The organism is Mycobacterium sp. IS-836, from assembly GCF_001954275.1.
In the GTDB taxonomy this organism is placed as follows: Bacteria; Actinomycetota; Actinomycetes; order Mycobacteriales; family Mycobacteriaceae; genus Mycobacterium.
The window spans coordinates 57,672-100,395 of record NZ_MBEU01000083.1 but is presented as its reverse complement, the minus strand read 5'-3'; the positions used below and the strand labels follow the sequence as shown (position 1 = coordinate 100,395).

Sequence of the window (42,724 nt, the reverse complement as noted above, 5' to 3'; positions counted from 1 at the left end):
AAGGACCTGGCCGTAGATGCCGGCGACGATGTCCTCGGTGGGGGTGGCCGGGGCGCGGTAACCGCCGGCGTCCTGGTACTCCGGCGCCGGCAGGGCGCGTTTGTCGAGCTTGCCGTTGACCGTCAGCGGCAGGGCATCGATCACCATGACCGCGGCGGGGACCATGTAGGCCGGGAGCCGCTCGGCCAGCTGGGCGCGCACCCGGGCCGCGTCGGTGTTCCCGGTGACATAGCCGACCAGGCGCTTGTCGCCGGGTTGGTCCTCGCGGGCGATCACCACCGCTTGGCGCACCCCGTCCACGCTGGCCAGCGCGGCCTGGATTTCACCGAGCTCGATGCGATAACCGCGGATCTTGACCTGGTCGTCGGCGCGCCCGAGGTACTGCAGCTGCCCGTCGGCGCCCCAGCACACCAGGTCGCCGGTGCGATACATCCGCGACCCGGGCACCCCGAAGGGGCACGCCACAAACCGCGACGCGGTCAAGCCGGCCCGCCGCACGTATCCGTACCCCGCGCCGGAACCGGCCACATACAGCTCACCGATCACGCCGGGCGGTGTCGGCCGCAACCACCCGTCCAGCACAAAAAAGGCGAGATGCGCCAACGGGCCCCCGACGGGGCTGACATTGGTGACGGCGTCGCCGTCGACGATCTGCCGCAGCGAGGCGTGCACCGTTGTCTCGGTGGTGCCGTACATGTTGATCAGGCGGGGCAATCCGGGATGGTCGTGCATCCACTGCTTGAGGCGTTGGGGTTCCAGCGCCTCGCCGGCGAAGATCACGGTCCGCAGGTTCAGCCGTTGGCCCAGCTCCGGTGATTGCGCGTCGGCGGCTTGCAGCGCATAAAACGCCGACGGGGTCTGACTCAGGACGCCGACTTGCTCCGCGACCAGGAGGGAGTGGAACTCTTCCGGTGAACGCGCCACCGACTCGGGCACCACCACCAGCCGCCCGCCGTGCAGGAGCGCGCCCCACATCTCGCACACCGACACGTCGAAGGCCAGCGAATGCCATTGCGACCACACATCGGTCAGCTCCAGGCTGTCGCCCATGGAGTCCAGCAGCTCGATCACGTTGTGGTGGGTGATCGCGACACCCTTGGGGACTCCAGTGGTCCCCGAGGTGTAGATCAGGTAAGCGATTTCGTCGGGGGCCGGGGCCGGCAATGCGGTGCTGGGCTGGGCTGCGATGCGCGGGTCGTGGATGTCGATGGCCAGCAGGTCCTGTCCGGCCAGCCGGTCGGCGTGCGCGGTGGCGGTGATCGCGGCGATCGGCGCGGCATCGCCGAGCACGAACTGCATCCGAGCGTCCGGCACCGCGGGGTCGATCGGCACATAGGCCGCACCGGTTTTCAGCACCGCCAGGATCGACACGATCGCCTCGGCCGAGCGCGACAGCAGTAGCGCCACGCGCTGCCCCGGCCCGGCACCGTGGCCAATCAGCAAGTGCGCCAACCGGTTCGACGCCTCGTCCAGCTCGCGGTAGGTCATGCTGCGGCCGTCGAACGTCAGCGCCACGGTGTGCGGTGAGCGATTCACCTGCGCGGCGAACACCGCCGGAATCGATACCGTGGGGGTCGCGGGTTGGGTCAGCGCCGCGCGGTTGGCCCAGCCATCCAGGCGGGCCTGCTCCCCGGCGTCGAGCACGTCCACGGTGGAAAGCCGCCGCGTCGGATCGGCGGTGATCGCCACCAAGACCCGCCGCAGCCGGTCGATGAGGGTTTCGATGCTGGCCGCGTCGAAGACGTCGGTGCGAAATTCCACGCTTCCGCCGATCCCGGCGGGCTGGCCGTCCTCGGTCCAGCGTTCCGCCAACGAAAACGTCAAATCCATGCGGGCGCTATGGGTATCGGCCGGCAGCGGGCTGACCTCGAGATCACCCAGCGCCATCCCGCCGGGGTCGCTGTCTTGCCAGTTCTGCCAGGCGAGCATCACCTGAACCAACGGGTGATGGGCCAATGAGCGGGCCGGGTTGAGCCGCTCGACCAACACCTCGAACGGCACGTCCTGATGCTCGTAGGCGGCCAGGCTGCGTTGGCGCACCTGCGCCAGTAATTCGGCGATCGTGGGATCGCCGGCCACATCGAGGCGCAGCACCAAGGTGTTGACGAAGAAACCGACCAAGTCATCCAGTGCGGTGTCGCGTCGCCCGGCGATCGGGAATCCCACGGCCACATCGCTTGTCGCGCTGATCTTCGCCAGCAGCACCGCCAACGCGGCCTGCATCACCATGAAGCTGGTCGCGTTGTGTTCCGCCGCCACGCGGCGCAGCTGCTGCTGCACCTCGACGGGCCACTCCACCGCCACGGTGGCCCCGCGGTAATCGGCCACCGGCGGGTAGGGCCGATCGGTGGGCAACGCAAGGCGCTCGGGCATTCCCGCCAAAGCGCCCTCCCAGTACGCCAATTGGGCGCCGATCCGGCTCTCGGGGTCGTCGAGTTCACCGAATTGCGCGCGCTGCCACAGCGTGTAATCGACGTACTGCACCGGCAACGGCATCCACCCCGGCGCCTGCCCGACCGCGCGGCTGGCGTAGGCCACACCCAGATCGCGCACCAGCGGGCCGATCGAGAGCCCGTCGGCCGCGATGTGATGCACGACGGCCGCTAGCATATGGTCGTCGTCGGCGGTCCGGAAAAGCCGCGCCCGCAACGGAATCGCGGAAGAAAGATCGAATTCGTAGCCCGCCATTTCCTCGATCGCCGCCGCCAGCTGGCTTTCCGACCAGCCCACGGCGTCGACGACATCCCAGCCGAAATCGGCCCGCTCAACCGGGATCACCACCTGCTGGGGTTGGCCGTGCGGGGCGACGAACACGGTGCGCAGGCTTTCGTGCCGGGCCACCACATCGCCCAGCGCGGCGCCCAATGCCTCGGCGTCCAACGGCCCGCGCAGCCGCAGGGCCACCGCCATGTTGTAAACCGGTGAGGGACCGTGCAATTGGTCCAAGAACCACAACCGGTTCTGGGTGAACGACAACGGCACCACCGCCGGCCGCTCCCCCGCCACCAGGGGCTGCAGCCCGTCCCCCTCGGCGCCGACACGCAGGGCCAACTGCGCCACCGTCGGGGCCTCGAACAAGACACGCACCGCAAGCCCAGCGTCCAGCGACTTGTTGGCGGCGGCGATCACCCGCATCGCCGAAAGCGAATCCCCACCCAGCTCGAAGAACGAGTCGTCAACCCCGACCCGCTCCAGGCCGAGAACCTGGGCGTAGATGCCCGCCAGGATCTCCTCCACCGCACCCGACGGGGCGCGATAAACGGCGCCGTCCTGGTACTCCGGTGCCGGTAGCGACCGGACGTCGAGTTTCCCGTTGGGTGTCAGGGGCAGCGCGTCGACGACGACGATCGCGGCGGGCACCATATACGGCGGCAGCTGGTCGGCCAGCTTCGCGCGCAGGCGAGCTGGCTCGACCGTCCCCGTGACATAGCCCACCAGCCGCTTGTCGCCGGGCCGATCCTCGCGGGCGATCACCGCCGCGTCGTCCACCCCGTCCAGGCCGGCCAGCGCCGAGCGCACGTCGCCGAGTTCGATGCGATAGCCGCGGACCTTGACCTGCTCGTCGGCGCGGCCCAGGTACTGCAGCTGCCCGTCGGCCCGCCAGCGCACCAGATCCCCGGTGCGATACATCCGCGTCCCGGCCCCGCCGAACGGGCACGCCACAAACCGCGACGCGGTCAAACCCGCCCGCCGGACATAGCCGCAGCTGACGCCGCGGCCGGCCGCATACAACTCCCCGACCACCCCGGCCGGCACCGGCCGCAACCACTTGTCCAGCACAAACAACGCCGACCCGGGCACCGGCGAGCCGATCGGCACGATCCCCGACCCCGGCGCCAGCGGCGCGCTCAACGTCACCACCATCGTCGTCTCGGTCGGGCCGCAGGCGTTGAGCATCAGTCGCCCCGGCGCCCACCGATCCACCACGTCGGTCGGGCAGGCCTCGCCGGCCACGATCAACGCCATCTGTCCCAACTCCTGCGGCGACAACGTCGCCACGGCGGACGGGGTCCAGGTGAGGAGGCTGACCCGTTCCCTGACGAGCAGGGCGTGGAAGTCTTCGGACGCGGCGGCAACCGATTCCGGCACCACCACCACGCGCCCGCCGTGCAACAGCGGGCCCCAGATCTCCCACACCGACGTGTCGAAGCCATAGGAATTGCACTGCGTCCAAACCCCCGGCGGCACATATGAATCCGCCACCGCCAGGAACTGGGTCACGTTGCGGTGGGTTACGGCGACCCCTTTGGGGACACCGGTCGTGCCCGAGGTGTAGATGATGTGGGCGATGTCGTCCGGTGCGGGTCCGGGTAGTGCGCTGCTGGGCTGGGCGCGAATCCGCGGGTCGTCGACATCGATGACCGCCACCCCGTGCCCCTGTAGCCGGTCGGCGTGCTCGGCGGTGGTGATCGCGGCGATGGGCGCGGCATCGGCCAGCATGAACTCGATCCGCGCGTCGGGGTGCGCGGGGTCGATCGGCAGGTAGGCGGCCCCGGTCTTGAGCACCGCCGCAATCGCCACGATCGCCTCGGCCGACCGGGCAAACAGCACCGCCACTGACTGCCCCGGGCCGGCGCCATGCCCAGAAAGCAAGTGCGCCAACCGATTCGACGCCTCGTCGACCTCGCGGTACGTCCACGACCGCTCCCCATACCTGATCGCCACGGCCTCCGGAGCCCGGGCGACCTGCGCGGCGAACAACGCCGGAATGGACGCCCCGGCGGCCGGGGGCTGGGCCAGCACCGCCCGGTTACCCCACCGGTCCAGCTGGGCTTGCTGATCGTCGTCGAGGAGATCGATCGACGACAGCCGCCGTGCCGGGTCGGTGGTGAGGGCCACCAACACCCGTCGCAACCGCTCGATCAGCCCCTCGATGCTGGCCGCGTCGAAAACGTCGGTGCGAAACTCCACCTCCCCGCCGATCCCGGCGGGCTCGCCGGCGTCGGTCCAGCGTTCGGCGAGGGAAAACGCGAGGTCCATGCGGGCGGTGTGGGTGTCCACCGGCAGCGGCGTGACCCGCAGGTCGCCCAGGCTCAGCGTGGCGGGCTCGTTGTTCTGCCAGGCCAACAACACCTGCACCAGCGGATGGTGGGCCTGGCTCCGGGTGGGGTTGAGGCGCTCGACCAGGACCTCGAAGGGCACGTCCTGGTGTTCGTAGGCGGCCAGGCTGCGCTGGCGCACCTGGTCCAACAGTTCGGTGGCGGTGGGATCGCCGGTCAGGTCGACACGCAGCACCAGGGTGTTGATGAAGGACCCCACCAGCTCGTCGAGCGCGGGGTCGCGCCGCCCGGCGATCGGGAACCCCACCGCCACGTCGTCGGTGGCGCCCAGCGTGGACAGCAACACCGCCAGGGCGGCCTGCATCACCATGAAGCTGGTCGCGTCGTGCTTGCGGGCCACGTCGCGCACCCGCTGCTGCAGGTCCGCCGGCCAGTCGACCGAAACCCGGGCACCGCGGTAATCGCCGACCGCCGGGTAGGGCCGGTCGGTGGGAAGTTCCAGCCGCTCGGGCATCCCGGCGAGGGCGTCCTGCCAGTAGGCCAGCTGCGCGGCCATGCGGCTGTCGCTGTCGTCGAGCTCACCGAACTGGGTCCGCTGCCACAGCGTGTAGTCGACGTACTGCACCGGCAGGGGCGTCCAGTCGGGGGCTTGCCCCATGGACCGCCTGGCGTACGCCACACCCAGGTCACGCACCAGCGGCTTCACCGACCAGCCGTCGGCGGCGATGTGGTGCACGGCGGCCACCAGCACGTGCTCGTGCTCGTCGACGCGGAAAAGCCTTGCCCGCAAAGGGATCTCGGCGGCCAGGTCAAACGTGTACTGCACCGAGGTGCCGACGGCTTCCTGCAGCCGGCTTTCCGGCCAGCCGGTGGCGTCGACGACGTCCCAACCGAAGTCGATCCGCTCGACCGGCAGCACTACCTGCTGGGGGATGCCGTCGTGCGCGGCGAACACTGTCCGCAGACTTTCGTGGCGGGCCACCACGTCGGCCAGGGCGGCACCCAATGCGTCGGCGTCGAGGCGCCCGCGCAGGCGCAACGCCACCGCCATGTTGTAGATCGGGGACGGTCCTTGCAGCTGGTCCAGGAACCACAACCGGTTCTGGGCAAACGAGAGCGGAATCACCGCCGGCCGCTCCCCGGCCACCAAGGGCTCCAGCCCGTCCCCGCCCGTACCGATGCGCGGCGCCAACTGCGCCACCGTGGGCGCCTCGAAGAGGGTTCGCACCGAAACGCCGGCGTTCAACGACTTGTTGATCGAGGCGATCACCCGCATCGCCAGCAGCGAATCCCCGCCCAGGTCGAAGAACGACTCGTCCACGCCGACCCGGTCCAGCCCCAACACCTGGGCGTAGATCCCCGACACGATCTCCTCGGTCAGGGTCGCCGGGGCGCGGTAGCCACCGGCGTCCGAGTATTCCGGCGCCGGCAGGGCGCGGGTGTCGAGCTTGCCGTTGACCGTCAACGGCAGCGCGTCCAACACCACCACCGCGGCCGGGACCATGTACTCGGGCAGCCGCTCGGCCAGCCCCGCGCGCGCCGTGGCCGGCTCGACGGTCCCGGTGACATACCCCACCAGGCGCTTGTCGCCGGGGCGGTCCTCGCGGGCGATCACCACCGCCTGCTCCACCCCGTCCACGCCGGCCAGCGCGGCCTGGATTTCGCCGAGCTCGATGCGATAGCCCCGGATCTTGACTTGCGCGTCGGCCCGCCCGAGGTAGTGCAGCTGCCCGTCGGCGCCCCAGGAGACAAGATCGCCGGTGCGATACATGCGTGCCCCGGGTCCGCCGAACGGGCAGGCCACAAATCGCGTGGCCGTCAACGCCGCCCGGCCGACATACCCATACCCCTGGCCGGGGCCGGCAACATACAACTCCCCGACGACGCCGGCGGGCACCGGTCGTAACCAGCCGTCGAGCACAAAGAAGCCAAGATGTCCCAGCGGCACCCCGATGGGGCTGACGTTGACGTCGACGTCGTCGCCGCCGATCTCGCGGAACGAGGCGTGCACCGTCGTCTCGGTGATGCCGTACATGTTGATCAGCCGCGGCGATCCGGGGTGGTTGTCCAGCCAGGCCCGAAGACGTTGTGGTTCAAGCGCTTCGCCGCCGAACACCACCGTCTCGAGCGTGAGCTGTTCTCGCGGCGACTGCGCGTCGACGGCCTGCAGCGCATAGAACGCCGACGGGGTCTGGCTCAGCACGCTGACCCGTTCGCGAATCAGCAAGGCGCGCAAGTCTTCCGGCGAGCGCACCACCGCCTCGGGCGCCACCACCAGGCGCCCGCCGTGCAACAGCGCGCCGAAGACCTCCCACACCGAGAAGTCGAAGGCCAGGGAATGGCATTGGGTCCACGCCTGCCCCGGCGACAGCTCCAGGTCGGCGTCGAGCACCTCGAGCAGCCGAATCACGTTGCGGTGGGCGACGGCCACCCCCTTGGGGACGCCGGTCGTGCCCGAGGTGTAGATCAGGTAGGCGATCTCATCCGCGCCCGGCGCCGGCAACCCCGTGCTGGGCTGGGCGCGAATCCGCGGGTCGTCGGTACGGAGGACGGGAAGGTCGGTCCCGGCCAGCCGCTCGGCCAGCTCGGGGGTGGTGATCGCGGCGGCGGGCGCGGCATCGCCGAGCACGAACTGCATCCGCGCGTCCGGCACCACCGGGTCGATCGGCACATACGCCGCACCGGTTTTGAGCACCGCCAAGATCGCCACGACCGCCTCGGCCGACCGGGGAAACAACAGCGCCACCCGCTCACCCGGACCGACGCCCTGGCCGATCAGCAAGTGCGCCAACCGATTCGACGCCTCATCCAGCTCGCGGTACGTCGTGCCGCGGCCTTCGAAAGTCAGCGCCACCGCGTCGGGTGCGCCCGCGACCTGTGTGGCGAACGACGCCGGAATCGACGCCGACGCGCTGGCCGGCCGAGTGAGCGCCGCCCGGTTGGCCCATCCGTCCAGGCGGGCGCGTTCCTCGGCGTCCAGCACATCCATCGCCGACAACCGCTGGGCGGGATCGGCGGCCATCGCCGCCAAGATGTGCTGCAGCCGCCCGATCAGTGTGTCGATGGTGGATGCGTCGAACACGTCGGTGTCGAATTCGACGCGCAGGCCCAATTCGCTGCCCGGCAGCACCTGCACGGCGAGCGGGTAGTGGTTGTATTCGCGGTTGGTGAACTCGGTGACGGTCAGCCCGTCGACGCCCGACAACACCTCGATGTCGATCGGGTAGTTCTCGAACGCCAAGAGGGTGTCGAACAACTGGTTGTGACCGGTGACGCGGTGGATGTCGCGCAGCGCCAAGTGCTGGTGGTCGAGGGTGTCGTTGTGGACCTGCTGCAGCCGATCGAGCAGGTCCGCGACGGTGGTGCCCGGCGTCATCTGAGCGCGCACCGGCACCGTGTTGATCAGCAGCCCCACCATCGAATCCGCGCCCAGCACCTCGGCGGGCCGACCCGAGACGGTGACGCCGAAGGCGACATCGTGCTGGCCGGTCAGCAGGGTCAGCAGCTGCGCCCAGGCGCCCTGCACGACGATGTTGACCGTGGTCCGGCAGGACCGCGCGAGCTCTCCGACGTTGCGGGTGACCTCCGCCGGGACCCGGAACGAGGCAACGGCGCGCCGCCCCAGCTTGAGCCGATCGGGCGGGCCGACCAGGGTCGGCGCCTCGAAACCGGCGAGCGCCGCCTGCCACGCCGCGCGGGCAGCGCCGACGTCTCGATCGGCCAGCCAGGTGACAAACCGGCGATACGGCGCGGCCGCGGGCAGCCGCTGGCCGTAATAGCTGGCGAAGATTTCCTGCAGCACGATCGGCAACGACCAGCCGTCGACCACGATGTGGTGAAAGGTCAGGACGAACCGGTGCTGATGCGGTGCCGTACGGATCAGCGCCGCCCGAAAAGCCGACTCCTCGGCGAGATCCCGGACCGCCGCGCGCTCGGCGGCACAGAGCCGTTGGACCTGCTCCTCGACGTCGGCGTCGGTGCCGCCGTCCAAATCGACGTACTGCCAACCGGTCTCGGGATCGGCCGGGATGATCTGCACCGGCTGGTCGAATTGTTCGGAGAACAACGCCGCCAGGTTGGGATGCCGGTTGACCATGGTTTGCACCGCATCGCGCAGGCGATGTGGGTCTAGCGGTCCGGTCGCGGTGATGTCGAGCTGCACGGCGTACAGATCGTCGCCACCTTGTACGGTGCTGGCGTGGAAGAGCAGCCCCTGTTGCAGTGGGGTCAGGGGCAGTACGTCAGCGATCCGCATAGTGGCGCTGGAGCTCGTCGATCTGCTGCTGGCTGAGACCGGCGAGCGCGATATCAGACGGCGTCAACCCGCCTCCACCGCCGCGCACATGCGCGCAGATACCGGCCAGGGCCTCGAACCACAATTGGCTCAGCCGGTTGACGTGCGCGTGAGTCAGCGCCGAGGGCGCCCAGGTCCAGTTGGCCTGCAGGCGCGGGCCCGAGCCGGTGTCGACGGTGCCGGCATTGAGCTCCAGGGTGTGCATCAGCGGCATGGGTATTGCCGCGCTGGCACCGCCGGCCGCCAAACCATCCTGGCAGAGTCGCCACAGGTCGTCGGACATCTCGGCCGCCGACGCGCCCATGCGCCCCAGGTAGTTGAATCCGATCGGCGGGTCGGCCTCGGCCAGGTCGACGTCGGGGTTCAGGTAGCGCAGCACCCCATAGGTCAGCGGGTCCGGGAGCGCCCGAAGCTGCTCTTTCGCGTCCTTGAGCACCGCACCAAGCGCGGCTTCACCGGCTCCCACCTGCGCCCAGCGCAGCCCACCAAGGGCAAGGGACACCGGGTATTTGGTGGTAAACCAACCCACCGTGCGCGACAGATCGACATCGGCGCCCAGCTCCTCGTGGCGTCCGTGGCCCTCGACGTCGATGCCGATCGGCGTGCCACCGGTGCCCAAGAACTCCGAAAGCGCCAACCCGAACGCGATCAACAAAATGTCTTGCACCCCAGCGCGAAACGCGGCCGGCACCTCACCGAGCAGCATGCGGGTGGTCTCGACGTCCAGCTCCGCCGACAACTGCCCGGCGCTGACGTAGCTGTCAACCTCCGGTTGGACCTCGGGCAGCACCGCCGGGATCGCCGCCACCTGGCGCCACGCCTCGATCTGATCGACCACCGCCGGATCGTGTGCGTGCTCGGCCAGCAGCTTCGCCCACCGGGCGAACGAGGTGCCGCCGGCCGGCAACGCCACCGGCTGCCCGCTGTGATGCTGGGCCCACGCAATGTTGAGGTCTTCCAACAGGATTCGCCAGGACACCCCGTCGACGGCCAGATGGTGGACGATCAACGCCAACTGTCCGGTGGAGGCCGCCCACACCGCGCTGAGCATCGCGCCGGCGGCCGGGTTCAACCGCGACCGCGCATCGACCAGGACCTCATCGGAGAGCACGTCGACCGATTGCAGGCACGCGCCCGCGTCCACCGATCCCACGTCGGGCACCTGCAGCGACCAACCCCCGGCGCCGTCGTCGTCGACGCGCAGCCGCATCATGGCGTGCCGATCCAGCAGCGCCTGCAGCACGACCTTGACGTCGGCCTCGCTGACGCCGGCCGGAGCCGCGACGACCACGGTCTGGTTGAACTGGTCAACCGGGCCGTCCATGTCGTTGAGCCACCGCATGATCGGGGTGGCCACCACCGCGCCGAGGCCCTCGTCGACCACGTCGCCCGAACCGTCGGCGACACCGGCCACCCGGGCCAGCCGGGCCACGGTCTGCTCGACGAAGATGTCGCGCGGACGGCACACCACACCGGCCGCCCGGGCCCGGGCCACCACCTGCATCGACAGGATGCTGTCGCCGCCCAGCTCGAAGAACGACTCGTCGACGCCCACCCGCTCGACACCGAGCACCTGGGCGTAGATGCCGGCCAGGATCTCCTCGACCGCGCTGACGGGGGCGCGATAACGATCGGCATCGGAGTATTCCGGTGCGGGCAGGGCGCGCTTGTCGAGCTTGCCGTTGACCGTCAGCGGCAGCGCCTCCAGCCTCACCACCGCGGCCGGCACCATGTAGGACGGCAGCCGCTCGGCCAGCGCGGCGCGCGCCGCGGCCGGCTCGGCGGTTCCGGTCGTGTACCCCACCAGTCGCTTGTCGCCCGGGCGGTCCTCACGGACGATCACCACCGCCTGCTGGACCCCGCCCACGCGGGCCAGGGCCGCCTGGACTTCACCCAGCTCGATCCGGTAGCCGCGGATCTTGACCTGCTCGTCGGCGCGGCCCAGGTATTCCAGCTGCCCATCGCCACGCCAAGACACCAGATCGCCCGTGCGATACATCCGTGTTCCCGGCGCTTCGGGCTCGCTGAACGGGCAGGCCACGAACCGCGTTGCAGTCAGCCCGCCCCGCCCGACGTAGCCGTGTCCCAGGCCGGAACCGGCCACATACAGCTCGCCGACCACCCCGGCCGGGACAGGCCGCATCCAGCCGTCCAGCACGAAAAAGCCCAGGTGCTCGAGCGGCACCCCGATGGGACTGGCGGTGCTGTCGATGTCGGCGCCGCCGATCTCCCGGAACGAGGCGTGCACGGTGGTCTCGGTGGTGCCGTACATGTTGATCAGTCGCGGCAGTCCGGGGTGGTTGTGCAGCCATTTCTTGAGGCGTTGGGGTTCCAGCGCCTCGCCGGCAAATATCACCGTTTGGAGCTTCAGCTGGCGGCCCAGCTCGGGCGACAGCGCGTCGGCGGTTTGCAGCGCGTAGAACGCCGACGGCGTCTGGCTCAACACGGTGACCTGTTCCCTGACCAGCAGGGCGTGGAAGTCTTCCGGTGAGCGTGCGACCGATTCGGGCACCACCACCAGCCGACCACCGTGCAGCAGCGCGCCCCAGATCTCGCAGACCGAGACGTCGAAGGCCAGGGAATGCCATTGCGACCAGACCTGGCCGGTCAATTCCAGGCTGTCGTCCAGCGTCTTCATCAGCTGGATCACGTTGTGGTGGGTGATCGCCACGCCCTTGGGCACACCGGTGGTGCCCGAGGTGTAGATCAGGTAGGCGGTCTCGTCGGCCGCCGGGGCCGGCAGCGCCGTGCTGGGGTGGGTGGCGATCCGCGGGTCGTCGACATCGATGACCAGCAGCTCGTGCCCGTCCAGCCGGCCGGCCAGCTCGGTGGTGGTCAGCGCCACAAGCGGGGCGGCGTCCTCGAGCATGAACTCGATGCGGGCCGCCGGCACCGCCGGGTCGATCGGCACATAGGCCGCCCCGGTCTTCAGCACCGCCAAGATCGACACGATGGCCTCGGCCGATCGGGAGAACAGCAACGCCACCCGCTGCCCCGGCCCCACTCCCTCGCCAACCAGCAAGTGCGCCAACCGGTTCGACGCCTCATCGAGCTCGCGGTAGGTGGTGCAGCGGCCCGCGAAGCTCACCGCCGCGGCCTCCGGCACGCGCGCGACCTGACCCGCAAACAACGCCGGGATCGAGGCGGCGGGCGCCGGCAGCTCGGCCAGCACGGGCCGGTTGCCGACCTCGTCGATGCGGGCCCGCTCGGCCTCGTCGAGCAGATCGATCGACGACAGCGGTCGTGTCGGGTCGGCGGTCATCGCCGTGAACACCCGCTCCAGGCGCTTGGCCAACTCGCCGATATCGCAGTTCGCAAACAATTGGCCGGTACCCGGCGTGCTGAGGAAGAGCTTTTCCTCGTCGCGGAAAAAGACCAGCCGGAACTGATCCCCCAAACCGTCGTGGGTCAGCGTCGCCGTCACGGCGGAACCGGCGAGGTCCGTCAGGTGTGTCGTCGGAATGAAATTAAGCCCGACCCGATTCGACGCCTGCCCGAAGGCGTGGAAGTGCGCCGCGTTCTCCATGGCGTGCACCGGGAAACGCTGGTGCTGCAACGTCTCGCGGATCCGCGTGTCGACGTGGGCACAGAATTCGGCGATCGACGCGCTCGGTGACGCCGTCAATACCAGCGGGACAACCCCGGAGATCATCCCGGGCACCAACTTGAGCTGCGGATCCACCCGGCGGCTCACCGGGAAGTCGAACACGACCTGCGAGCCCTCACCCTCGCAGCCGCCCACCAGCAGCGCGCAGGCCGCCGTCAGCACCGACGATCGGCGCATCCCCAACGCCCGCGCCAACTCGTCCATCCCGGCCACCGCGGCCGGGTCCAGCTCCACCGGGGCACCAAACTCGTGGGGGTCACGCCCGCCGGCCTCGACCACCGACCCGGCCTGGCGTTCGCTGTCCGGCGGCAGGTGATCCGCCCAGTAGGCCCGGTCCTCGTCGTAGTCGACGGAGGCTTCGTACGCCAGCTCGCAATCGACCAGATCGGTCAGCGACCCGAAAAACGCGGGTGGGGCCGACACGCCCTCGGTCATCGCGTTGTAGACGGTCGCCAGCCGGTGCAGAACAAAGGCGAGGCCGACGCCGTCGGTGACGATGTGGTGGCAGCAGACGAAGAAATAGAACTCATCGATGCGGGTCTGCATCAACGCGAATTTGAACAGCGGACCGCTCAGCGGCATCACCGTGCGCTGAATCGACGACGCCAGCCGGTAGGCGTCGCGTTCGGGATCCTGCGAGCCCATCAGGTCATAGCGCGCCAGCTCCACGTGCGGGTCGTCCACGATCTTCTGGAAAACCTGGCCGTCCTGCTGGAAAAACGACGCCCGCAGCGGTTCGGCCTCGCTGACGGCGTGACGGATCGCCGATTCGAACACATCGGTGTCGAGCGGTCCGGCGATGCGCACAAACACGCCCAATTGCCACCTGGCGCCGAAGAGCCCGGTCTCCTCGGCCAGCCAGATGTCCTGCTGCGCTCGTGTCAGCGGAAGTGCCCGGTCCTCAAGTTCCATACGATCCCCCAAGCCCGATGGTCTACTTCTCTGCCTGAACCGCTGCCAGCCTCTCGCGCAGACTCCTCGGCCGGATATCGGTCCAGTTCTGTTCGATGTAGTCCAGACATGCAGCGCGCTCGGCTTCGCCGTAAACCACCCGCCAGCCGGCAGGAACATCGGCGAAGACCGGCCACAGACTGTGCTGCTCCTCGTCGTTGACCAACACGAGAAAGCTGCCACCGTCGTCGTCGAACGGATTGACGCTCACCGATTCTCCGTACCCGCTAGTCGAAATGAAGGAAACCCCTCACAAACGGTAATGGAGCCCAGCAGGGCCTGTATGCGCTTTCGAAAAAGTCCCTGGTGCGATCCGAGTGACTCTCGACACAACTCCCCGATCAGTACCCGATACGGGCTTCCGCGGCTGGCGCTTCCGGCGCTCTGAGCTGCGACGATGGGTTCCGCTTCGGCGCGTTTCTCCGCCGGAGCCCTAGCCCCTCCAGACGGTGAATTTTCGGTGCTCGTCAGTGACGCGCGAACAACAACCCCGACGTTGCCGCTCATAAGAACTTCATAAGCGGCGCCGAAGGATTCGCTGCCGACGGTTATTCGTCAAAGCGCACGGGCTCGACGTTGGCCGGCCGGGAGGCCGCGAAATCCCTTGGCGTGGTTCGGGTTCCGGCGCTCCGTCACTTCGACGTGGTGACGGCCGTCGGCATGCCGCCCAAGTGTTGACTCAAGCTCCGAACGGAGGCCGCGTCGAACAGTGTGCGCACCGTAAGGCGGACGCTCAAAGCGGTGTTGATCGCCGCGATAAGCCGCATCGCCGCCAGCGAATCCCCGCCCATGTCGAAAAACGAGTCATCGACGCCGACCCGCTCTATGCCCAGCACCCGGGCATAGATATCGGCCACGATCTCCTCGACCGCATTGGCCGGCGCGCGGTAGCCCTCGGCATCCGGGTGTTGCGGGGCCGGCGGCGCCGTGGGGTCGCGATGATCGCCTGGCCGGGCGTCCTCACCGGCGTCCAGCGCATCCATCGACGACAATGGCCGCGTCGGCTCCGTGGTCATCGTCGCCAACAGCCCGCGCAACCGTCCGATCAAGGCTTCGATGGCGGCCGCGTCGAAAAGCTCGGTGCGGTATTGCACGCGAAGCTCCAGCTCGCGGCCCGGCGCGGCTTGGATCGTGAGCGGGTAGTGGTAGTGGTCGCGGGTGGTGACGTCGGTGATGGCCAGCCCGTCGATGCCCGACAACGCCGCGGTTTCGGTCGGATAGTTTTCGTATACGAAGACGGTGTCGAACAACCTTTCCCGACCGGCGATGCGATGGATGTCGCTGAGCGCCAGGTGCTGGTGTTCGAGCGTGTGATTGTGGGCGCTTTGCAACTGGTCCAGCAGGTCTGCGGTGGTGGTTTCGGCCGTGACGGTGGCCCGTACCGGCACCGTGTTGATCAACAGGCCCACCATCGATTCCGCGCCGGGCACGTCGGCCGGTCGCCCCGATACGACGGCCCCGAAGGCGACGTCACGCTGACCGGTCAGCGACATCAGCAGAAGCGCCCAAGCGCCCTGCAGCACGGTGCTGACGGTGGTGCGCTGCGAGCGGGCCAGCTCGCCGATGGCGCGGGTGGTCTCCTCGGGCACCCGGAACGGTTGATCGCCGCGCTGCCCGAGCCCTAACCGATCCGGCGGGCCCACCAGGGTGGGGGTGTCGAAACCGGCCAACACGTCGCGCCAGGCCAACTGGGCGGCTCCGCTATCCCGATTGGCCAGCCAGTCGGCGAATCGGCGATACGGCACGGCGGCGGGCAGGCGATGCCCGCAGTAGCCGGCGAAGATCTCCCGCAGCAGGATCTGCAGGGACCAGCCGTCCATCAATATGTGGTGATTGGTGAGGACGAACCGGTGCCGATCCGCCCGGGTGCGGATCAACGCCACCCGAATGGCCGGTGGGTTGTCGAAATCGCAGACCGCGGCGCGTTCGTCGGCGCAGAGTCGCCGGATCTGCTCGTCGACATCGACGCCGCTTGCGTCCAGCTCGACGTAGCGCCACGGCGGCGCCGGATCGGCCGGGATGACTTGCACCGGCTCGTCGAATTGCGCGCAGAAGTGGGCCGCCAGGTTGGGATACCGCTTGACCACGGCGGACGCCGCATCGCGCAACCGGTGCTGGTCGAGCGGGCCCGTGATGGTGACGTCGAGCTGCACCGCATACGCGTCGTCACCCGATCCGTGCGCCGCGTCGGCGTGGAACAACAATCCCTGCTGCAGGGGGGTCAGCGGCAAGATGTCGGCGACGCGGTGTCGGCGCTCCAGGTCGTCGATCTGCCGCTGGCTCAACCGGGCCGGCACGATGTCCGACGGCGTCAGCCCGCCCCCGCCGCGGCGCACGTGCGCGCAGATGCCGCCGAGAACGTCGAACCACAGCCGGCTCAGCCGGCCGACCTGCTCTTCGTCGAGCGCCGATTGCGCCCACGTCCAGTTGGCCTGCAGGTGCGGGCCCGCGTCGGTATCGACGGTGGCGGCGTTGAGGTCGACGGTGTGCGGCAGCGGCATCGCGATGGCCGCGCTGACGCCGGCGATCTCCTCGCCGTCCGAGCTGACGCGCCAGAAATCGTCGGACATCTCGGTCGCCGCCGCACCGAGCCGCCCCAGGTAGTTGAAACCGATCCGCGGATCCGCTCCGGCCAGCTCCACATCGTCGTTCAGATAGCGCAGCAAGCCGTACGTCAACGGATCCGGCAGAGCGCGAAGCTGCTCCTTGGCCTCCTTGATGGCGGCCGCCAACGGGGCGTCGCCCGCCACGATCTGCGCCCAGGGCACCCCACCGACCGCCAGCGCCACCGGGTAGATGGTCGTGAACCACCCGACGGTGCGCGACAGGTCAAGATCGGGGGCCAGCTCCTCGTGCCGCCCGTGGCCCTCCACATCGATGCCGATCGGCGCGCCGTCGGTACCCAAAAACTGCGCCCACGCCAGGCCGAACGCGATCAACAGGATCTCGTGCACTCCGGCGTGAAACGCCGCCGGCGCCTCACCGAGCAGCACTCGGGTGGTCTCGACATCGAGCGACGCCGACAACCGTCCGGCACTGGCAAATGTGTCCTCCGCGGGCCGCACCGCGGGCAGCGCGGCCGGAATCGTCGCCACCCGCCGCCAAGCGTCCGCCTGGTCCACGACTTCCGGGCGGTGCGCATGCTCGGCCAGGAGGGATGCCCACCGGGCAAACGACGTCCCTTCCGCCGACAGGGCCACCGGCTGTCCCCCGCGATGCTGAACCCAGGCGATGTTCAGGTCGGTCAGCAGCACCCGCCACGACACCCCGTCGACGGCCAGATGGTGGATCAGCAACGCCAGCTGACCGGTCGACGGCACCCACAACGCGCTGAGCATCGCCCCGACGGCCGGGTTCAACCTCGACCGGGCCTGCAGCACCGCTTCATCGGAGAGCGCCTCGACGGATTGCAGGTGCGCGCTCGCGTGGACCAATCCCGCCTCGAGCACCGTCAACGACCAGCCGCGGGCTCCGTCGTCGGCGACGCGCAGCCGCAGCATGGGATGCCGGTCCAGCAACGCCTGCAGCACGACGACCACGTCGGCCTCGGTCACGCCCGCTGGAGCCTGCAACACCGCCGTCTGGTTGAACTGCTCGACGGGGCCACCCAGGCCCTTCAGCCACCGCATGATCGGGGTTGCTACCACATGCTTGACGCCCTCGTCCGCGGTGCGATCGGGGCCGATGGTCACGGAGAACAACGGGGCCTTGCGTGCCACCCGGGCCAGCCGGGCCACGGTCTGCTCGACGAAGATGTCGCGCGGCCGACACACCAGGCCGGCCACGTGCGCCCGCGCCACCACTTGCATCGACAGGATGCTGTCGCCGCCCAGCTCGAAGAACGACTCGTCGGCGCCGACCCGGTCCAGCCCGAGCACCTGGGCGTAGATACCGGCGAGGGTCTCCTCAACCGGGCCGTCCGGGGCGCGGTAGTGATCGACCTCCTGGTATTCCGGCGCGGGCAGGGCGCGGGTGTCGAGTTTGCCGTTGACGGTCAGCGGCAGGGCATCGATCACCAGCACCGCGGTCGGCACCATGTAGGACGGCAGCCGGTCGGCCAGTGCGGCGCGCGCCGCGGCCGGATCGGCGGTGCCGGTGACGTACCCGACCAGGCGCTTGTCGCCGGGGCGGTCCTCGCGGGCGATCACCACCGCCTGCTGCACGCCGGGCTGCGCCGCCAGCGCCGCCTGCACCTCGCCGAGTTCGATGCGATACCCGCGGATCTTGACCTGCTCGTCGGCACGCCCCAGATACCGCAGTTGTCCGTCGGCACCCCACGACACCAGGTCGCCGGTGCGATACATGCGTGCTCCCGGCGCTCCCGCGCCGGCGAAGGGGCAGGCGACAAACCGTGTCGCCGTCAATCCGGCCCGGCCGACATACCCGTACGCCAGCCCCCCACCGGCCACATACAGCTCCCCGACCACCCCGGGGGGCACCGGCCGCAACCAGCCGTCGAGCACGAAGAACCCGAGGTGTGCCAGCGGTACGCCGATCGGGCTGGCGTTGCTGTCGACATCGGCGTCGATGACCTCCCGGAACGACGCGTGCACCGTCGTCTCGGTGATGCCATACATGTTGATCAGCCGCGGCGATCCCGAGTGGTGGTGCAGCCACGTCGCCAGACGCTGGGGTTCCAGCGCCTCGCCGCCGAAGACCACGGTGTCGAGCTTGAGCTGGTCCCCCACCTCGGGCTGCAATGCGTCGGCGGTTTGCAGCGCATAAAACGCCGAGGGGGTCTGGCTCAACACGTTGGCTTGTTCTTTGACGAGCAAGGCATGGAGGTCTTCGGGCGAGCGCACCACCGAATCGGGCACCACGACGAGGCGCCCGCCGTGCAACAGTGCACCGAAGATCTCCCACACCGAGAAGTCGAACGCCAGGGAGTGGCATTGGGTCCACACCTGACCGGGCGACAGGTCGCGGTCCAGAGACTCCAGCAGCTGGGTCACGTTGCGGTGGGCGACGGCCACCCCCTTGGGGACGCCGGTGGTGCCCGAGGTGTAGATCAGGTAGGCGACGTCGGCGGGGGTCGGCCCCGGCAACGCGGCGCCGGGTTCGGCGTCGGCGGGGAGGTCGTCGACATCGACGACGGGAAGGCCGCATCCGTCCAGCCGCGCGGACAGTTCGGTGGTGGTGATCGCGGCGATCGGCGCGGCGTCGTCGAGCATGAACTCCATCCGCGCCGCCGGCGCCGAGGGGTCGATGGCCAGATACGCCGCCCCGGTTTTCAGCACCGCCAGGATCGACACGACGGCCTCGGCGGAACGAGCAAATAGCAGCGCCACGCACTCGCCCGGGCCGGCGCCCTGTCCGATCAGCAAGCGCGCCAACCGATTCGACGCCTCATCGACCTCGCGGTAGGTCATGCTGCGATCCCCACAGGTGATCGCCACCGCCTCCGGGGCTCGCGCCGCCTGCGCGGCGAACAGCACCGGAATCGACGCCGCGGGCGGGGCCGCCTCGGTCAGCACGGCACGGTTGCCCCACGTGTCCAGGCGGGCGTACTCACCGGCATCGAGCACATCCACCGACGACAACCGGCGGGCGGGATCGGCGGTGATCGCCACCAGCACGCGCCGCAGCCGCTCGATCAACGCCTCGATGCTCGACGCGTCGAACACGTCGGTGCGAAACTCCACCTCACCACCGATCCCGGCGGGCTGGCTGTCCTCGGTCCAGCGTTCGGCCAACGAGAACGTCAGGTCGGTGCGGGCGCTCTGGGTGTCCACCGGCAACGGGGTGGCCTGCACGTCACCCAAACTCAGCTTCGCGGGCTCGTTGTTCTGCCACGCCAACAACACCTGAACCAGCGGGTGATGGGTCAGCGACCGGGTGGGGTTGAGCCGCTCCACCAGCACCTCGAACGGCACGTCCTGATGTTCGTAGGCGGCCAGGCTGCGCTGGCGCACCTGCGCCAACACCTCGGCGACGGTGGGATCGCCGGTCAGGTCGACCCGCAGCACCAACGTGTTGACGAAAAAGCCGACCAGCTCGTCGAGCGCGGTGTCTCGCCGGCCGGCGATGGGGAATCCCACCGCCACATCGGGGCTGGCGCTGAGTTTGGACAGCAACACGGCCAGGGCGGCCTGCATCACCATGAAGCTGGTCGCACTGTGCTCACGGGCCAGCCGGGTGACCTGCTGCTGCAGCTCGACCGGCCAGTCGACCTTCACACTGGCGCCGCGGTGGTCGGCCACCGGCGGGTAGGGCCGGTCGGTGGGCAGCGCCAGGCGTTCGGGCATCCCGGCCAGGGCGGCCAGCCAGAATTCCAGCTGCGCGGCGATGCGGCTGTCCGGGTCGCTCAGCTCACCGAGCTGGTCGCGCTGCCACAACGTGTAATCGGCGTACTGCACCGGCAGCGGCGCCCACTCGGGCGCCTGTCCGGCACTTCGACTGGCATAGGCGACACCGAGATCCCGCACCAGCGGGGTCACCGACAACCCGTCGGCGGCGATGTGGTGCATCGCGGCCACCAAGACGTGTTCGTCCTCGGCGACGCGGAAAAGCCTTGCCCGCAAAGGGATCTCGGAGGCTAGATCGAAGGGGTGACGTGCCGCCCCGCCGATGGCCTCATCCAGGCGGCTAGCCGACCAGTCGGCGGCGTCGACGACGTCCCAACCAAAATCGGCCCGCTCGACGGGAACGACCACCTGCTCGGGCATGCCGTCGGGCGCCGCGAACAGCGTGCGCAGACTTTCATGGCGGCCCACCACATCGCCGAGCGCCGCGCCCAACGCGTCGACGTCAAACTCGCCGCGCAGCCGCAACGCCACCCCGATGTTGTAGGTCGGTGACGGTCCCTCCAGCTGGTCCAGGAACCACAACCGGGACTGGGCGAACGACAGCGGCAGGACCGCGGGGCGCGGGCCGGCCACCAACGGCTCGGGCCCCTCGCCGTCGACACCGATCCGGGGCGCCAACTGGGCGACCGTCGGCGCCTCGAACACCGTGCGCACCGCGAGGCCGGCATCCAGGGCGGTGTTGATCGCGGCGATCAGGCGCATCGCCGAAATGCTGTCCCCGCCCAGATCGAAGAACGACTCGTCGGCCCCGACCCGCGCCAGACCGAGCACCTGGGCAAAGACACCGGCCAGGGTCTCCTCGACCGGGCCGCTCGGGGCGCGGAAGTGATCGCCGTCCTGGTATTCCGGCGCCGGAAGCGCCCGGGTGTCCAGCTTGCCGTTGGAAGTCAGCGGCAGCGCGTCGATCGCGATGACCGCCGTGGGGACCATGTAGACCGGGAGCCGCTCGGACAGCACCGCGCGGATCTCGACCGGGTTCGCCGTCCCGATGACATAACCGACCAGGCGCTTGTCGCCGGGGCGGTCCTCGCGGGCGATGACGACCGCCTGCTCCACCCCATCAACGGCGGCGAGGGCGGCTTGCACTTCGCCGAGCTCTATGCGATAGCCGCGAATCTTGACCTGTTCGTCGGCGCGCCCCACATACTGCAGCTGCCCGTCGGTGCCCCAGCGCACGCGATCGCCGGTGCGATACATCCGCATCCCCGGACCGCCGAAGGGGCAGGCCACAAACCGGGTCGCCGTCAATCCGGCGCGACCGACATAGCCGGCGGCCACGCCGGTGCCGGCCACGTAGAGTTCCCCGACCACCCCGGTGGGCACGGGCCGCAACTTCCCGTCGAGGACGAACAACGCCGCCCCATCGACCGGCGAACCGATTGGCGGCGTCCCCGATCCCGCCTTCAGCGGTGCGCTGATCGACACGCACATCGTGGTCTCGGTGGGGCCGTAGCCGTTGACCATCACCCGCCCCGGCGCCCATCGATCCACCACTTCGGCCGGGCAGGCCTCACCGCCCATGACCAACGCCGACTCCACGCCCTCCGGTGACAACGCCGCCACCGCGGTTGGGGTTTGGGTCAACACGCTGACCCGCTCGGCAACCAGCAACGCGTGGAAGTCGTCGGGCGAGGCGGTCACCTCTTCGGACGCCACCACCACTCGCCCGCCACGTAGCAGCGCACCGAAGATCTCCCACACCGACACGTCAAACGCCAAGGAGTGACACAGCGCCCACACGCCAGGCGCCGGCAGACCGCCATCCAGCGTGGACAACAGTTCCGTCACGTTGCTGTGGGTGGTCGCAACCCCTTTGGGCACGCCCGTGGTGCCGGAGGTGTAGATCAGGTACGCGAAATCCCCGGCCGTCGGTGCCGGCGTCGGCAGCGCCGTAGTGGGCTGGGCGGCGATGCGCGGGTCGTTGACGTCGATGACCGGGACGTCATGCCCGTCCAACCGGCCGATCAGCCCGGCGGTGGTGATCGCGGCCACGGGCGCGGCATCGCCGAGCACGAACTGCACCCGGGCGTCGGGCACCACCGGGTCGATCGGCACGTAGGCCGCCCCCGTCTTCAATACCCCCAGGAGCGCCACGATCGCCCGTTCCGACCGCGGCAGTAGCAGCACGACGCACTGCCCGAGCCGCGCACCGTGGCCAGAAAGCAAGTGCGCCAACCGATTCGACGCCTCGTCTAACTCGCGATACGTCATGGTGCGGCCGTCGAAAGTCACCGCCGCCGCGTCCGGCGTGCGCGCCACATGAACGGCGAACAACGCAGGAATCGACGACGCCGCCGTCGGCGGCCGGGTCAATGCGGCCCTGTTGCCCCACACATCCAGCTGGGCGAACTCGTCCTCATCGAGCAGATCGATCGCCGATAATCGCTGCCCCGAACGGGCGCTCATGACTGCCCTTCGAGATCGGCGGTCATGGCCACGATCACCCGCCGCAACCGCTCGATCAGCATCTCGATGCTGGCCGCGTCGAACACGTCGGTGCGAAACTCCACTTCCCCGCCGATCCCGGCGGGCTCACCGGACTCGGTCCAACGCTCGGCCAAGCCGAACACCAGATCCATGCGAGCGGTGTCGGCCTCGGCCGGAACCTGCGTAACCCGTAGATCACCCAGCGCCCACGCGGCCGCGGGATCGTTGTCCTGCCCGGCAAGGTTCTGCCAGGCCAACGCCACCTGGATCAGCGGGTGATGACTCAGGCTTCGGGTGGGGTTCAGCCGCTCGACAAGCACCTCGAAGGGCACGTCTTGGTGCTCGTAGGCGGCCAGGCTGCGCTCGCGCACCTGGTCGAGCAATTCCTCGACGGTGGGGTCCCCGGCCAGATCGACGCGCAGCACCAAGGTGTTGACGAAGAAACCGACCAAGTCGGTCAGCGCGGGATCGCGACGCCCGGCTATCGGGAAACCGATTGCGACATCGCTGCTTCCGCTGAGCTTGGACAGCAGCACCGCCAGCGCGGCTTGCACCACCATGAAGCTCGTCGCGCCGTGCTCGCGCGCCACCTCACGCACCCGCTGCTGCAAGTCGGCCGGCCAGTCCACCTCGACACGGGCGCCGCGCTGATCGGCAACCGCCGGATAGGGCCGGTCGGTGGGAAGCTGCAACTGCTCGGGGATCCCGGCCAGGGCGTCCTCCCAATAGGCCACCTGCGCGGCGATGCGGCTGTGCGGATCGGTCAGCTCACCGAGCTGCTCGCGCTGCCACAGCGTGTAGTCGACGTATTGCACCGGCAGCGGCGCCCAGTCGGGGGCTTCTCCCTCGCAGCGGCTGGCATACGCCACGCCCAGGTCACGCACCAGCGGGCCAACCGACAACCCGTCGGAGGCAATGTGGTGTACCACGGCCACCAGCACGTGTTCGTCATCCGCTACCCGGAAAAGCATTGCCCGCAAAGGGATTTCGGCGGCGAGGTCGAATGCATACCGTGCCGCGGCGCCGACGGCCTCCCGCAGCCGGCTTTCCGGCCAGTCCGTCGCCTCGACCACGTCCCAACCAAAATCGGCCCGCTCCACCGGAATAACCAACTGCTGGGGGGTTCCGTCAACCGCCGGGAACAGCGTGCGCAGGCTCTCGTGGCGGCCGATCACGTCGGCGAGGGCCGCACCCAACGCGTCGGCGTCGAGGCGCCCGCACAGCCGCAACGCCACCGCCATGTTGTAGAGCGGGGACGGCCCCTGCATCTGGTCGAGGAACCACAACCGGTTTTGGGCGAACGACAGCGGGATCATCGCCGGCCGGTCGACGGCCACCAACGGCTCCAGCCCGTCCCCGCCCGCACCGATGCGGGGCGTCAGCTGCGCGACCGTGGGCCCCTCGAACAGGGCACGCACCGAAAGTCCGGCGTCCAGAGCGGAATTGATCGCGCCGATCACCCGCATCGCCGACAGTGAATCCCCGCCGAGCTCGAAGAACGACTCGTCGACCCCGACCCGCTCCAGCCCGAGCACCCGGGCATAGATCCCCGCGACGATCTCCTCGGTGAGGGTGGCCGGAGCCCGGTAACCGCCGGCGTCCTGATACTCCGGCGCCGGCAGCGCACGCTTGTCGAGCTTGCCGTTGACCGTCATCGGCAGGGCATCGACCACCACCACCGCGGCCGGCACCATGTATTCGGGCAACCGCTCGCCCAGCTTCGCGCGCGCCGCCGCCGGATCCGCGGTCCCGGTCACGTACCCGACCAATCGCTTGTCACCGGGTCGGTCCTCGCGGGCGATCACCACCGCCTGCTGCACCCCGTCCACCGCGGCCAGCGCGGCCTGCACTTCACCGAGCTCGATGCGATAGCCGCGGATCTTGACCTGCTCGTCGGCGCGCCCCAGATACCGCAACTGCCCGTCGGAACCCCAACACACCACATCGCCGGTGCGATACATACGTGTTCCTGGCGCGCCGGCGCCGACGAATGGGCAAGCCACAAACCGCGATCCGGTCAACCCCGCGCGGCCCACATAGCCATACGCCAACCCGGCACCGGCCACATACAATTCCCCGACCACCCCGGCGGGCACCGGTCGCAACCAGCCGTCGAGCACGAAAAAGCCCAGATGCGCCAACGGCACCCCGATAGGACTTGCCGCGCTGTCGACATCGCTGTGAATGACCTCGCGGAACGACGCGTGCACCGTCGTCTCGGTAATGCCGTACATATTGATCAGGCGCGGCAGGCCCTGGTGATTGTCCAACCAGGTCCCAACGCGCTGCGGCTCCAGCGCTTCACCGCCGAACACAACCGTCTCGAGCTTGAGTTGGTCGCCCAGCTCCGGAGATTGCGCGTCGACCGTTTGCAGCGCGTAAAACGCCGACGGGGTCTGGCTCAACACGCTGACCTGTTCGCGAATGAGCAAGGCGTGCAAGTGCCCCGGCGAGCGAACCACCGATTCGGGCACCACCACCAGCCGCCCACCGTGCAAGAGCGCGCCGAAGATCTCCCACACCGAGAAGTCGAACGCCAGCGAGTGGCATTGCGTCCACACCTGCCCGGGCGAGAGCCCCAGGTCGGCGTCCAAAGCCTCGAGTAGCTGGGTCACGTTGCGATGGGCGACGGCCACCCCCTTGGGAACTCCGGTGGTGCCCGAGGTGTAGATCAGGTAGGCGATCTCGTCGGGGGCCGGGGCCGGCAGCGGTGTGTTCGGCTGGGCGGCGATCCGCGGGTCGTCGACGTCGATCACCGGCAGCGGCTGCCCGGCCAGCCGGTCGGCGTGTGCGGCGGTGGTGATCGCGGCGACGGGCGCGGCATCGCCGAGCACGAACTGCATCCGAGCGTCCGGCACCGCCGGGTCGATCGGCACATAGGCCGCACCGGTTTTCAGCACCGCCAGGATCGACACGATCGCCTCGGCCGAGCGGGAAAACAGCAGCGCCACCCGCTGCCCCGGGCCTACGCCCTGGCCAATCAGCAAGTGCGCCAACCGATTCGACGCCTCGTCAACCTCCCGGTACGTCATCGGAAGTCCCTCGAAGCTGATGGCGACCGCCTCGGGGGCGCGGGCCACCTGCGCGGCGAACACCGCCGGAATCGACACCGCGGAGGTCGCGGGTTGGGTCAGCGCCGCGCGGTTGGCCCAGCCATCCAGGCGGGCCTGCTCCCCGGCATCGAGCACATCGACCGAGGAGAGCCGCCGTGCCGGGTCGGCGGTGATCGCCACCAAGACCCGCCGCAGCCGCTCGATGAGGGTTTCGATGCTGGCCGCGTCGAAGACGTCGGTGCGAAACTCCACCTCACCACCGATCCCGGCGGGCTCGCCAGTGTCCGTCCAGCGTTCGGCCAACGAAAACGTCAAATCCACACGGGCGCTATGGGTATCCGCCCGCAGCGGGCTGACCTCGAGATCACCCAACGCCACTCCGGCGGTGGGATCGCCTTGCTGCCAGTTCTGCCAGGCCAGCATCACCTGAACCAACGGATGATGTGCCAGGGAGCGGGCCGGGTTGAGCCGCTCGACCAACACCTCGAACGGCACATCCTGATGCTCATAGGCGGCCAGGCTGCGCGCACGCACCTGCGCCAGAACCTCGGCTACGGTCGGGTCCCCGGCCACATCGAGGCGCAACACCAGGGTGTTGACGAAGAAACCGACCAAGTCATCCAGTGCGGTGTCGCGGCGTCCGGCGATCGGGAATCCCACGGCCACATCGCTTGTCGCGCTGATCTTCGCCAGCAGCACCGCCAGCGCGGCCTGCATCACCATGAAGCTGGTCGCGTTGTGTTCCGCCGCCACGCGGCGCAGCTGCTGCTGCACCTCGACGGGCCACTCCACCGCAACCGTGGCCCCGCGGTAATCGGCCACCGGCGGATAGGGCCGATCGGTCGGCAATGCAAGGCGCTCCGGCATTCCCGCCAAAGCGCCCTCCCAGTACGCCAATTGCGCGCCGATCCGGCTCTCGCTGTCGTCGAGCTCACCGAATTGCGCACGCTGCCACAGCGTGTAATCGACGTACTGCACCGGCAACGGCATCCACCCCGGAGCCTGCCCCACCGCGCGGCTCGCGTAGGCCACGCCCAGATCGCGCACCAGCGGGCCGACCGAGAGTCCGTCGGCAGCGATGTGATGCACCACCGCGGCCAGCACATGCTCGTCCTCGCCCATGCGGAAAAGCCGCGCCCGCAACGGAATCGCGTCCGCCAAATCGAACGCGTGGGCCGCCATCTCCTCGATGGCGTCCCGCAGCCGGCCTTCCGACCAGCCCACGGCGTCGACGACATCCCAGCCGAAGTCGGCCCGCTCAGCCGGCATCACGACCTGCTGCGGTGCGCCCTGCGGCGCGACGAACACGGTGCGCAGGCTCTCATGGCGGGCCACCACATCGGCCAACGCCGAACTCAGCGCGTCGGCATCGAGCCGACCGCGCAGCCGCAGGGCCACCGCCATGTTGTAAACCGGTGAGGGACCGTGCAATTGGTCCAAGAACCACAACCGGTTCTGGGTGAACGACAACGGCACCACCGCCGGCCGCTCCCCGGCCACCAACGGCTCCAGCCGATCCCCTTCGGCGCCGACACGCAGGGCCAACTGCGCCACCGTCGGCGCCTCGAACAAGACACGCACCGCAAGCCCGGCATCCAACGACTTATTCGCCGCCGCGATCACCCGCATCGCCGAAAGCGAATCCCCACCCAGCTCGAAGAACGAGTCGTCGACACCCACGCGCTCGAGCCCCAATACCTGGGCGTAGATGCCGGCCAGGATCTCCTCCACCGCACCCGACGGAGCGCGATAGTGATCGCCGTCGCGGTATTCCGGTGCGGGCAGGGCGCGCTTGTCGAGTTTGCCGTTGACGGTCAGGGGCAGCGCATCGACGACGACGATCGCGGCCGGCACCATATACGGCGGCAGCTGGTCGGCCAGCGTGGCGCGCAGCCGGGTCGGCTCGACGGCCCCGGTCACGTAACCCACCAGCCGCTTGTCGCCCTGGCGGTCCTCGCGGGCGATCACCGCCGCCTGCTCCACGCCGTCGGCGGCGGCCAGCGCCGCCTGGACTTCACCGAGTTCGATGCGATAGCCGCGGATCTTGACCTGATCGTCGACGCGGCCCAGGTACTGCAACTGCCCGTCGGCGCCCCAGCGCACCAGATCCCCGGTGCGATACATCCGCGTCCCGGCCCCGCCGAACGGGCACGCCACAAACCGCGACGCCGTCAACCCCGCGCGGCGCACATACCCACACGCCACGCCGCGACCGGCCACATACAACTCCCCGACCACCCCGGCCGGCACCGGCCGCAACCACTCGTCGAGGACAAACGACGCCGCGCCCGGCACCGGCGAGCCGATCGGCGCCACCCCCGACCCCGCGGCCAGCGGCGCACTCATCGCCGCATAGACCGTGGCCTCGGTGGGCCCGTAGGCGTTGATCATCACCCGTCCCGGCGCCCATCGATCGACCAACTCGGTCGGGCAGGCCTCGCCGGCGACGATCAACGCCGTCGAATCCAGACCCTCCGGCGACAACATGCCCACGGCGGACGGGGTTTGGCCTAGGACGCTGACGTTTTCAGCGACCAGCAAGGCGTGGAAGTCCTCCGGCGAGCGCGCCACCGCCTCGGGCACGACCGCCAGGCGCCCGCCGTGCAACAGCGCACCGAAGATCTCCCAGACCGAGACGTCGAAGCTGTAGGAGTGCCACTGCGACCACACCTGTCCCGGTCCCGGCGGTAGGTCCGCGTGCAGCTTTTCCACCAGCTGGGTGACGTTGCGGTGAGTGACCGCCACGCCTTTGGGGACACCCGTCGTGCCCGAGGTGTAGATCAGGTACGCGATATCGTCACCCGCCGGCGCCCGCAAAGCCGTGTCGGGCTGGGCGCGAATCCGCGGGTCGCCGATATCGATGACCGCCACCTCATGACCGCGCAGCCGATCGGCGAACTCCGCGGTGGTGATCGCGGCGGCGGGCGCGGCATCGGCCACCATGAACCCGATCCGGGCCACCGGCAGCGCCGGGTCGATCGGCACATAGGCCGCCCCGGTCTTGAGCACCGCCAAAATTGCCACGATCGCCTCGGCCGACCGGGAAAACAGCAGCGCCACCGACTCCCCCGGGCCCGCGCCGTGGCCGGAAAGCAAGTGCGCCAACCGATTCGACGCCACATCCAACTCGCGATACGTCCACGAGTGTTCGCCGCAACTGAGCGCCGCCGCGTCGGGAGCGCGCGCCACCTGCGCGGCAAACAACTCCGGGATCGACACCGACGACGATTCGCCCGCGCTCAAGACGGACCGGTTGCCGATCTCGTCGAGCCGGGCGCGCTCGCCGGCGTCGAGGAGATTCACCGACGACAACCGGCGCTTCGGGTCGGTGGTCATGGCCACCAACACCCGCCGCAACCGCTCGACTAACGCCTCGATGCTTGCCGCGTCGAACACGTCGGTGCGAAACTCGATGTCCCCGCCGATCCCGGCGGGCTCGCCACTGTCGGTCCAATGTTCGGCCAACGAAAACGTCAAGTCCATGCGGGCGGTGTGGGTGTCCACCGGCAGCGGGGTGATTCGCAGGTCGCCGAGGTTCAGCGTCGCGGGCTCGTCGTGCTGCCAGGCCAACACCACCTGAATCAGCGGGGAATGGGTCAGGCTTCGGCTGGGGTTGAGCCGCTCCACCAAGACCTCGAAGGGCACGTCTTGGTGCTCGTAGGCGGCCAGGCTGCGCTGGCGCACCTGGTCCACCAAGTCGGCGGCGGTGGGATCACCGGCCAGATCGACCCGCAGCACCAACGTGTTGACGAAGAAACCCACCAAGTCGTCCAGCGCGGGATCACGCCGCCCGGCGATCGGGAATCCCACCGCCACATCGCTGCTGGCGCTCAGCTTGGACAGCAGCGCCGCCAGTGCGGCCTGGACAACCATGAAACCGGTCGCGTCGTGCTCGCGCGCCACTCGCGCGATCTGCTGCTGCAGCTCCGCCGGCCAATTCACCGCGACTTTGGCGCCGCGGTAATCGGCGACGGGCGGATAGGGCCGATCGGTGGGCAGCTGCAACCGCTCGGGGAGCCCGGCCAGCGCGTCCTCCCAGTACGCCAGCTGCGCGGCGATGCGACTCTGACCGTCGTCGAAGTCGCCCAGCTGCTGGCGCTGCCACAGCGTGTAGTCGACATACTGCACCGGCAAGGGCGCCCAGTCGGGGGCTTGCCCCATGGATCGGCTGGCATACGCCTGGCCCAGATCACTCACCAGCGGTCGCACCGACAACCCGTCGGCGGCGATGTGATGCACGACGGCCACCAGCACGTGCTCGTCGTCGGCGACGTGGAAAAGCCTTGCCCGCAAAGGAATTTCGGCTCCCAGGTCGAAACCAGAGCGGACCGCCTCGTCGACGGCTCCATTGAGACGGCTTTCCGGCCAGTCGGTGGCGTCGATGATCTGCCAACCGAAATCGGCCCGTTCGGCGGGGGCGATCAGCTGCCGCGGTACTCCGTCGGGCGCCGCGAACAGCGTGCGCAGCGACTCGTGGCGGCCCACCACGTCGGCCAGCGCCGCACCCAGCGCATCGGCGTCGAGGCGCCCACCCAGCCGCAACGCCACGGCCATGTTGTAGACGGGTGACGGACCCTCCAACTGGTCCAGGAACCACAACCGGCTCTGGGCAAACGACAGCGGAATCACCGCCGGTCGCGGGGTGGCCACCAACGGCTCCAGCCTGTTCCCCTCCGCGCCAACGCGGGGCGCCAACTGCGCCACCGTGGGCGCCTCGAATAGATCCCGCACCGATAGGCCGGCGTCCAAAGACTTGTTGGCCGCGGCGATCACGCGCATCGCCAGCAGCGAATCCCCGCCCAAGTCGAAGAACGACTCGTCGACCCCGACCCGGTCCAGCCCCAACACCTGGGCGTAGATCCCGGCCAGCGTCTCCTCGGCGACTGTGGCCGGAGCGCGATAGCGATCGGCGTCCGAGTATTCCGGCGCCGGCAGGGCCCGTTTGTCGAGCTTGCCGTTGACCGTCAACGGCAGCGCGTCCAACACCACCACCGCGGCGGGGACCATGTACTCGGGCAGCCGCTCGGCCAGCCTCGCGCGCGCCGTGGCCGGCTCGACGCTCCCCGTCACGTAGCCCACCAGGCGCTTGTCGCCGGGGCGGTCCTCGCGGGCGATCACCACCGCCTGCTCCACCCCGTCCACACCGGCCAAGGCCGCGCGGACTTCGCCCAGCTCGATGCGGAACCCGCGGATCTTGACCTGCTCATCGGCGCGGCCCAGATACCGCAGCTGCCCATCGGCGCCCCAGCAGACCAGGTCCCCGGTGCGATACATGCGTGCCGCGGGTCCGCCGAACGGGCACGCCACGAACCGGGACGCGGTCAAACCGGCCCGGCGCAGATACCCGTAGCCGACCCCCGAACCCGCGACGTACAGCTCCCCGACCACGCCCGCGGGCGCAGGCCGCAACCAGCCGTCGAGCACGAAAAAGCCCAGATTGGCCAGGGGCACACCGATCGGGCTGACGTTGCCGTCGACGTCGTCGCCGACGATCTCGCGGAACGAGGCATGCACGGTCGTCTCGGTGGTGCCATACATGTTGATCAGCCGCGGCAACCCTTGGTGGTTGCCCCGCCATGCCCGAAGACGTTGTGGTTCAAGGGCTTCCCCGGCGAACACCACCACCTCGAGGCTCAGCTGTCGGCCGAGCTCGGGCGCCAGCGCCTCGGCGGTTTGCAGCGCGTAAAACGCCGACGGGGTCTGGCTCAACACGCTGACCCGTTCGGCGGCCAGCAGGGCGAGGAAATCTTCGGGTGAGCGCGCCACCGACTCGGGCACCACCACCAGCCGACCGCCATGCAGCAGCGCACCCCACATCTCCCACACCGAGACGTCGAATGCCAACGAATGCCACTGCGACCAAACCCGTTCCGCCATCTCGAGGCGATCGCGCGTGGCGTCCAGCAATTCGGTCACGTTGCGGTGGGATATGGCAACCCCCTTGGGGACGCCGGTCGTTCCCGACGTGTAGATCAGGTAGGCGACGTCCTCGGCGTCCGGCGCCGGCAACGCCGTGGCGGGTTGGGAGCGAATCCGCGGGTCGTCGAGATCGACGACCGGTAGGCCGGACCCGGCCAGCCGCTCGGCCAGCTCGCCGGTGGTGATGGCGACGGCGGGCGCGGCATCACCGAGTACGAACTCCATCCGCGCCGCCGGCACCGCCGGGTCGATCGGCACGTACGCCGCACCGGTTTTCAGCACCGCCAGGATCGCCACGATCGCCTCCGCCGACCGCGACGACAGCAGCGCGACCCGCTCACCCGGACCGGCGCCCTGGCCGATCAGCAAGCGCGCCAACCGATTCGACGCCTCGTCCAGTTCGCGGTATGTCATGCCGCGGCCATCGAAGGTCAGCGCCACCGCCTCCGGGGCGCGGGCCGCCTGCGCGGCAAACAGCGCCGGGATCGACTCCGTGGACTTCGCCGGTCCGGTCAACACCCCGCGGTTGGCCCACGCATCGAGGCGGGCCCGCTCCGGCTCGTCGAGCAGATCCGTCGACGACAACCGCCGCGCCGGGTCGGTCGTCATCGTCGCAAGGATCCGCTGCAGCCGCTCGATCAGTGTGTCGATGGTGGACGCGTCGAACACGTCGGTGTCGAATTCGACGCGTAAGCGCAACTCGCTGCCGGGCGACACTTGCACCGCGAGCGGGTAGTGGTTGTATTCGTGGTTGGTGAACTCGGTTACCGCCAACCCGTCGACGCCCAGCAGTCCATCGGTATCGAGCGGGTAATTCTCGAACGCGAACAACGTGTCGAACAGCTGGTCGTGACCCGTGGCGCGGTGGATCTCGCGCAGCGCCAGATGCTGGTGGTCAAGCGTATTGCCGTGCGTGGTTCGCAGCTGCTCCAGTAGGTCCGCGGTGGTGGTCGCTGCCGTGATGCGAGCGCGCATCGGCACCGTGTTGATCAGCAGCCCCACCATCGAGTCCGCCCCGAGTACGTCGGGCGGCCGACCCGAGACGGTGATACCGAACGCGACGTCGTGCCGGCCCGTCAGCAGGGTCAGCAGCTGCGCCCACGCGCCCTGTAGCACGACGTTGGCCGTGGTGTGGCAGGAGCGCGCCAACTCACCGATGGCCTTGGTGGTCTCCTCGGCGACCCGAAACGACGCGACGCTTCGCCGCCCGAGCCGCAACGGGTTAGGGCCGCCCACGAGTGTCGGCGTATCGAAACCGGCGAACGCCTCCCGCCACGCCGCGTGGGCGGACGCGAAGTCTTGATCGGCCAGCCAGGTGACAAACCGGCGATAGGGCGCGGCCGCGGGCAGCCGCTGTCGGTGATAGCTGGCGAAGATTTCTTGCAGCACGATCGGCAGTGACCAGCCGTCGACCACGATGTGGTGAAAGGTCAGCACAAAGCGGTGCCGGTCGGCCGCGGTGCGGATTAAGGCGGCCCGAAAGGGCAGTTCGGTACCGAGTTCGCAGACCGAGGCGCGTTCGACGGCACACAGCCGCTCGATGTCATCGCCGTCATCGCCGTCGAGCTCCACATAGCGCCAGGGCACCTCGGGATCAGCCGGGATGATCTGCACCGGCTGGTCGAACTGTTCGCTGAATCGGGCGGCGAGGTTGGGATGCCGGTTGGCCATTGCCTGCACCGCATCGCGCAGGCGATGCGGGTCAAGCGGGCCGGTAACGGTGATATCCAGTTGCACCGCATACAGATCGTCGCTACCTAGCGCAGTGCTGGCGTGAAATAGCAGCCCCTGTTGCAGCGGGGTCAGCGGCAGGACGTCAGCAATCCGCATATTGTCGCTGGAGCTCGTCGATCTGCTGCTGGCTAAGACCGGCAAGTGCGATGTCAGACGGCGTCAGCCCACCCCCACCGCCGCGCACGTGCGCGCAGATGCCGGCCAGGGCCTCGAACCACAACCGGCTCAGCCGGCTGATCTGCGCGCGGTTCAGCGCCGACGGTGCCCAGGTCCAGTTGGCGTGCAGGCGCGGGCCGGCCGCGGTGTCCACGGTGCCGGCATTGAGGTCCAGCGTGTGCATCAGCGGCGTCGGCACCGCGGCCGCTGCGGAGGTCAGCGACCAGTCTTCCTGGCTGAGCTGCCACAGATCGCCCGATGCCTGGGACGCGGGGGCGCCCAACCGACCGAGGTAGTTGAACCCGACCGGCGGGTCCGACTCGGCCAGGTCGACATCGTTGTTGAGGTAGCGCAGCAGCCCGTAGGTCACACCGTCCGGGACGGCCCGGAGCTGCTCTTTCGCGTCCTTGAGCACCGCACCAAGCGCGGCTTCACCGGCTCCCACCTGCTCCCAGGACAGCCCGCCGACGGCCAGGGAGACCGGGTATTTGGTGGTAAACCATCCGACCGTGCGCGACAGGTCCACATCGGCGGCCAGCTCCTCGTGACGCCCGTGTCCCTCGACATCGACTCCGATCGGGGCGCTGCCGGTGCCCAAGAACTCCGCCAGCGCCAGCCCGAACGCAATCAACAAAATGTCCTGCACGCCGGCGTGGAAGGCCGCCGGTACCTCGCCGAGCAGCATCCGGGTCGTCTCGACATCCAGCTCCGCCGACAGCACTCCCGCAGTCGCATACGTATCCACCGCCGGTTGCACCGCCGGCAACGCGCTATGCATCGCGGCCAACTGGCGCCACGTCTCGGCCTGGTCCATCACGTCGGCGGCGTGCGCCTGTCCGGCCAGTAGCTTCGCCCACCGGGCAAACGACGTCCCGCCGGCCGGCAACGCCACTGGCTGCCCGCTGTGACGCTGGGCCCACGCAATGTTGATGTCCTCCAACAGGATTCGCCAGGACACCCCGTCGACGGCCAGATGGTGACAAATCAACGCCAACTGGCCGGTGGAGGCTGCCCACACAGCGCTCAGCATCACGCCGGCCGCGGGGTCCAGCCGCGACCGCGCCTGGGCCAGCGCCTCCTCGGACAACACATCGACGGTGCGCACGCACTCACGCGCATCCACCGATCCAACCTCGGGCACCGTCAAGGACCAGCCCCGGGCGCCGTCGTCGACGCGCAGGCGCAACATGGCATGCCGATCCAGCAAGGCCTGCACCACGACCACGACGTCGGCCTCGATCACGCCGGCGGGGGCATGCACCACCACCGTCTGGTTGAACTGGTCGACGGGACCGTCGACGCTTTCCAGCCAGCGGATGATCGGGGTGGATACCACCGGTCCGAGACCCTCATCGACCGGGCCGCCCGCATCGTTGGCCATATCGGCCACCCGGGCCAGCCGGGCCACGGTCTGCTCGACGAAGATGTCGCGCGGCCGGCACACCACACCGGCCGCTCGGGCCCGGGCCACCACCTGCATCGACAGGATGCTGTCGCCGCCGAGCTCGAAGAACGAGTCGTCGACGCCGACCCGCTCCAGTCCGAGGACCTGGGCGTAGATGCCCGCCAGGAGCTCCTCGACCGCGCTGTCGGGGGCGCGATAACCGTCGGCGTCGTGATACTCCGGTGCCGGCAAGGCACGTTTGTCGAGCTTGCCGTTGACCGTCAGCGGCAGCGCCTGCAACGCGACCACCGCCGCCGGCACCATGTAGTCGGGGAGCCGCTCGGCCAGCGTCGCACGCGCGGCGGCCGGGTCGGCGCTGCCGGTCACATACCCCACCAGGCGCTTGTGCCCGGAGTGATCCTCGTGGGCGATGACCACCGCCTGCTGCACCCCGTCCACGCCGGCCAGCGCCGCTTCGACCTCGGCGAGTTCGATGCGGAACCCGCGGATCTTGACCTGCTCGTCGGCCCGCCCGAGATACTGCAGCTGCCCGTCGGCGCCCCAGCAGACCAGGTCCCCGGTGCGATACATCCGCGCGCCCGGCCCGCCGAAGGGGCAGGCCACAAACCGCGACGCCGTCAAACCCGCCCGGCGCAGGTAACCGTGCCCCGTTCCACGGCCGGCGACATACAGCTCACCGACCACACCGGCGGGCACCGGCCGCAACCACCCGTCCAGCACGAAGAAGCCGAGGTGCTCCAGCGGCCCCCCGACGGGACTGGCCGTGCTGCCGATGTCGCTGCGAACGATCTCGCGGAACGAGGCATGCACCGTGGTCTCGGTGGTGCCGTACATGTTGATCAGCCGCGGCAAGCCCTGGTGGTTGTCCAGCCAGGTCCGAAGACGTTGTGGTTCAAGCGCTTCGCCGGCGAATATCACCGTTTGGAGCTTCAGCTGATCGCCCAGCTCGGGTGACAGCGCGTCGGCGGTTTGCAGCGCGTAAAACGCCGACGGGGTCTGACTCAACACGCTGACCTGTTCGGCAACCAGCAAGGCGTGGAAGTCTTCCGGGGAGCGCGCCACCGACTCGGGCACCACCACCAGCCGACCACCGTGCAGCAGCGCACCCCAGATCTCACAGACCGAGACGTCGAATGCCAACGAATGCCACTGCGACCAGACCTGGCCCACCAGCCCCAGGTTGTCGTCGAGCGAAGCCATCAGCTGCGTCACGTTGTGGTGAGTGATGGCAACGCCTTTGGGGACACCGGTGGTGCCCGAGGTGTAGATCAGGTAGGCGACGTCCTCGGCGTCCGGGGCGGGCAAGCCCGTGCTGGGCTGGGTCGCGATCCGGGGGTCGTCAACGTAGATGATCGGTACGTCGCAGTGCTGCAGCCGGTCGGCCAGTCCTGCGGTGGTGAGCGCGGCGATCGGCATGGCGTCGTCGACCATGAATTCGGTGCGGGCCGCCGGCACCGCCGGATCGATCGGCACATACGCCGCCCCGGTCTTCAACACCGCCAAGATCGACACGATCGCCTCGGCCGACCGCGACAGCAGCAACGCCACCCGCTCGCCCGGGCCCACCCCCTGGCCGGCCAGCAAGTGCGCCAACCGGTTCGACGCCTCATCGAGTTCGCGATACGTCATGCCGCGGCCCTCATAGGTCACGGCCACCGCGTCGGCGGCGCGCCCGACCTGCGCGGTGAACAAACCTGGAATCGACACCGACGCCGTCGGCTCGGTCAGCACCGACCGGTTGCCCCAATCATCGATGCGGGCCCGCTCAGACTCACCGAGCAGATCCATCGACGACAGCCACCGACCGGGATCGGCGGTCATCGCCGCAAACACCCGCTCCAGCCGCCGTGCCAAGTCGTGCACATCGCAGTTCGCAAACAACTGGCCAGCGCCCGGGGTGCTGAGATAAAGCTTTTCCTCGTCCCGGAAAAAGACCAGCCGGAACTGATCCCCCAAACCGTCGTGGGTCAGCGTCGCCGTCACGGCGGAACCGGCGAGATCCGTCAGGTGCGTCGTCGGAATGAAATTGACGGCGATCCGGCTCGATGCCTGCCCGGAGGCGCGATAACGCGCGGTGTTCTCGATCGCGTGCACCGGGAACCGTTGGTGCCGAACCGTTTCGCGGATCCGCGTGTCGACATGCTCACAAAACTCGGCGACCGTCGACCCCGGCGACGCCGTCAACACCAATGGGACGACGCCGGACGCCATCCCGGGCACCAACTTGACCTCGGAATCCACCCGCCTGCTGACCGGAAAGTCGAACACGACCTCCGAACCCTCGATGTCGCAGCCACGCACCAGCAGCGCGCAGGCCGCGGTCAGCACCGACGATCGGCGCATCCCCAACGCCCGCGCCAGCTCGTCCATCTTGGCCACCTCGGCCGGGTCCAGTTGAACGGGAACGGAAAACGCATCCCAATCGCGCCCGTTCGCGGCGGCGGCCAGCCGATAACGTGGTTCGTTTTCCGGCCGCAGGCTCGCGCTCCAATAGGCCTGATCGTTGACGTAGTCGCTGGACGCTTCGTACTCGAGCTCGTTGTCGATCAGATCGGTCAGCGACCCGAAAAACGCGGGCGGAACGGACGCGCCGGATGCAATAGCGCTGTAGACCGTGGCGACGCGATGCAGAACGAGTGCCAGGCCCACGCCGTCGGTCACGATGTGGTGGCAGCAGACGAAGAAATAAAACTCATCGATGCGAGTCTGCATCAACGCGAATTTGAACAGCGGACCGCTCAGCGGCATCACCGTGCGCTGAATCGACGACGCCAGCCGATAGGCGTCACGCTCGGGATCGTGCGAGCCCGTCAGGTCATAGCGCGCCAGCTCCACGTGTGGGTCGTCCACGATCTTCTGGAAAACCTGGCCGTCCTGCTGGAAAAACGACGCCCGCAGCGGTTCGGCCTCGCTGACCGCCTGTCGGATCGCCGACTCGAACAAATCAGGGTCGATCGGGCCCGCGATTCGCACGAATACGCCCAATTGCCACCTGGCGCCGAAAACACCGGCCTCCTCGGCCAGCCAGATATCCAACTGTCCCCGTGTCAGCGGAAGTGCCCGCTCCTCAAGTCTCATCAGATCCCCCAAGCCCCACGTTTACTTGTTGGCCTGAACCGCTGCCAGCCTCTCGCGCAGACTCCTCGGCCGGATGTCGGTCCAGTTCTGCTCGATGTAGTCCAGACATGCAGCGCGCTCGGCCTCGCCGTAAACCACCCGCCAGCCAGCAGGAACATCGGCGAACGCCGGCCACAGACTGTGCTGCTCCTCGTCGTTGACCAACACGAGAAAGCTGCCACCGTCGTCGTCGAACGGATTGACGCTCACCGCTACTCCAAACCCTCCAGTCGAAATGAGGAAACCCCTCACAAACGGTAGTGGAGGCCTACATGGCCTGTACGCGCTTTCGGAAAAGTCCCTGAGGTGATCTGGTGTCACTTGCGACACAGCTCAGGGGCCATCGCGCGGCCCGAGTTTTCGCCTCCGTCGATCAGCCGACACGCCGCGCGCGGGCGAAATCTTCGAGCAGATCGGCGGTGGCGATCACGCTCTCGGCGGGCTTGCTCATTTGCGTCGCGATCTCGCGGGCCCGCGCGGCGTAGGCGGGCTCGAGGATGGTTCGCAGGTCCGCGACCAGCGACTCCCGCGTCGTGCCCGAAAAGCGCCTGGCGGTGCCCACTTTCAACCGCTTGACCCGCACCCCCCAAAGCGTCTGATCGAGGTCCGTCGAGAGGATCAGCGTGGGGACCCCGGCGCGCAGCCCGATGGCCGTGGTACCCGCGCCGCCATGGTGCACGAGCGCGCGGCAAGCCGGGAAGATCGCGGCGACGTTGACGGCGCCCACCACCTTGACATGCTCAAATCGCGGGACGTCGGTGAAATCACTCCAGCCGGCAACTACCAGCGCCCGCTCGCCCAATTCCGCGCAGGCCGCGGCGATCATGGCGACCGTGTCGGCCGGAGAATCGACCGGCATGCTGCCGAACCCGAAGAAGATCGGCGGCGTCCCGGCGGCAATCCAGGAAGCGACCTCCTCGTCGGCATCGGTCGGCACCTCCATCGTCACCGCGCCGACGAAGGGCCGCAGCCCATCCCATTCCGCCCATTCGGCCGCCAGCCCCGGAAAGCACACTTCGTCGTACGCCTGGATTTCCAGCGAGCCGCGTTCGGCAATCCGCCGCGCCGACGGCGCCGTGGCCGCGGGCAGCCCCAGTTCACGCCGCTGCGCATCGTCGAGCTTCTTCTCCGCGCGCCAGCCGACCCAGTCGTAGACCCGCATCGCCAAGCGCCCCAATGGCGCCGGCAGGAAGGACAGCAGCTGACCGTTGGGCCGCACCGGGAAGTAGTGCAGCGTTGCCAACGGAATGCCGTGATGCTCCGCGACATTGGCGGCGAGCTCCTCGTAGACCAGGCCGGTGAAGAGCAGGTCGGCACCCTCGGCCAGCGACGTCAGCGTCGCGTTCATCTCCCCCAGGGCCTGGGTCCTTGGCTCCCACACGTCCCGCCACAACCGGCGCAGCTCCCCGATCCGCCAGAAGTTGCCGAAGAAATGCGTCCAGAACTTGCGGTGCGCCTCCAGCCAGGCCTGCCTGTCCAGGCCGTAGGCGACCGCCGGAAGCCCAATCGACTCGATGAAGCCAACCAGGTCGGGCGGAACCGCCAGGCGCACCTCGTGCCCCCGGCGCAGCAACTCACGGCCGATGGCGGCGCTGGGTTCGATGTCGCCGCGACTTCCCCAGCTCGCCAGCACAAACCTCATCGCGGCCGATCCCCTGCGGGTTCTTCGAGATACCACGGGTTGGCCCGCGCCCATTCGATGGTGCGACGGATCCCCTCCTCGACGTCGACCTGGAGCCGCCAGCCGAGCTCCCGCTGTGCCTTGGTCGAGTCCGGAATGCGGCGGGGGATGTCCTCATAGCGATCCCCGTAGCGCGCCGCGGTATCAACAGCTTCCGCCGCGGACACCGAGTCGACGTTCGCGATCTTGATCGCCAGACCGACAACGTCGCGCATGGTCGTCTCGGTCATGCTGCCGATGTTGAAGGCCTCACCGATTGCCGCGTCGCTGTCGGCCGCCAGCAAGGTGCCGGCGATGGCGTCGTCGACGTAGGTGAAGCAACGTGTCTGGTCGCCCGAGTCGTACAGCAAAGGGGGGCGGCCGTTGAGGATCCGGTGAATGCTCTGAGAAATCACGAAGATTGGGTTCTGCCGTGGGCCGTAGACGTTGAAGTAGCGAACTACGGTCGCGGGCAATCCGTGGGCCGTGTGCATCGCGAAAACGAGATGTTCGGCCATGGCCTTGCTGGTGCTGTAGCTCCACCGCGCCGTTTTTGTCGAACCGAGGACGCGATCGTCGTCCTCGGCGAAGGGCGGGTTCGGGTTCTTCCCGAACACCTCGGATGTGCTGGCGAACAGCACGTGCGTCCCGTGCCGATGGCTCAGCTCGAGGACGTTGCGGGTGCCGGTCACGTTGACGTCGAGAACCCGCAGCGGATCCTTGACGTAGTTCTTGACGCCGACGACCGCGGCCAGGTGAAAGACCGTGTCGACGCCGGGCGTCAGGGCGGTTTCCAGCGCATCGATATCGGTGACGTCGCCCTGGACGAAGCGGAAGTTGGGGTGCCGGTCGAAGTCGATGCTGCTGTCGCGGGTGTTCTTCGCGAAATCGAATACCGTGACCGAATCCCCGCGCTCCAGCAGGGCGGAGACCAGGTGCGATCCGATGAAGCCGTAGCCGCCCGTCACGACGACGTTGGGCATTATCGGCCGATCCCCTTGTAGATCAGCCCGGCAGCGCGCACCGCCGCGGGGTCGAAGCTGTTCCGGCCATCGAGGAACACACAGCTGGGCGCCGCCAGCTCCGCGAGCCGCGCCAGCGGGATCTGGTGGAACTGTCGGTGGCCCGCCAGGACGACCAAGGCGTCGGCATTCTCGACCGAAGATTCGATGTCGGCGGTCAGGGGGATCTTCGTGACCGTGCGGGCCTCCTCTTCCGGCACCCACGGATCATGGACCGAAAGCTGGCAGCCGGACTCCTCGAGCAGGGCGACGACGTATTTGGTGGGCGTGAGCCGGCAGTCGCCAGTGTTGTTCTTGAAGGCGATGCCCAGCACGGCAATCTTGCTGGTCTCGATCGCCTTGCCCTGGTCGGCGAGCAGTTGCGTGAGCAGCCCGTAGGTGTAGCCGGGCATCGTGTCGTTGACGGTCCTCGACGTCCGCGGTATCGCCAGCTCCAGCCCGAGGGATTGGCCCAGATGGCTGACGAACCAGGGGTCCTTCGTCAAGCAGTAGCCACCGACGCCCATGCTCGGCATCAGGATGTTGACGTTGTGGTTGACCTTCGGCATGGAGTTGGCCGCGTCGATGACCTGCAGTACGTCCATGCCGAGCCGGTCGCATACCTTGGCCAGCTCGTTCGCGAGCGCGACGTTGAGGTCGATCCAAACGTTGTCGGCGAGCTTGACCATCTCGGCGGTTCGCGGGTCGTCGACGACGATGGAGTCCATTCCCAGGGTGTGCCGCCACAGCGTTGAGCAGGCGCGCGCGCTGCGCTCATCGACGGCACCGACGACGATCGGGATCGACGTCAGCTCGCGGATGGCCTGGCCCTCGGCGAGCCGTTCGGGACAAAACGCCAACCCGAAGTCGACGCCGGCGCGCAGGCCCGAGGCTTCTTCGAGGATCGGCTGGAACAGCTTTTCGGTGGTGTCGGGCGGAACCGTGCTCTTGAGGATGACGACGTGGCCGGGACGCAGGTGCTCCGCCACGGCCCGCGCCGCTGCCTTGATGTCGTCCACGATGGGCTCGAAGTCCGGACCAAGCGGCGTCCCGACGGTCACGATGATGAAGTCGTTGTCCGCGAGCGCGCCGAAATCGGTCGTGGCGCGAAGCCGGCCGACTCGTACGTTGTTGGAGACGAGCTCGTTGAGCCCCGGCTCGGGCACCGTGGTCTTGCCGAGGTTGATCTCGTCGACGACGCTCTGCCGCACGTCGATCCCGGTCACGGGCCAGCCGCGGTCGGCCAGCACGGCGCCGATCACCGTGCCGATGTAGCCGAAGCCCACGATGGCGATCCCGGATCGCATGCCGCGCACCAGGAGGTCGACCTCGGCGTCGCTGCGTCCAAACACGCCTTCAGGCATCGCTGATTCGTCGCCTTCCTGTATGCACTCCCCAAAATGAAAGCCGGGGCTTCACGTCCCCGGCTCACCCGTCCGGCAGTCTAATCCACGACCCACGCTACAAACCTGGAATCGAAAAGCTTCGATCAGCCAACGCCCTTGCGGCGAGCGAAATTCTCCACAAGATCCGCGGTGGCCGCGGCGCTTTGTGCGGGGCTGGTCATCCTCGTGGCGATCTCTCGGGCCCGCGCGGCATATTGCGGGGCGAGGATGGTGCGCAGGTCGGCGACGAGCGACTCCCGGGATGTGCCCGAAAAGCGCCGCGCCGTACCCACTTTCAGTCGTTTGAGCTGGTCTCCATAGATCGCGTGAACGAGGTCCCAATACAGGATCAGCTGCGGGACTCCGGCGCGCAGGCCAATCGGCGTGGTGCTCGAGCCGCCGTGGTGGACGAGCGCACGACAGGCGGGAAAAATGGCCGCGAAATTCATCGCACCCACGAGCTTGACGTGGTCGAAATGGGGGACGTCGCTGAAGTCGCTCCAGCCGGCACCAACCAGCGCGCGCTCGCCCAGCTGCGCGCACGCGTCGGCGATCATGGCCAGCGTGTCGGCCGGGGACTCCACCGGCATGCTGCCGAACCCGAAGTAAATCGGCGGAGTTCCCGCGGCGATCCACGATGCGACCTCCTCGTCGGCATCGGTCGCCAGCTCCATCGTCAGCGTGCCGACGAAGGGCCGCAGGCCGTCCCA

At 68.7% G+C, this 42,724-nt stretch carries 11 protein-coding genes (1 of these 11 running past the window's edge); all 11 read right to left on the bottom strand.

Going from position 1 to position 42,724, the window contains the following annotated elements; all coding sequences use genetic code 11:
- Positions 1-9,255, bottom strand: a 9,255-nt coding sequence (locus tag A5747_RS24690; protein WP_142245694.1) for a non-ribosomal peptide synthetase, incomplete at its 3' end; no start/stop codon positions are given.
- Positions 9,242-13,813, bottom strand: coding sequence for a non-ribosomal peptide synthetase (locus A5747_RS25820; protein WP_142245693.1), 4,572 nt, complete (start codon positions 13,811-13,813; stop codon positions 9,242-9,244). The genes A5747_RS25820 and A5747_RS24690, both read right to left, overlap by 14 nt.
- A 22-nt stretch (positions 13,814-13,835) precedes the next feature.
- Positions 13,836-14,063, bottom strand: coding sequence for an MbtH family protein (locus A5747_RS22480; RefSeq protein WP_076128432.1), 228 nt, complete (start codon positions 14,061-14,063; stop codon positions 13,836-13,838).
- A gap of 421 nt (positions 14,064-14,484) precedes the next feature.
- Positions 14,485-22,563, bottom strand: a complete 8,079-nt coding sequence (locus A5747_RS22475; RefSeq protein WP_076128430.1) for a non-ribosomal peptide synthetase — start codon at positions 22,561-22,563, stop codon at positions 14,485-14,487.
- Positions 22,560-33,386, bottom strand: coding sequence for a non-ribosomal peptide synthetase (locus A5747_RS24685; RefSeq protein ID WP_198938243.1), 10,827 nt, complete (start codon positions 33,384-33,386; stop codon positions 22,560-22,562). The genes A5747_RS22475 and A5747_RS24685 overlap by 4 nt, the downstream gene beginning before the upstream one ends.
- Positions 33,373-37,929, bottom strand: a complete 4,557-nt coding sequence (locus A5747_RS25815) for a non-ribosomal peptide synthetase (protein ID WP_198938242.1) — start codon at positions 37,927-37,929, stop codon at positions 33,373-33,375. Before A5747_RS25815 ends, A5747_RS24685 begins: the two co-directional genes overlap by 14 nt.
- 21 nt (positions 37,930-37,950) lie before the next feature.
- Positions 37,951-38,178, bottom strand: a complete 228-nt coding sequence (locus tag A5747_RS22440) for an MbtH family protein (protein WP_076062814.1) — start codon at positions 38,176-38,178, stop codon at positions 37,951-37,953.
- A gap of 163 nt (positions 38,179-38,341) precedes the next feature.
- Positions 38,342-39,610: a glycosyltransferase gene (locus A5747_RS22435; protein WP_076128424.1), complete on the bottom strand. Its 1,269-nt coding sequence runs from the start codon at positions 39,608-39,610 to the stop codon at positions 38,342-38,344.
- On the bottom strand, positions 39,607-40,611 hold the full coding sequence (locus A5747_RS22430) for an NAD(P)-dependent oxidoreductase (RefSeq protein WP_076128422.1): 1,005 nt from the start codon (positions 40,609-40,611) through the stop codon (positions 39,607-39,609). The genes A5747_RS22435 and A5747_RS22430 overlap by 4 nt, the downstream gene beginning before the upstream one ends.
- Complete coding sequence (locus A5747_RS22425) at positions 40,611-41,993, bottom strand: nucleotide sugar dehydrogenase (protein WP_083700593.1); 1,383 nt, start codon at positions 41,991-41,993, stop codon at positions 40,611-40,613. The genes A5747_RS22430 and A5747_RS22425 overlap by 1 nt, the downstream gene beginning before the upstream one ends.
- A gap of 125 nt (positions 41,994-42,118) precedes the next feature.
- Positions 42,119-42,724: the 3' end of a glycosyltransferase gene (locus A5747_RS22420; protein ID WP_076128420.1), read on the bottom strand. It continues 669 nt past the right edge of the window; 606 of the gene's 1,275 nt are visible here — the last part of the coding sequence; its start codon lies off the right edge, out of view; the stop codon is at positions 42,119-42,121.

What these genes read in the sequence shown, in the direction of transcription:
- A5747_RS25820 (WP_142245693.1), bottom strand. Translation starts at nt 13,813, where the DNA reads ATGGAACTTGAGGACCGGGCACTTCCGCTGACACGAGCGCAGCAGGAC.
- A5747_RS22475 (WP_076128430.1), bottom strand. Translation starts at nt 22,563, where the DNA reads ATGAGCGCCCGTTCGGGGCAGCGATTATCGGCGATCGATCTGCTCGAT.
- A5747_RS24685 (WP_198938243.1), bottom strand. Translation starts at nt 33,386, where the DNA reads ATGCGGATTGCTGACGTCCTGCCGCTGACCCCGCTGCAACAGGGGCTG.
- A5747_RS25815 (WP_198938242.1), bottom strand. Translation starts at nt 37,929, where the DNA reads ATGAGACTTGAGGAGCGGGCACTTCCGCTGACACGGGGACAGTTGGAT.
- A5747_RS22435 (WP_076128424.1), bottom strand. Translation starts at nt 39,610, where the DNA reads ATGAGGTTTGTGCTGGCGAGCTGGGGAAGTCGCGGCGACATCGAACCC.
- A5747_RS22430 (WP_076128422.1), bottom strand. Translation starts at nt 40,611, where the DNA reads ATGCCCAACGTCGTCGTGACGGGCGGCTACGGCTTCATCGGATCGCAC.
- A5747_RS22425 (WP_083700593.1), bottom strand. Translation starts at nt 41,993, where the DNA reads ATGCCTGAAGGCGTGTTTGGACGCAGCGACGCCGAGGTCGACCTCCTG.